46 protein-coding genes are annotated in these 51874 nt (G+C 36.8%); 25 read left to right on the top strand and 21 right to left on the bottom strand.

Going from position 1 to position 51874, the window contains the following annotated elements; genetic code table 11:
* Positions 1 to 161 precede the first annotated feature (161 nt).
* Positions 162 to 716, top strand: coding sequence for an NUDIX hydrolase (locus P9B04_RS00970; RefSeq protein ID WP_342053127.1), 555 nt, complete (start codon positions 162 to 164; stop codon positions 714 to 716).
* 53 nt (positions 717 to 769) lie between these two features.
* The gene (locus tag P9B04_RS00965; protein WP_342053126.1) at positions 770 to 1258 is read left to right on the top strand and encodes a crossover junction endodeoxyribonuclease RuvC; all 489 of its coding nucleotides are present in this window, start codon (positions 770 to 772) and stop codon (positions 1256 to 1258) included.
* Positions 1259 to 1526: 268 nt separating this feature from the next.
* On the opposite strand, the gene P9B04_RS00960 is transcribed toward P9B04_RS00965, so the two are convergent.
* From P9B04_RS00960 to P9B04_RS00950, 3 genes are all read right to left on the bottom strand, one after another.
* The gene (locus P9B04_RS00960; protein ID WP_342053125.1) at positions 1527 to 2015 is read right to left on the bottom strand and encodes an MEKHLA domain-containing protein; all 489 of its coding nucleotides are present in this window, start codon (positions 2013 to 2015) and stop codon (positions 1527 to 1529) included.
* A gap of 3 nt (positions 2016 to 2018) precedes the next feature.
* Positions 2019 to 3899 (bottom strand): phosphodiester glycosidase family protein, encoded by a 1881-nt coding sequence (locus P9B04_RS00955; RefSeq protein WP_342053124.1) that lies wholly within the window; start codon positions 3897 to 3899, stop codon positions 2019 to 2021.
* A 168-nt stretch (positions 3900 to 4067) separates the two neighbouring features.
* Positions 4068 to 4997, bottom strand: coding sequence for a LysR family transcriptional regulator (locus P9B04_RS00950; RefSeq protein ID WP_342053123.1), 930 nt, complete (start codon positions 4995 to 4997; stop codon positions 4068 to 4070).
* A gap of 233 nt (positions 4998 to 5230) precedes the next feature.
* Here P9B04_RS00950 and P9B04_RS00945 point away from each other — a divergent pair, with 233 nt between their 5' ends.
* Complete coding sequence (locus tag P9B04_RS00945) at positions 5231 to 5440, top strand: hypothetical protein (protein ID WP_342053122.1); 210 nt, start codon at positions 5231 to 5233, stop codon at positions 5438 to 5440.
* A 13-nt stretch (positions 5441 to 5453) separates the two neighbouring features.
* Here P9B04_RS00945 and P9B04_RS00940 read toward each other — a convergent pair whose 3' ends face one another.
* The 4 genes from P9B04_RS00940 to sufR all read right to left on the bottom strand — a co-directional run bounded on the left by P9B04_RS00940 (position 5454) and on the right by sufR (position 10776).
* Entirely contained in the window at positions 5454 to 7871 is a 2418-nt protein-coding gene (locus P9B04_RS00940; RefSeq protein ID WP_342053121.1) for an endonuclease MutS2, read from the bottom strand.
* 125 nt (positions 7872 to 7996) lie between these two features.
* The gene (locus P9B04_RS00935) at positions 7997 to 9445 is read right to left on the bottom strand and encodes a DUF4335 domain-containing protein (protein WP_342053120.1); all 1449 of its coding nucleotides are present in this window, start codon (positions 9443 to 9445) and stop codon (positions 7997 to 7999) included.
* 28 nt (positions 9446 to 9473) lie between these two features.
* Positions 9474 to 10031, bottom strand: a complete 558-nt coding sequence (locus tag P9B04_RS00930; protein ID WP_342053119.1) for a DUF3038 domain-containing protein — start codon at positions 10029 to 10031, stop codon at positions 9474 to 9476.
* Between the two features lie 85 nt (positions 10032 to 10116).
* Positions 10117 to 10776 (bottom strand): iron-sulfur cluster biosynthesis transcriptional regulator SufR, encoded by a 660-nt coding sequence (sufR, locus tag P9B04_RS00925; RefSeq protein ID WP_342053118.1) that lies wholly within the window; start codon positions 10774 to 10776, stop codon positions 10117 to 10119.
* A gap of 280 nt (positions 10777 to 11056) precedes the next feature.
* On the opposite strand from sufR, the gene sufB reads away from it, so the two are divergent.
* Complete coding sequence (sufB, locus tag P9B04_RS00920; protein ID WP_342053117.1) at positions 11057 to 12499, top strand: Fe-S cluster assembly protein SufB; 1443 nt, start codon at positions 11057 to 11059, stop codon at positions 12497 to 12499.
* A gap of 83 nt (positions 12500 to 12582) precedes the next feature.
* Complete coding sequence (sufC, locus tag P9B04_RS00915; RefSeq protein ID WP_342053116.1) at positions 12583 to 13353, top strand: Fe-S cluster assembly ATPase SufC; 771 nt, start codon at positions 12583 to 12585, stop codon at positions 13351 to 13353.
* A gap of 61 nt (positions 13354 to 13414) precedes the next feature.
* Here the strand turns inward: sufC and P9B04_RS00910 are convergent, their stop codons facing one another.
* Positions 13415 to 13990, bottom strand: coding sequence for a hypothetical protein (locus P9B04_RS00910; protein WP_342053115.1), 576 nt, complete (start codon positions 13988 to 13990; stop codon positions 13415 to 13417).
* Positions 13991 to 14119: 129 nt separating this feature from the next.
* On the opposite strand from P9B04_RS00910, the gene ndk reads away from it, so the two are divergent.
* Positions 14120 to 14569, top strand: coding sequence for a nucleoside-diphosphate kinase (gene ndk / locus P9B04_RS00905; protein ID WP_342053114.1), 450 nt, complete (start codon positions 14120 to 14122; stop codon positions 14567 to 14569).
* 143 nt (positions 14570 to 14712) lie between these two features.
* Here the strand turns inward: ndk and P9B04_RS00900 are convergent, their stop codons facing one another.
* Complete coding sequence (locus P9B04_RS00900) at positions 14713 to 15114, bottom strand: fasciclin domain-containing protein (protein WP_342053113.1); 402 nt, start codon at positions 15112 to 15114, stop codon at positions 14713 to 14715.
* Between the two features lie 157 nt (positions 15115 to 15271).
* On the opposite strand from P9B04_RS00900, the gene P9B04_RS00895 reads away from it, so the two are divergent.
* The 4 genes from P9B04_RS00895 to P9B04_RS00880 all read left to right on the top strand — a co-directional run bounded on the left by P9B04_RS00895 (position 15272) and on the right by P9B04_RS00880 (position 18309).
* Positions 15272 to 15586, top strand: a complete 315-nt coding sequence (locus tag P9B04_RS00895; RefSeq protein WP_342053112.1) for a DUF3593 domain-containing protein — start codon at positions 15272 to 15274, stop codon at positions 15584 to 15586.
* Between the two features lie 135 nt (positions 15587 to 15721).
* Complete coding sequence (locus tag P9B04_RS00890) at positions 15722 to 16747, top strand: isochorismatase (protein WP_342053111.1); 1026 nt, start codon at positions 15722 to 15724, stop codon at positions 16745 to 16747.
* 89 nt (positions 16748 to 16836) lie between these two features.
* Positions 16837 to 17397 (top strand): DUF2808 domain-containing protein, encoded by a 561-nt coding sequence (locus tag P9B04_RS00885; RefSeq protein ID WP_342053110.1) that lies wholly within the window; start codon positions 16837 to 16839, stop codon positions 17395 to 17397.
* 411 nt (positions 17398 to 17808) lie between these two features.
* Positions 17809 to 18309 carry a TolB family protein gene (locus P9B04_RS00880; RefSeq protein ID WP_342053109.1) on the top strand — a complete coding sequence of 167 codons (501 nt, stop codon included), beginning with the start codon at positions 17809 to 17811 and terminating at the stop codon, positions 18307 to 18309.
* On the opposite strand, the gene P9B04_RS00875 is transcribed toward P9B04_RS00880, so the two are convergent.
* Positions 18306 to 18629, bottom strand: coding sequence for a muconolactone Delta-isomerase (locus P9B04_RS00875; RefSeq protein ID WP_342053108.1), 324 nt, complete (start codon positions 18627 to 18629; stop codon positions 18306 to 18308). The genes P9B04_RS00880 and P9B04_RS00875 overlap by 4 nt on opposite strands.
* Before the next feature lie 163 nt (positions 18630 to 18792).
* On the opposite strand from P9B04_RS00875, the gene P9B04_RS00870 reads away from it, so the two are divergent.
* Together P9B04_RS00870 and topA are read left to right on the top strand one after the other, a co-directional pair.
* Complete coding sequence (locus tag P9B04_RS00870) at positions 18793 to 20445, top strand: hypothetical protein (RefSeq protein ID WP_342053107.1); 1653 nt, start codon at positions 18793 to 18795, stop codon at positions 20443 to 20445.
* Between the two features lie 646 nt (positions 20446 to 21091).
* Entirely contained in the window at positions 21092 to 23725 is a 2634-nt protein-coding gene (gene topA / locus P9B04_RS00865) for a type I DNA topoisomerase (RefSeq protein WP_342053106.1), read from the top strand.
* 90 nt (positions 23726 to 23815) lie between these two features.
* On the opposite strand, the gene P9B04_RS00860 is transcribed toward topA, so the two are convergent.
* A complete protein-coding gene (locus P9B04_RS00860) occupies positions 23816 to 23992 on the bottom strand; it encodes a hypothetical protein (RefSeq protein WP_342053105.1) in 177 nt (58 codons plus the stop codon).
* A gap of 179 nt (positions 23993 to 24171) precedes the next feature.
* Here P9B04_RS00860 and P9B04_RS00855 point away from each other — a divergent pair, with 179 nt between their 5' ends.
* Positions 24172 to 24732: a DUF2854 domain-containing protein gene (locus tag P9B04_RS00855; RefSeq protein WP_342053104.1), complete on the top strand. Its 561-nt coding sequence runs from the start codon at positions 24172 to 24174 to the stop codon at positions 24730 to 24732.
* Between the two features lie 184 nt (positions 24733 to 24916).
* On the opposite strand, the gene P9B04_RS00850 is transcribed toward P9B04_RS00855, so the two are convergent.
* Positions 24917 to 25387: a DUF4079 domain-containing protein gene (locus P9B04_RS00850; RefSeq protein ID WP_342053103.1), complete on the bottom strand. Its 471-nt coding sequence runs from the start codon at positions 25385 to 25387 to the stop codon at positions 24917 to 24919.
* Between the two features lie 120 nt (positions 25388 to 25507).
* On the opposite strand from P9B04_RS00850, the gene P9B04_RS00845 reads away from it, so the two are divergent.
* Together P9B04_RS00845 and P9B04_RS00840 are read left to right on the top strand one after the other, a co-directional pair.
* Positions 25508 to 26011, top strand: a complete 504-nt coding sequence (locus P9B04_RS00845) for a hypothetical protein (protein ID WP_342053102.1) — start codon at positions 25508 to 25510, stop codon at positions 26009 to 26011.
* 467 nt (positions 26012 to 26478) lie between these two features.
* Positions 26479 to 27279, top strand: a complete 801-nt coding sequence (locus P9B04_RS00840; RefSeq protein ID WP_342053101.1) for a WecB/TagA/CpsF family glycosyltransferase — start codon at positions 26479 to 26481, stop codon at positions 27277 to 27279.
* A gap of 335 nt (positions 27280 to 27614) precedes the next feature.
* Here P9B04_RS00840 and P9B04_RS00835 read toward each other — a convergent pair whose 3' ends face one another.
* Positions 27615 to 27863 (bottom strand): hypothetical protein, encoded by a 249-nt coding sequence (locus P9B04_RS00835; protein ID WP_342053100.1) that lies wholly within the window; start codon positions 27861 to 27863, stop codon positions 27615 to 27617.
* Positions 27864 to 27926: 63 nt separating this feature from the next.
* Between P9B04_RS00835 and P9B04_RS00830 the strand changes: the two genes are divergently transcribed.
* The 6 genes from P9B04_RS00830 to P9B04_RS00805 all read left to right on the top strand — a co-directional run bounded on the left by P9B04_RS00830 (position 27927) and on the right by P9B04_RS00805 (position 33489).
* Positions 27927 to 28223: a hypothetical protein gene (locus P9B04_RS00830; protein WP_342053099.1), complete on the top strand. Its 297-nt coding sequence runs from the start codon at positions 27927 to 27929 to the stop codon at positions 28221 to 28223.
* A 38-nt stretch (positions 28224 to 28261) separates the two neighbouring features.
* Complete coding sequence (locus P9B04_RS00825; RefSeq protein ID WP_342053098.1) at positions 28262 to 28873, top strand: hypothetical protein; 612 nt, start codon at positions 28262 to 28264, stop codon at positions 28871 to 28873.
* A 218-nt stretch (positions 28874 to 29091) separates the two neighbouring features.
* The gene (gene thrS, locus P9B04_RS00820) at positions 29092 to 30918 is read left to right on the top strand and encodes a threonine--tRNA ligase (RefSeq protein WP_342053097.1); all 1827 of its coding nucleotides are present in this window, start codon (positions 29092 to 29094) and stop codon (positions 30916 to 30918) included.
* Positions 30919 to 30984: 66 nt separating this feature from the next.
* Positions 30985 to 32160, top strand: a complete 1176-nt coding sequence (locus P9B04_RS00815) for an AAA family ATPase (protein ID WP_342053096.1) — start codon at positions 30985 to 30987, stop codon at positions 32158 to 32160.
* Positions 32153 to 32851 (top strand): DUF3226 domain-containing protein, encoded by a 699-nt coding sequence (locus tag P9B04_RS00810; RefSeq protein ID WP_342053095.1) that lies wholly within the window; start codon positions 32153 to 32155, stop codon positions 32849 to 32851. The genes P9B04_RS00815 and P9B04_RS00810 overlap by 8 nt, the downstream gene beginning before the upstream one ends.
* Before the next feature lie 68 nt (positions 32852 to 32919).
* Positions 32920 to 33489 (top strand): Uma2 family endonuclease, encoded by a 570-nt coding sequence (locus P9B04_RS00805; protein WP_342053094.1) that lies wholly within the window; start codon positions 32920 to 32922, stop codon positions 33487 to 33489.
* 79 nt (positions 33490 to 33568) lie between these two features.
* Here the strand turns inward: P9B04_RS00805 and P9B04_RS00800 are convergent, their stop codons facing one another.
* Positions 33569 to 34012 carry a hypothetical protein gene (locus tag P9B04_RS00800; RefSeq protein WP_342053093.1) on the bottom strand — a complete coding sequence of 148 codons (444 nt, stop codon included), beginning with the start codon at positions 34010 to 34012 and terminating at the stop codon, positions 33569 to 33571.
* A 68-nt stretch (positions 34013 to 34080) separates the two neighbouring features.
* On the bottom strand, positions 34081 to 34797 hold the full coding sequence (locus P9B04_RS00795; RefSeq protein ID WP_342053129.1) for an NnrU family protein: 717 nt from the start codon (positions 34795 to 34797) through the stop codon (positions 34081 to 34083).
* Between the two features lie 247 nt (positions 34798 to 35044).
* Between P9B04_RS00795 and sufD the strand changes: the two genes are divergently transcribed.
* The 3 genes from sufD (at position 35045) to P9B04_RS00780 (ending at position 40158) form a co-directional block, all read left to right on the top strand.
* Positions 35045 to 36394, top strand: coding sequence for a Fe-S cluster assembly protein SufD (gene sufD, locus P9B04_RS00790; protein WP_342053092.1), 1350 nt, complete (start codon positions 35045 to 35047; stop codon positions 36392 to 36394).
* Between the two features lie 39 nt (positions 36395 to 36433).
* Complete coding sequence (locus P9B04_RS00785; RefSeq protein ID WP_342053091.1) at positions 36434 to 37696, top strand: SufS family cysteine desulfurase; 1263 nt, start codon at positions 36434 to 36436, stop codon at positions 37694 to 37696.
* 296 nt (positions 37697 to 37992) lie between these two features.
* The gene (locus tag P9B04_RS00780; RefSeq protein WP_342053090.1) at positions 37993 to 40158 is read left to right on the top strand and encodes a glycosyltransferase; all 2166 of its coding nucleotides are present in this window, start codon (positions 37993 to 37995) and stop codon (positions 40156 to 40158) included.
* Here P9B04_RS00780 and P9B04_RS00775 read toward each other — a convergent pair.
* The 3 genes from P9B04_RS00775 to recJ all read right to left on the bottom strand — a co-directional run bounded on the left by P9B04_RS00775 (position 40150) and on the right by recJ (position 45144).
* Positions 40150 to 41676 carry a glycosyltransferase family 39 protein gene (locus P9B04_RS00775; protein WP_342053089.1) on the bottom strand — a complete coding sequence of 509 codons (1527 nt, stop codon included), beginning with the start codon at positions 41674 to 41676 and terminating at the stop codon, positions 40150 to 40152. The two genes, P9B04_RS00780 and P9B04_RS00775, sit on opposite strands and share 9 nt — an antisense overlap.
* A gap of 79 nt (positions 41677 to 41755) precedes the next feature.
* Entirely contained in the window at positions 41756 to 43093 is a 1338-nt protein-coding gene (gene dnaB / locus P9B04_RS00770; RefSeq protein ID WP_342053088.1) for a replicative DNA helicase, read from the bottom strand.
* 86 nt (positions 43094 to 43179) lie between these two features.
* Positions 43180 to 45144 (bottom strand): single-stranded-DNA-specific exonuclease RecJ, encoded by a 1965-nt coding sequence (gene recJ, locus P9B04_RS00765; RefSeq protein WP_342053087.1) that lies wholly within the window; start codon positions 45142 to 45144, stop codon positions 43180 to 43182.
* A gap of 47 nt (positions 45145 to 45191) precedes the next feature.
* Between recJ and ylqF the strand changes: the two genes are divergently transcribed.
* Entirely contained in the window at positions 45192 to 46034 is an 843-nt protein-coding gene (gene ylqF, locus P9B04_RS00760) for a ribosome biogenesis GTPase YlqF (protein ID WP_342053086.1), read from the top strand.
* Positions 46035 to 46110: 76 nt separating this feature from the next.
* Here ylqF and P9B04_RS00755 read toward each other — a convergent pair whose 3' ends face one another.
* The 3 genes from P9B04_RS00755 to priA form a co-directional block, all read right to left on the bottom strand.
* Complete coding sequence (locus P9B04_RS00755) at positions 46111 to 46755, bottom strand: histidine phosphatase family protein (protein WP_342053085.1); 645 nt, start codon at positions 46753 to 46755, stop codon at positions 46111 to 46113.
* 114 nt (positions 46756 to 46869) lie between these two features.
* Positions 46870 to 48930, bottom strand: a complete 2061-nt coding sequence (locus P9B04_RS00750; protein ID WP_342053128.1) for a DNA polymerase III subunit gamma/tau — start codon at positions 48928 to 48930, stop codon at positions 46870 to 46872.
* A gap of 82 nt (positions 48931 to 49012) precedes the next feature.
* Positions 49013 to 51505, bottom strand: a complete 2493-nt coding sequence (priA, locus tag P9B04_RS00745; RefSeq protein WP_342053084.1) for a primosomal protein N' — start codon at positions 51503 to 51505, stop codon at positions 49013 to 49015.
* Between the last annotated feature and the right edge of the window lie 369 nt (positions 51506 to 51874).

The raw sequence follows: 51874 nt of genomic DNA, 5'->3' as shown, positions 1-51874 counted from the left end.
CAGGGAGGGGTGGGAAGTGTGGGGACTATTTTTCTCTGAATTTGTAATCTATGCAAATGAAAATCGCTATCAAGAAATATTTTCTAAAGCCAACTAATAACACTGTTGCCTGTTCCTCTTACTAACTGTGTAATTTATTTTGTGTAGTAACTTATAACAATATGACTCTTGAAAAATGGAAAATTCTTAACTCTAACTTTATCGTCGATAATCAATGGTGTCGGGTACGACAAGATAGAGTAAAGTTGTCTGACGGTACTATTATTGATGATTATTTTGTCAATGTTCGTCCAGAAATTGCTTTAGTTTTACCCATTACACCTAACAACGAAATTGTCTTTGTTCGTCAGTATCGTCATGGGGTTCAAGAAATTTTACTAGAGTTACCAGCAGGAACTTTTGACCCAGAAAGAGAGGATAGTTTGACCGCAGCTCGACGAGAACTAGAAGAGGAAACCGGCTACATTCCTCAAGAATTAGTCTTTATGAAGACCATTTATGATAATCCTGTGAAAGATGATAATAAAATTCACATCTTTTTAGGCTTAAATGTAGAAAAAAAAGGCACAGTAGAGTTAGATATTACAGAAGAAATTGAAGTTGTTTTAGTTCCTATTGAAGATGTTGTTAGTAAAATAATGTCAGGAGAAATTTGCGTCGCTGGTACTATTGCAACTATTTTTATGGGTTTAAAATATATCTCTCTTCGAGAATAAACACAGTTTAACAAGGAGTAAGCAGTTATAAATTATAAAAATTAATTACTAAAATGTCTCAAGAAATTTGGTTAGGAATTGATCCAGGACTAGCAATAGTTGGATGGGCAATTTTACAAGAACATAAGCAACAACTTCCTATCATCATCGATTACGGAACTATAGAAACCAATAAACGCTTATCTACTTCCCAAAGACTGATAGAAATAGAAGCAGATTTGAGAGAATTACTAACAGAATTTACTCCCCAAGGTATTGCCATCGAAATGCCCTTTTTTAATCGCACTATTAAAGCGGCAGGAGGGGTTATGCAAGCTCTGGGGGTGATTAATTTAGTTTGTTATCGAGAGGCTAAAATCGAGCCTATTTTTCTACACCAAGCTAGTTGGAAATGCCATTTAGGAGATGGAAAAGCCAATAAAAAAGAGGTTGCTCAGATGATTACAACTTTGTTTAATTTAGACCGATCGCCTATCGATGATAGCGTAGATGCGATCGCTATTGCCTACGCAGCATTATGTGGACTCAGAAACAATATTTAACTTGAGTTTGGTGTTATGAAGTGATTATTTTTATTAAAAACAATGTATTATATTTGTATTTTTAATAGCTAAAATTTCTCGTCAGCTTTTGAAAAATAGTAGCCTTTGATACAAAATGCCCAATAAAATGTTCCCATGCCCTGCAAAATTATTGCTAGTAATTCTCAATAAGCAACGAGACAATGGGACTTGTAGCCCATACTACTTTTTTGTGTTATTATGAATAATTGAGAGGTATGCTACTCTAACTGTATCTACAAAGCAGAGGTTACTGGTATAAAAAGTGGAAGTCTGAATAAACAGCAGCTTGACCTTGATAATTATGATAATAATCGATCACATTCCAAACAATGCCGTTGTTAATTTTAAACCGTTTGCCGGTCTTAGTAATGCGAATAGTAGAAAAATAAGAAAAACCTTTTTCTGTGGTTTCCCTTAACAAGCGGTTGCGCTCTTCTTGTTCTATAGCTTCTGCGGTTTTCCTAGAAGGAGTCTTGATAAACTCATCCCAAGTCAATTCCCAAACATCTAAAGCTTTGCGATTACCGTAGTTAAAAATAGGGTCTTGCTGAGTACCATGAGACACAACAATAAAGTCTGCTTCAAACAGTTGTTGTGATGCTTCTGCTGGGTTAATATTCCCACAATTTGCGCCAAAATGTTCAAATAAAGAGCAACCTAGCCAATGCTCAAAGCTATTGAGAATCAACTGACTTCTTTGGATAATCCCTTCTTGTTGCCAAGGAGAATAACTCATAATTTAAGGATTAACAAACACACCAATACCATTGTGAACCCTCGCTGCTGTTACAGGGGAGCGATCAATTAACTGTCCCCCTAAAACTAGACCGGTAGAACTTCCCCCGTCTAAGTTGAGTGCATCTGTTGCTCCCAGGCGTTGCATAATTTGAGCCATTTCGTCCAGACTGGCACCACTGCCTCCAACCCGAGTATGAACGGCCACTAACATGATAGTACCACGCTTTGTAACACCGATCGCACTACGAGACGCTTTTTGTTTTTGAAACCCTTTACTAAATTTTTCACTAACAGCGTTTAGAACAATTCTGCGGTTACTAATTAATAATGGTCCCGCGCCTAAAATATGGGACAACTGATTAAATTCTGTGGGGATAGTATTGCTTTGTAGGGTTATGGATGTTCCTGGAGATATCAAGCTAGGAGAAACAGCATTTTTACGAATGGTTAATAAATAGCCATTTCTAGGAATTGGATAAGATTGACTTTTAGCTCTTCCTGCTTGCTGTTGATAAGTAACTCGGTTGTTTTCAACAAAAATAATTGTTTCGTTGTCGCTTAGAGGGGTATAACTTTGACCCCACTGGGAAGTGTAACGAGATACTCCTGCTTGGATATAACCACTATTTAAGAAAGCGATGGGAATAGTGTTTCCTGATGTGGTGGTAATAGTTTCTCTTAAAGCCAAACGATTTACATAAACTTGACCTTTATCATTCCAACCGATAGCACCACGACCCAAAATAGGACTAGATAACCAATTATTATTTTGACGAATAGCACCGAGAGGAAGTTGATTGTTACGGTTAAAAAAGCCTCCATTAATAGCTGCGGCAGCCTGCCATTTTTGAGCAGTTGTTACTAAGGGTGCTGTTCCTGTCTGTCCATTAAAATTAGTTGTAATAGGTTTAAGGGAAATACGAGGCGATCGCTGATCAATTTCTAACCAATTGACAGGAAAAGTTTCTTGCTTTCTCCCACTATTAACCGTGACCAATTGTTGTCGCCAAATAATACCTGGAGTCCAAACAATTTCTTTAGGAACCATCCCATCAGCACGAACATCGATAACAATACGATTGGGGTTGGATAAACTAAAAACATTTAGTCCGTGTGCAGTAGGTAAGTTAACATGAACTTTGGTTAAATTTCCTGTATCTTCTAAAGAAAATAGAGAAGAATCTAGAGGATCAGAAACAGGACTACCTAAATCATCTTCATCTGTATTTATAGAAGATTTGGGAGAAAAAGAACCGCCATAATCAGATAATTTTGTTCGAGATGCTTTTCCCGAAATTATCACAACACCATGACCTTTTGCTTGACTAATTTGCCAAACCGTAGGACGGTCAACCTCAAGTACAATGCGTTTTCCCCAAGCTTGGTTCCCTTGACGAATATTGTTAATTTGCGCCAGAGGAAAATCTAATTTTAAAGTGTTACCATTAACTAGTAATTCACCTCCAGCTAACTGAATCAGTTCTGTGATGTCTAGATAGCGATAAGGAGCAATAAAGCGAGCTAAAATAGGTAAAGGTTGATTAGAATTAGTACCGAACCAGCGAACAGGTTGTAAACTAGGATCTTTGCTACTAAGTAACTCCAACCCCAATAAATTCATTGCCCCAATATCATTAATTCCGATACGAGTTTTATCCCCTTGTTGCCATTGAGTCCAAGGTATTTTATAGGTTTTGCCATTGAGAGTAATTTCCTGTCCTTGCTGGATGGAATCAGACGCTTCAACGGACGGAATAGTTGGGGAAATAGTGAGATTTGCTGCTTGTTTTGGCTTTGGATTACCGACAAAAAGATACACTAATAAGGTAGTTGCCAAAGAAACAGAAAAAAGACTCAAGGGATACCAGGGAAGCTTTGTCACTCGTCACACCTCGTTAATAAATTGGCAATATTGTACCATAAGCTTTGCTGATGATAAACGAGTAATATAGCAGTTCCTAATACTTGTGTCCTTTGGTTTTAGCAGTGTACAACCGGAGTTCGGTTTTAGGAGTTTGGATTGGAATCTTTTTTGACGAGAGAATAAGGGTTAAACTTTAGCTAATTTATGGATACTGGGGACAGAAAATTTGGTGCTTTCTTCTAATAGATACTCAAGAAAAGCTTTAGTAATAACAGATAATTGCTTACCCCCTAAATAAGCTACATACCAACGACGTTGAATGGGAAAATGTTCCACATCCAATACAGTTAGTTCGCTATCGATACCTTCAGAAATTAAGGTATGTTGAGAAAGAACAGAAATTCCCAAACCTCCAGCAATAGCTTGTTTAATCGCTTCGTTGCTACCTAATTCTAATCTGACGTGAACAGAAACTTTGTGTTTTTCAAAAAGATTTTGTACAGCTCTTCTAGTTCCTGAACCGTGTTCTCTCATGATAAAAGGTTCTCCTTCCAAAGCATTAATAGAAATGTTGCTTTGACCGGCTAACGGATGATTTTTTAGAGCAACCACAACCAAAGGATTATCTAGAAAAGGTTGAGTACATAAATCTAAACCTTCCGGGGGATTACTAACAATGTAAAGATCGTCTTCGTTCTCCAACATTCTACGCTGAATTTGTTGGTGATTGGTTACTTTTAGGGACACTTCTATACCTGGATATTGTTGGCAAAAAGAGCCTAAAATACGAGGAATAAAATATTTAGCTGTGGTTATAACTCCTAAGCGTAATTGTCCTTGCTTAGTGCCTTTGAGATCGGCTACTTTCATCTCAAAATTATCTAATCTCTCAAAAATCTCTTGGCAAGTTTTCAATAATTCTTGTCCTGCTTCGGTGAGATAAAGACGTTTACCGATTTGCTCAAATAGCGGTAGACCGATGGTTTTAGTTAGTTGTTTAATTTGGCTGGAAACTGTGGGTTGAGTGATAAATAACTCTTCGGCTGCACGGGTAAAACTGCCATGACGTGCTGTGGCTTCAAAGACCTTTAATTGATGTAAGGTGGCTTGTATCAATGGGAATGCCCTCTGCTGAGCGATGTGAGTGGTAATAGAATGCCAAAAATTGTACGGTTAGGGGACGTTTTGTTTTCTGCTATCTCATCATAGACTAGATTCGATAGTAAATCAACTTTAGGTTGAAATAAATCTATTGTCAAAACTTAACAATGTTGTAACATAAACAACTGTTTTTTGATCTAAATCGTTGTAATCTCACTCAAGATGTGTACCCCTAGTAATAAATACTTATGGCTAACTTGAACCGAGAAACTTGTTCCGTATGTGGTGTGAAAATTGTTGGAGAGGATACAGTGATTTTTTCGTCGGGACCTGTGGGAACCCGCGGCCGTTTGTGGGCGAGAGTCTGTAGCTATGCCAAAAAAACTGGATGTATCAATCAGGATCATCAAGCCATTGGGGAAGTTCATGAAAACGACTACTATAATCCCTTAAAGTAGCAGATTTTTGGGTTTACTTAAAATAGGCCAATGTTACCCCGGAACCCCCTTCTTTTTGGGGGGCTAACTCAAACTTACCTATTTGGGGATGATGCTTCAAAAACTCGTGAACCCCTTGACGTAATTTTCCTGTTCCCTTGCCGTGAATAATCCATAGTACCCCGGAGTCGGTAGCTTGGGCAATGGCATTTTCTAAGTCGGCCTCAGCCTCAGCTACGCGATTACCCCGAATATCGATGGTGTTACGAGATGTGCGTATAGTCGGTACATCTTTGGGTTTACTGGGTTGTGGTGATGGAGTCGTAACGGGTTGTTTTTTCTCCTTAACTTTGGTTTCTACCTTTTGACCATCCAGCGATTCAATGTCACCGAAAGAAACGGTCATTTTCATCAAACCAAACCGTACCATAACCTCTTCATCCTCCGCAGAAACGTCCAACACCTCCGCGGTTTGTCCCAAGTTAGAGAGGCGAATTTTCTCCCCTACTTGGGGCTGATAAATAACTTCTGGTTTCTCTTTTCTCGGTGACTGACGCTGACTAATACTAGTAATAGCTACTGTTGCTCTTTGAGCATTTTGGCTGCTTTTTTTGCCTTGTTGTAGGTTACGAATTACTCTAGCGATCTCTTCTTTAGCATCGGCGATCGCTTTTTGTACTTCTAATTCTTGATACCGTTTTAAATCCTGTTCCCTTTGTTGTAAAGCAGTGGCTTTTTCAGTTACTTCTGTGTAAAACTTCTCCGTTTCTTGCAGTAATTTTTGTGCTTCTTGAGCCTTTTCTTCCTGTTGTCTGCGCTGCGCTTCTAAGCCGGCGATAACATCGTTAACATCTTGAGACAAACCCCCGATCCGATTTTTGGCCTCATCAATAATGTCTAAATCTAACCCCAGACGTTGAGCAATACTGAGGGCATTAGACCGCCCTGGAATGCCCCACAGCAGCCGATAAGTGGGAGAAAGGGTGCGATCGTCGAATTCCACCGAAGCGTTCTCAAAGCGAGGATCTTCGTATTTGAGGGCTTTTAGTTCTCCGTAGTGGGTTGTGGCAACGGTTAACCTGGCGTGATCCGCTAGATGGTGTAACAAGGCGATAGCCAATGCGCTACCTTCTGCGGGATCGGTTCCTGCACCCACTTCGTCGAGGAGAATAAGACTGGGGGAAGTGGGGGGGGTTTCAGATGTTGTTTCTGTTTCCTGTTCTAATGCTTCTAAAATACGAACAATACGACGAACATGACCAGAAAAAGTGGACAAATTCTGTTCGATGGACTGTTCATCCCCAATGTCTGCCAAAATCTTCTCGAACCAAGGTAGTTCTACTGGTTCTTTGGCCGGGACAAACAAGCCAACTTTAGCCATTAAAGTGGCTAAACCAAGGGTTTTCAGGGTGACGGTTTTACCTCCAGTGTTAGGACCAGTAATGGCAATAACGCGAATATCTGGGTTAATCTGCACGTTAATAGGAATAACCGGTGATCCCTGCTCGTGTTTTTGTTGCCAAATTAACAACGGATGGTGTAACTGTCTGAGGGTAATGGTTTCTTTGTCTTCGATAAACCGAGGGGGGTTTGCTCCTAACCAGAAACTATAACGGGCCCTAGCTGTGGCTAAATCTAAAACGGTGGCGATAGCTAGTAAATATTCTAGGTCTTCGGCTAGTTCGGCTACTTTTTCCGTTAACTGCCGTAGGATGGCTTCTTCTTCTCTTTCTTCCTGTCGCAAGTATTGACGGCGTTTGTTACCCATTTGCACAACAGAGTTAGGCTCGATATAGAACGTTCCCCCTGTGCCGGAAGTATCGTGAATAATGCCTTGAATCTGTTCTTTTTGTCCTGCTTTAACAGGAAGTACAAAGCGATCGCTCCTTTGGGTGATCACCGGTTCTTGAATGGCACCAGATTTTTGTTGGATAATATTCTGCAGTTTCTGATAGATGCGATCCCTAACTTCTTTAAGGTTGTGACGAATTCCTTCTAATTTAGAACTAGCGCGATCGGTCACTTTCCCCGCGTCGTCGATGCAGTGATGAATGGCTTTTTCTAAATCTGGGTAGGTACGAATATCAGTAACTAATTCTTTTAAAACGGGTAATTCTTCGCAATCATCAATAACACGTCTCAACCGTCGCATTCCTGCTAAAGTGGTGGCAATGTTAAGTAGTTCTTGTCCTGAAAGAATACCCTTCAGAGTAGCTCTTTTCAGGGAATCTCCCACATCGCTAACCCCTTCAAATGTCCATTTGATCTCTAGATTTTGTTCTAGTCCATAAATTTCCTTGGTTTGCCCTAGTAGTTCTTTACTTTCTTCTAAACTAGTAGGAATGGGTAAATTCCGAGCTGCCACTGCTCCCATTTTTGTCGCAGTAAATGTGGCTAGATGTTGACAAAGGCGATGCCATTCTAATAGGTTTAAAGTTTCGTTGTAAATCACTTTTTATTGTTTTAAAAGACTCATAGAATTTATGAGTTGTTTTTAATTCTAATGCTAATAGAATTCATAGAGATTCGTCAACAGATCCTATAAAAATCTAAAAATGTATTATCTTTTTATCCCGTCTATTCCAAAAGAGTTTTAACCCTTCCATTAGGAATTAAAACCAAGCGAATTGTTTGACTGCTAGATGCTTCTAAAGGGGAGACAAACTCAGATCCGGGGTTAGGAAAAGGTATTCGAGAAAAATAAATAGCTGCTGAACGGCCTAGGGGAATAGTTTGCTTTAAAGAACCATCTTCCTGAAGAATTAAACGATATTCTAAAGTTTGCTCTAAATCTTCGGGGGGTTGCCATCGTTGCTGAAAATACTGACGCACTTGAGCTACTTGAGGAATGGCATCGAGGAGGGTGGTTTCTGGGGGAGGTTTAGGGGTAACTTTCGCTTCTGGGGATAATAACTCATCGGGAATGGTGAGTTGATCTCGGTTTCTAGTTGATAGAGATGGTAAGGAAGGAGTAGTTCCGGTGTTGGAAGCTTTGGCCTGTAAAGTTGGCGGCGCAGGTAAAGTGGGGTTTTGAATCAGTTGCTCGACCCTTTCTGGGGGTAAACCAGGCATAACGATGGGGGTTTCTCCGTTAGGCAGAAGATGCTGGGGAACCTGCTCAACAGTCACCGACGTATTAGAAGGGTTGGTATTGGGTTTTGGCGGCGCAGGAGGGGCTGCTGGTGGTGGTGGCAGCACCCTTAAAGGAGCTGCTTGGATAGCAACAGTGGCATTTCGAGGGGGAGGGGTTCCTTGCCCAATTTGTCCGGGGGGAGGCAAGGGATCACGATTAGCCAATTGGGGGGCTAAAGAAGGAGCAGGAAGGGGTGTTTTTGGGGGGGGTGGTACAGGGGGTGATACATCCAGGAAAGACAGGGGATTGTCGGAAATTTCTGAGTCTTCCTCCGATGGAGTACCGGTTGAGGTAACTTGTCTCAACCATTCAACCCCTACGGTGGGGATTAAAATAGCCAAAACCGCTACTGTCCCTGCTACCATCCAAACTCCCACACTTTTCTTTAGGGGGGTGGTTTTGCTATCGGTTAGGGTAACAATCGTGTCGTCGTAACTGTCTAGAGCATTGACTAGATCTAAAAGTTGGGAAACACTCAAAATAACCGATCCACGGGACGCTTGAGAGGCTAAGGAACCGAAGGTTAAACGGTGGTTGAGTAAGCCTTGAGGGGATAGGGAAGGGGGGATTGTCCTATCTGTTTTCCTTACTGGTGATTGAGTCTGGGGTGTTGGTTGAGCTTCTCCAGTTTGCCAATAGGAGGCAGTTTGATGGAGGAAATTTTTAACATAGGTTTGAACAACGTTCCGTAATAATTCCAGTTGATTGCGATCGCCTTTAACCGTAACCTGATCTTCTTCTAGGAGACGAGGATCGTCAAATTCTAGCTCAAATTCGATACTATCTAAAGAGACTAATTCTCCCCAACGAGACAATGGAGGCCGTTTATCCCATAGTTTTAGGGTGCAAGTGGGGGGAGTATAGACTTGTAAAGGGGTGTTATTAAATAGCATCGTATTTTGACCAAATAATCATAATTTATCAAGATTTATAATCGAGCAAAGCTAACCACAAGCGATCGTAACCACGGTCCCCACTGTAAAATAATAAATCTATTAATAATTTTGATGCCAGTTTAACTTGTTGATCGGGGGAGAGTTTTGAGTTGTCTGGGTTGTTGCCGTAGAAATTTTGAAAATTGTTTAAATAGTTTCCTAATAAGGTGGTTTGTGCGGGATTTTTATTTTGCGCCGTTACTTGTTCTAAAAGAGTGACAGCACGGCGAATCAATTCTTGATGCCGTTGGTTGACATAACAGATAACAAGAATCAGCGATCGCAGTTGTTCCACGTTAAAGCTATGGATAGGGTTTTGATCGGTTGTTTTGTTTCGATTTGACCACAGTTGCGCTTTTTCCACCAAACTTGTACTGATGTCTAGGTCGAGGGTTGCTTGTAGCAGCATATCTGCATCGACACCAATCAAGGCCTCACTGGCTAACAGCACTAAATCTAGATGGGTTTGCATCTGATAAAGTTGCTCTGGGGTTGGTGGGTTAGTTAGGGGTATATCGCCCCAAGTAGGAACTGAGATGGACATCTTAACCACTGTAGACAGACGGGTGAGAGATTTTTGTACTTAATATAGCAATCTTTGTGGGGTGTTAGAAACAAATGTTCAACACTTAGTCCTTAACCTTAATCAAATAGCCACAATTGTGTTCCCCTTCATTAATCCAGTGGGTTCGTTCTATAGTGCAGTCTGGCAAAATTTCTGCAAACATTTCCAACTCATGACCGCATACTGTGGGGTAGGATTCAGCTACTTCAGAAATGGCACAATGATGCTCAGCCAAGAGATAGCCATCTTCTTGACTATCTGAGTCATTTTTTCCTTTTGCATTGTGTATTTCAGCCATGTAACCTTCTTCCTGTCGCAGTTTAACCAACTTATCCACCCTCTCTTTCAAAGACCCCTTACCGATGCGTCGGCGATATTCGTCTGCTTTGCGTTCCCATTGCTTGCGCAAAACCTCTTTTACCTGAGTTTCCCCCACTGTCTCCATTAGGGTTTCCAAAAAAGATATGGCGAACTCTCCATATTGGTTAGGAAAACGGTCCCGTCCCCTTCTACTGAGAGAATAAATGTATTGAGGTCGCCCCAAACCCCCCTGTAGAGGACGATGTTTGAGTAGACCTTCTGCTTCTAGGTCTTTTAGATGACGACGGGTAGCTTGGGGGGTGATGTCTAGGGTGTCTGCCAGTTCGTGGGCTGTGGCTTTACCCTGTTTCAGTAAATACTGCAAGATGTCGTCTTTTGTGGAAGGGGGCTGTATGGTAGTCATTTTTTAAATTTATAAGTCAAATATATTGCGAATGTAACGGTTGGGCTTAAGAAAAGGTTACACAAAATTTGAGAATAATGTGACTTTGACAACAATTCTGTTGTTAATCTATTGTAAGCTATAATAAAGAAACATAAATGTTGTTTTATTAACTCGATCCAGGAGACACAGGTTTGTGGGGTTTACGACTCATTCCCTGCCAAACTATCATCTTTAAATCACTTAAAATCCCTTAACACTGGGGACAAACCTTGAATTGAAAAGGAGAACACAAAATCTAATGAGCGCAACCACGGTCAAAAACCTAGTCAACCAACCTTACAAATACGGCTTTGTTACTGACATTGAAACCGATACCATTCCTCGGGGTTTAAATGAAGATTTAATTCGTCTTATTTCTGCTAAAAAGAACGAACCAGAGTTTATGCTGGAGTTTCGTCTCAAGGCCTACGAACAATGGTTAAAAATGACCGAACCTACCTGGCCTCACGTCCACTATCCAAAAATTGACTATCAAGATATTATCTACTATTCTGCACCAAAACAAAAGAAAGAAAAGTTAAAAAATTTAGACGAAGTTGACCCTGCTTTACTAGAAACTTTTGAAAAACTGGGCATTCCTCTCTCTGAACAAAAACGTCTCAGTAATGTGGCGGTAGACGCTATTTTTGATAGTGTATCCGTAGCCACCACTTTTAAGGAAAAATTAGCGGAAGAAGGGGTCATTTTCTGTTCCCTTTCTGAAGCATTAGAAGAACATCCCGAGTTAGTTAGAAAATATCTTGGCAGCGTAGTTCCTGTTGCTGATAACTTTTTTGCGGCTCTAAATTCTGCGGTGTTTAGCGATGGTTCTTTTGTGTTTATTCCCAAAGGAGTAAAATGTCCTATGGAACTATCAACTTATTTCCGCATTAATACAGGGGATACAGGACAATTTGAACGTACTTTAATTGTGGCAGAAGAAGGGGCATCCGTCAGCTATTTAGAAGGATGTACCGCCCCCATGTACGATAGTAATCAACTCCATGCTGCAGTAGTAGAATTAGTTGCTTTAGATAACGCCGATATTAAATATTCTACGGTGCAGAATTGGTACGCCGGAGATGAAAAGGGTAAAGGCGGAATTTATAACTTTGTGACCAAAAGAGGACTCTGTAAAGGGGTTAACTCCAAAATTTCTTGGACTCAGGTAGAAACCGGTTCTGCTATTACTTGGAAATATCCTAGTTGTGTATTGGTGGGAGATAATTCTGTTGGGGAATTTTACTCCATTGCTTTAACCAATAATATGCAACAAGCAGACACCGGTACGAAGATGATTCATATTGGGAAAAACACCCGCAGCATTATTATTTCTAAAGGAATTTCTGCCGGAAAATCTAAAAATAGTTACCGCGGTTTGGTGCAAATGGGACCCAAAGCTAAAGGGGCAAGAAATTACTCTCAATGTGACTCTATGTTGATTGGAGATAATGCAGAAGCTAATACATTCCCTTACATTCAGGTTAGCAATAACGCAGCCAAAGTCGAACACGAAGCATCCACTTCTAAGATAGGAGAAGACCAGCTTTTCTATTTTGCTCAGAGAGGTATTTCTGAGGAAGATGCTATCTCCATGTTGGTTAGTGGTTTCTGTAAAGATGTCTTGAGTGCGTTACCGATGGAATTTGCTTCTGAAGCCGATAAATTATTGAGTTTGAAGTTAGAAGGAACCATTGGATAAACTATCATCGGTTATCTATTATCAGTCATCGTATTCAAACAACGATGGCTGATATTTATTGACAATTAACAATCAAAAAAAACATGAGTGACGTAATCTTATCCGTTAAAAATTTGACCGCTAACGTAGAAGGAACCCCTATTTTAAAAGGAGTTAACCTAGAAATAAAAGCGGGTGAAATTCACGCTATCATGGGTAGAAATGGCTCAGGAAAAAGCACCTTATCCAAAATTTTAGCAGGACACCCGGACTACGAAATTACTGGGGGAGAAGTGCTTTATAAGGGGGAAGATATTTTAGAAAAAAGCCCCGATGAAAGAGCCTTAGAAGGAATCTTTTTAGCCTTTCAATACCCTTTAGAAATACCTGGGGTAAGTAACTTAGATTTCTTGAGAGTAGCTTATAATGCTCGTCGCAAACATCTTGGTTTAGAGGAAATCGATACTTTTGATTTTGAAGATTTGGTAGAGGGAAAATTAGAAGTTGTCAAAATGAATTCAGCATTCTTAGAAAGAAGCTTAAACGAAGGATTTTCTGGGGGTGAAAAGAAGCGTAATGAAATCCTACAAATGGCTTTACTAGAACCAACATTAGGCATTTTAGACGAGATCGATTCGGGGTTAGATATTGACGCTTTAAGAATCGTCTCCAACGGTGTTAATCAGTTAGCAACCCCTGATAATGCTTTCTTATTAATTACCCACTATCAACGCTTGTTAAACTACATCGAACCCCATCACATTCATGTTATGTACGATGGACAAATTGTTATTAGTGGAGGTAAAGAATTAGCCCTAGAATTAGAAGAATCAGGGTACGATTTCATCGAAGAAAAATTAATTGCGAAAGCGTAAATTATGAGGTATTTCTAGGGGCAAGTTAAAATTTTCCCCTAGATGACTAAATTCAAAAACTTTAGAAAACTAGCTGGAATTCAACAAAAAGTAGAGTAGCTTTTCCAGTCCAAGGAATGGCTAAATTTTGTACAGAGGGAGGGAGACTAGCTAAGGTTTTTATTTCTGGATAAGATAAAAATAGTTGTAATCGATATTTTCCACTTTTAAGATTTCGAAAATAAAAAAACCCTCCTGCTTCATTATAGAATTTGAATTGCAGTTGACAAAAACTCATAACTCTTGGAGTCTGGAAAAAACCTCTAGAAAGAAAGCTTTCATAAGAGAAAAACTCCCTTTCTCCAAGGGAAACTAAATAATAAGGCTTTCCTTTTACTCGCGGTCGCAACATATCACTATCCCCTTCAATTATTCTGTTATTAGAATCAATACAATTGGGAAACATCAGAGAATCAACTCGAGGAAAATAAAGACAAGTTGAAGTCTTATTTGTTACCCCAATACCAAGAATTACAGGAATTGATCTTCCTGGTAAGATCGGAATTTTAATAATTGATTGAATTTCAGTTTCAAAGCGAACCCCATTAATTTCAACGGGATTACTCCGATTGAGAGAAATTTCAAAATTGTCATTCATCAACTGGTAACTGATAACTGGTAACTGCTAACTGCTAACTCCTAACTGATAACTGATAGATAAAAGTTGTTCAGCTAAACCACATTCGGCGTAAACTATATAATTGAAACAATCGGAAGGAGTTGGCCCGTGGAACGCACATTTATCATGATCAAACCCGATGGGGTACAACGGGGACTGGTGGGTGAGGTTATTGGTCGTTTTGAAGCCAAAGGGTTTACCTTAGTAGGACTAAAATTCCTCTCAGTGTCTAGAGAATTAGCGGAAGAACACTACGATGTACACAAAGAACGTCCTTTCTTCGGGAGTTTAGTGGATTTTATCTGTTCCTCTCCCGTGGTTGCTATGGTGTGGGAAGGAGAAGGAGTGGTGACTTCTGCACGGAAATTAATTGGCCCAACTAACCCCCTATCTGCCGAACCTGGAACCATTCGAGGAGATTTTGGTGTTGATGTGGGACGAAACCTAATTCATGGTTCTGACGCTATCGAAACTGCCCAAAAAGAGATTAATCTTTGGTTCACCGAAAAAGAGTTAGTTGGTTGGGAACCCACCGCTAAAACTTGGTTATACGAATAATCCCTAATCTAACAAGTTTGTTTAGGTGCGTCAAAAACGCACCTTTTTTTAGTCTCGTTCCCATACCATTTAACTCACATCTTGCTTCTATCACCTAGATAACCCTGGAATAAATTGTTAAAACAAGGGAATCATTTTGTGATTTATCCCATCAAAATAACATTATCAATGACATGAATCACTCCATTATCTGCTTCAATATCAGCAGCAATTACGGTAGCATTTTTCACTTCAAAACCATCGGAACAATCGATAGAAATGGGAGAACCTTCCAAAGAAATAACAGAATTTACTTTAGCTAAATCTGCTTTCATCAATTTACCTGCAACCACATGATAGGTTAAAATACGGGCTAGTTGAGGCACATTCTGGACTAAGGTTTGAATGGTTCCTGGTGGTAGTTTAGCAAAAGCAGCATCGTTGGGGGCAAAAACAGTAAATGGTCCATTTCCTTTTAAAGCATCTACTAAACTAGCTGTTTTAACGGCAGTTACTAAGGTTTCAAAACCTTCTGTATTTACAGCAATATCAACAATATCAGGCATATTTTTTAGGTTATTTTGATGTTCCTTTTCATTGATTATAAACCAAAAATGACCCTATCCTATTAGGTTTAAACTCTAAATTCAGCAGCACTGTAAAAATAATTCAAGAGAACACAGCTATGATAAACTAAAATCGTACTCTTTTAGTTTTTTGTGGATGTTTTCTAAAGAAAATCTTTTTGCTATTTCTTTATTCCCCTATTTAGGTTTTTTATGGTTTCTCACCCGTTCTAAAGAAACCCCTCGTTTAGCTTTGATTGGTTTTTATGTTTTACTAGTTTTTGTTGCGGTGACTATTCCTGCTGGAATTTATGCTAAAGTCCACTATGGGGAGGAGTTAGCTAATGTTGACTGGTTACATGGTAGCGCAGAATCTTTTTTAAGCATATCTAATATTTTGGTTGTTTTGGGGTTTCGCCAAGGAGTTATAGAATACGAGAAAAAACGACAAATAAAACAAACAGATGACTAACAAAATTTGATATTTATTCTACTAAAAATAACTGAAATAGTCAAAGTTACTACAATATTGTTTTGTTTCTACTACTAAACACATCATTATTTATAAATTTATTTTTATCGATACTAAATCAAAACAGTAAAAACTATGCAATGTTTTCCTATTCCATCTTTTTTTGAATCAGAAAAAGTAGATCAATTTTGGAGAGTGCCTTATCAAAAGCGAGCAGAAGAAGCTAAAGAATGGGGTCAAAAATATAAAATATTGCCTTCAAGAGAAGATAAAACTAAAACAATTTTACTCTTAATAGATGTACAAAATACCTTCTGTTTACCCGATTTTGAATTATTTGTTGCTGGAAAATCAGGAAATGGTGCAGTAGAAGATAATATACGTTTGTGTCGATTTATCTATAGAAATTTAGGCAACATTACTACCATCGCAGCCACAATGGATACCCACAAAGCGATGCAAATTTTTCACCCTATTTTTTGGATGGATAAACAAGGAAATCATCCCCAAGCTGGTATTACAATGATTTCTTATGAGGATGTGAAACAAGGAAGATGGAAAGTAAATCCAAATATTGCTAATAACTTCAATATTTCTGTAGAAAAATTGGAAAATCATGCCTTACATTACGTTAAAAAGTTAACAGAAGATAGTAAATATCCCCTCACCATTTGGCCTTATCATTCTATGTTAGGTGGTATTGGCCATGGGTTAGTTTCCTCCGTGGAAGAAGCGTTATTTTTTCATAGTATAGTTCGCAGTAATCAAACACAATTCGAGTTGAAAGGAGATAACCCTTTAACAGAAAATTATTCTGTTTTAAGTCCCGAAGTCTTAAAAAACAGTCAAGGGGAAAAAATAGCGCAAAAAAATACTCAATTTTTGAATAAATTACTTTCTTTTGATAAAATCATAGTCGCAGGTCAAGCAAAAAGCCATTGTGTTGCCTGGACTGTTGAAGATTTACTAACAGAAATTCAACGAAAAGACCCTAGCTTAGCCAAAAAAGTTTATCTGCTTGAAGATTGTACTTCTCCTGTGGTGATTCCCGGTATCATCGACTTCACAGAACAAGCAGAGGTAACCTTTCAACGCTTTTCTGAAGCAGGAATGCACATTATTAACTCCACCAATGATACTATATTTAATCACCTCCCGTAATATGGGTCAATCATTTGCTATGCTTGGTATCAGGAGTGAACGATGATTGCTCTATCTTAAAATCGAGTAATTCTAAAAAAGAGTTAATTATGAACAAAGTCAAAACCTTAGCCGCAAAACTATCTAAACGCTTTATGGCAACTTTAGCTTTATCTGGGTGTTTAATAACTGGTGTGCAAACCCTGTCTGTAGCGAATGGTAATCCAGGATTAGTTATTTTTAGTGGAGTTGAGAATCGCAGCGATATACTAGACTATAAACTAGATTTCAATGGACGACCCAGATTTTATGGGGAACGCATGAGACTGCGAATCTCAAAGAAGAAATTAACCCAAGGGGTGAGTAAGTTTTTTGTTTCATATCTCCAAGATCCCGAGTTCGATGGTAAATTTAATACCAGTTCTGTAGAAGTCCGAGTGGATGGTGAGTCTCTTCCTTTAAGAGAAGTTTACTGGGATAAAGAAAGTCGTGTCATAGAAATTGATTTAGAAGAACCCCTCGAAGCAGGAAATGGTGCTGAAATTGTCTTTTCTAACGTCAAAAATCCCAGTTCTGGTACTTATTACTTCATTGGAGATGTTTTAACCTCGGGACAAATTCCTTTACGGGTTTATGTTGGTACATGGATTGTTTCTTTTTCTCGTACTTAGAACTTATTTTATGGAACTCCCCCAAGTTAAAACACTTGGGGTATTTTTCTCTAACTCACATCTTGCACCTTCGATAAAACTGGCTAGTTTGTTAGCTATCATCTACTGTTAGTAAGATTAAACAAATGCTGAACGCTGTGCGATAGCGCCGGAACGGAGTGAGGAACTGCTGACTAACTTAAGTTTTTCTATATTAAATGCTATTATAATTTCACTGTTCATATCCATGTCAAAAAAAATTCCTCTTTGGTTATGGTGCTTGCTATTAGTATTGACAACAACAGCAACTGTCCAATACTTTCAATATGCAATGATGGCATTAAGTGTTTTTGTCTTGGCATATTCAACAAAGGGAATGCGGAAAAAGCAGAATAAGTCTCACTGAGTACAAAGTATTAAGATTTCTGAAAAATGCGGTTTCCTCTGTTCAGTTTTTCCACCCTGTTAACGGGGACACTATTGATTAGCTGTGGTAACTCTCTTTTAATCACACCGGAAATACCCACAGGAGGACTCAATAGTAAGACTCCCGAAGAATACCCAAGTTATAGCGGAGACGGTCGTTATTTGGCTTTTGCGTCGGAACGCAAAGGACACCGAGACATATATCTCTACGATTTAGAAGAAAAACGTCTTGTCTCTCTACCCAATCTTAACCGTAAAAATTCTAGTCAAGATCAACCTGCATTAAATGCAGATGGACGCTACTTAGTCTATGTTTCCACAGAACGGGGTAGAGCAGATGTTATGATTTACGATCGCAATAAGCAACGGTCTACTTTACTCACTGCTAATGTTCGGGGTTCTGTCAGACAACCGACTATTACGGGAGATGGTTCACAAGTGGCCTTTCAAACTAGTCAACTAGGAGAATGGAATATTGCCATCGTGGATTATCAAACAAGTCCCTAACTATTACTTTCTTTTAACCATTGATTAACATCACCGGCAAAGTCTTCGTAACGACGAAGGGAAGTCACTTTAACATTAACATATTGTCCCATCGCTTTCATAATGGGTAAGGTAAAAATAATCTGGTCAACGGTATCAGGAGAATCTACATTAACAATAGCAATAACCCGTCTTTCTCCAACACATTTCCACAAGTCCACTATGATACCAGCTTTTTTAGCATTCAAGGCTGCTTCTGCTTCCTTTGACCAAATAGAAAACAAATCAGTTTGCGTCATTGTTGGGCCATATTCTACCAAGAAGTCAAGAAGATAAAGCATTTTTTTCCTCGTTATCCATAACTTTCAAGAATAAATTTTGACAATTTTGTTCCTGACTCATAAAAGCAATAAATATGGCAAGATAATACAGTGAACAACAGAGTAGTGGTGACCAATGAATAGTATCCCCGATACAACAAGATTAACTGCTTTAGAAGAATTATTGACCAAACAATTAAATACATCTGGTTTATATTCTATTCCTTTATGGGTTAATTGTTTTCTAGGGGAGGTTTTACTGATTTTAGTGGAACCTTCCCATAATTGTTTTCTTAATTTACAAAAAACTCAATCTTTTTTGTATAAAGTTCTTAAACAAGAGCATTTACATCAAGCTTATTATGTCGAAATATATTACTTAGTTAATGATCAGTATTGTTTCTTAGAATTAGATAATCAACCACATTTGTTAGATATTTTAGCCAGGAAAATCTTTAATCGAGATAATAATATTTTTATTGCTCAACATACAGATTCAGCTTGTAACTGGTATCAACGGGTTATTCACTCTTTAAGTAACAATTTCAAATCAAATCAATCATTATGGTTAGGTGTAGGCGGAAGTTTGACGACCATAACAACAATTGCTGTTTTATATGGGTTGACAAGACCTTGTCTTTTTGATCAGTGTTCAGAAATTAATCAAGCACAAAATATTTATAAACAAACAGAAGTTTTATTAGAATATCCTCTTGCTAATGGAGAAATTGATTTGGCAAAGAATAATTTAGAACGTGCCATAAATTTATTAAATAAAATTCCTTTTTGGTCTGATTACTATGCAGAATCTTCTCGACTCAAAAATAAATACCAAAACCAGCTAGATAATCTATCATTATTCAACAATACTAGAATACAAAAAGCAAAAATAATCTCTCTATCCCAAGAAGAGTCTTTGTCTCTTCAACAATTAGAAATAGTTAAACAAGAATTACAAGGGATAATGTCAACGATAAAATCTATTCAAAATAATGATTTTTTAGAAGAAATAGAAAATAATGAATACGAAAAGTATTCAAATCATCTTCAATCAACTAGCAATAAAATAGCTCAAAAAGAAAAAGAAATCAATAGTTTTAATCAAGCAAAAATGGCAGAAGAATTAGCAGATGATAAAATAAAAAATGCTGATAGTTTAAAAGAATTAGAACTAGTCTATAATACTTGGTTGACAGCGATAGAAAGTTTGCATAATATACAAGAAGGAACATCTTACTATCAAGAATCTCGTATTCTTTTAAAAACATATATTGCCAATAAAAATAGGATTAAAAAGCAAAAAATACAAGAAAAAATAGCTATTAAGATGCATAAAAAAGCTAATGAGTATGAGAATTTAGCCCAAAAAACTGAGCAAAATAATCAATGGTCACAAGCAGTAAATTACTGGAACATGGCTATTACTCATCTTGATAAAGTTCCCAAAAACACCTTTAAATGGAAAGAAGTGCAATCCACAAAATCAGCCTATAGTTTATCATTAGCTAAATCTAAAAAAAGATTAGCTCAAATCACAGAATTGAATAAAATATCATTAGAATTAGACACATTATGTGATATGAAAGGAAAAATATGTAACTATAATATCAAAGAAAAATTAATAAAATTAAAATTAAAATCCCACTACTTAGAACAGTTATGGATGATTGCCTTACAAGCAAAAGCAGAAGGCAATTTACAAATTCAAGTAGAACTTTTAAACCATCTTTCTACCTTTGAACACCGCTTACAAACAATTAGTAATCAAACAGGTAAGGCTATCGAAGTCTATAACCCTGAAGGAAATTTAATAACTGTGTATCATAGGCAACAGTAGAAAGGAACCCAAAATGACAGAATTCTAGGGTGATGCTTTGCACAGGATCGCACTGAATCGGTTATACTGTGCATTGCGTAACAAACAATATAAGCAAATATACTTTATTTACCATCAATGACAACTCCAACCCTTTCTAGTGTGTCTTCGGAATTCTCAGTAACTACTAAAAGCATCCATAAAAAGCCACTTCGGGTCAAAAACAGGAACAATCAGAAGATGAAAGCCAAAGAAACCTATCCAGCAATACAACAAGTCAAGTATTTACATTTACAAGCCGATATTGATGCCCTTCTTAGCCAACTACAAACCATGAAAGGAAACTAGGTAAAAACAGGGTACGTATCTTAGCATTTGCCTTATTTTAACAACAATCTCCTGAGACGATCTTTGATTGGACAGGAGATTTCTACTTTTTGGGTGTTCAGAAAATTCTCATTAAATTAAGCATGACTTAGCTAAGCCTCGTGGTAAGTTACCTAAAAGGGGTAAACAAAATTAGCCAAAATCTCTGCGATCGCATACAGAGATTATTCTCTATAATAGATGTTCCTATAACCTTTTTCCGTAATTGATAAGCTAGGAATAAGCCCATTACCCAGGCTTGATGAGATCCACTAAAATTGCTTGATTATTAACAACGATTATGTCAACCCTTGTTATTGTTGAATCACCCACCAAAGCCCGTACTATCAGAAATTACTTGCCCACAGGATACCAAGTGGAGGCATCTATGGGTCATGTTCGGGATCTTCCAGCTTCAGCCGACGAAATACCAGCCTCTTACAAAGATAAAGATTGGGCTAACTTAGGGGTAAATGTCGAAGATAGCTTTGAACCCATTTATGTCATCCCCAAAGGCAAAAAAAAGGTGGTTCAGGGGTTAAAATCAGCCTTAAAAACCGCAGATGAATTAATCTTGGCCACTGACGAAGATAGAGAAGGGGAAAGCATCAGTTGGCATTTATTACAACTTCTCAAGCCCAAAGTTCCCATCAAACGCATGGTGTTCCACGAAATCACCCGCGAAGCCATCCAAAAATCCCTAAAAAATTGTCGAGATATTGACGAAAACCTAGTTCACGCCCAAGAAACTCGCCGCATTTTAGACCGCTTATACGGTTATACCCTCTCCCCCTTACTTTGGAAAAAAATCGCCTGGGGACTTTCCGCAGGAAGAGTTCAATCTGTGGCGGTACGGTTACTGGTAACACGGGAACGGGACCGCCTCGCCTTCCAATCAGGGGGTTACTGGGATCTCAAAGCCTTGCTGGAAAAAGAAAAAAGTCCCTTTGAAGCCAAGTTAATCACCCTTGGGGGCAAGAAAATCGCTACCGGGTCAGATTTTGACCCCAACACAGGTAAAATCGCTCAGGGACGGAAAGTAGTGTTGCTCAACGAACAAGAAGCCAACACCCTGAAAGAAAAATTAGAGGGAAAAACCTGGACTGTTAATAAGAAGGAAGAAAAAGCCACCACCCGTAAGCCCTATCCTCCTTTCACCACCTCCACTCTGCAACAAGAATCTAACCGTAAACTGGGCATATCGGCGCGAGATACTATGCGGATCGCCCAGAAACTCTACGAAGAAGGTTACATAACCTATATGCGGACTGACTCCGTTCATCTCTCCGACGAAGCCATTAAAGCCGCTAGGAGTTGCGTTACAGAAAAATACGGGAAGGAATATTTAAGCCCTAAACCCCGTCAATATACCACCAAAAGCAAAGGTGCCCAAGAAGCACACGAAGCCATTCGTCCTGCAGGTAACCGCTTCCGTACCCCCCGAGAAACTGGGCTATCGGCACAGGAATTTGGCCTCTATGACCTGATCTGGAAGCGTACCGTCGCTTCTCAGATGGCCAACGCTCAATTAACCCAAATTAGCGTTTATCTGGACGTAGAAGATGCAGGGTTTAGGTCTTCCGGCAAACGAATCGATTTTCCTGGATTTTTCAGGGCTTATGTGGAAGGTTCCGACGATCCAGAAGCGGCGATCGAAGACCAAGAGGTGATTCTACCCCCCCTCCAAGAAGGAGATCATCCCGACTGTAAACAGTTAGATGTATTAGGTCACGAAACCCAACCCCCTGCAAGATATACAGAAGCTTCCTTAGTGAAAATGCTGGAAGGGGAAGGGGTAGGCCGTCCCAGTACCTACGCCAGTATTATCGGTACTATCCGCGATCGGGGTTACGCCCAAATGCGCAGTAAAGCACTGGTTCCCACCTTTACCGCTTTTGCCGTGGTTAATTTACTAGAAAGCCATTTCCCCGAGTTGGTGGATACTAAATTTACCTCAAAAATGGAACAAACCCTCGATGAAATTGCTACAGGGGAGGCGCAGTGGGTTCCCTATCTGAAAACATTTTACTCTGGGGAAGAAGGGTTAGACACTCAGGTTAAGGTACGAGTAGATCAAATCGATCCTGGGGTAGCCAAAGCGATTAATTTGGACAATTTAGACGCAACGGTAAAAATTGGCAAGTTTGGTCCCTATGTCGAAGTGTTGCAAGAGGAAGAAAAAATCACTGCTTCTATTCCTGCTGACTTAACCCCTGCAGATCTCGATCCCGAACAAGTTACCAAACTACTGAAGCAGAAAACCGAAGGTCCAGAGAAGTTGGGGTTACACCCAGAAACCGGAGAAGCTATTTATATTTTGATTGGTAGTTATGGTCCTTATGTGCAGTTGGGAGAGGCCAGTGAGGAGAATAAAAAGCCAAAACGGGCTTCTTTGCCGAAAGGAACCAATGTAGAAAATGTCACCCTAGATATGGCGGTGGGTTTATTGGCCTTACCTCGTTTATTGGGAACCCATCCTGAAACTGGGGCGAAAATTAAAGCCAGTTTGGGACGGTTTGGTCCCTACGTGGTTCATGATCAAGGAAAAGAGGGCAAAGACTATCGATCGCTGAAAAAAGAAGACGATGTCTTAACTATAACCATAGAAAGGGCCCTGGAATTACTGGCACAACCAAAAAGAGGACGGGGTGGTGGTCGTACTAAGAAACCCCTCAAAGAGTTAGGGGTTCATCCCGAAGATCAAGAAGCAGTTAATGTTTATGAGGGTCCCTATGGGATTTATGTTAAACACGGTAAAGTCAACGCTGGTTTACCGGAAGGAGAAACCGTTGAAACTATTACCTTAGAAAAAGCCTTAGAGTTATTAGCAGCCAAGGCTACAACTAAGAAAAAAACCACTCGTAAAACAACAACAAAGAAGACAACCACTAAACGTAAAACCACTAGTAGCAAAAAGTCAAAGTCTGAGACTTAGTGATATAAGTAGAGTGTTTGGGGAGGCAAGAATATAGTAATTAGCGGCCTCCCTCATAGGGAAGATGACAAAAATTATCTTTTTTTGTAACTAAGAGTTATCAGGAAAAGTCAACTCAAAGTCCTCAAGAAGTTCATCAAGTTCTTCAAGAGCTTGTTTAACATCGACTCTTAAAATTCCTAAATCTGGTTTTTCTAAAAGTTCCACCAAAAACCCTCGTTTACCCTCAATCAATTTGACTTGTTCTTGAATCGTTTCCTTATCCATTGCCTTGCTCCCAAAATCAATATCCACTTATAGGATAAACAATCTATAGTCTGATAGTCTACTAAGTATAAAAAATTCTCGTTTAAAAAATAATTTACTGTTTAAGAGTTAACCTCTTTTCATAAAGACCGATCAAAAGGATAATAGAGCTTAAACTAACAGCACAATAAAGGAATTATATGTTACGCAAACTTTCGTTAGCCAGAGTTGGACTAACAGTCGGGGGTATTTTAACTATCATCGGATTTGTGGCCTATGCGGTGGACAATCCTACCCTCAATTTAGCAGGATTTTTCTATGGTGTTCCTATTCTACTGGGGGGACTCGCCCTTAAGGCCGCCGAACTTAAGCCGATCCCTTTCAGTCAAAGTACATCTCCAGAAATTATGGCTTTAAGAGAAGAAAAAGCCACCGCAACTCAAAATCAGATTCGCAAAGATGTCACCCGTTATCGTTATGGACAAGAAGCTCATCTAGATGATTCCCTAGAAAGGTTAGGTTTAAGTCCTACGGATGAAGATAGACCAGTTTTGGTTGCTATTCGCGAAGAAAATGTTGCAGGAAACTATGGATTAATCTTAGAATTTGAATCCCCTTTTATCACCTTAGAAACATGGCAAGACAAAAAAGAAAAAATAGCTAAATTTTTTGGACCAGGTATTACAGTGATAATTGATCCAAAAGAAGATAATAAAATAGATATTTTTTTAGTTAGCTCAGAAAGTAATCAAGAAAATTAAAACAAAGGTAACAGGATTTCGCTAAGATTCCTGCTACCTAAATCAATCTATTTACTTTCTATAATTTGCCTAGTTATCTGAGTTATACATAAGAAAGTCGGCAGACAACTGGTCAAAATCAATAGTATATAACGCTGATTATCTCGTTAAAAAAATTTAACTCCTAACTCCAAACTCAGGTTAGTTACATTCTATCGATAATTTTCTGAACAATTTCCATCCCACTAATAGCTTGCCAACCGAATAAACCGACAATAGCTATATTGACAGTAATATGAGTGTAACGAGCTAATTCATTCCCTTTCTGCATTAAAGGAGAAAGAGAAGCAGAAACTGCGATCAGAGCGGTGATGGCTAAACCAACTAATAAGTGAGGGCCGACAAATAATCTACCATTGTTTATGTAAGTAACAGCCATACCACCGATGTTACCCAATACCATCAGACTCAAAACTAGTGAACCTATCTGATAGTGTCGATTACGAAAATCCTTCTTTACTAATTCTTTCTTGGTATCTTTATCAGCAAAACGAATACGTCGCCATTGAAGACCCAAGTATAACGCATAAATTGTCAGGGCAAATAAAGCCCACATGAGAACAGGATGGCCAAACTGTGACCACACTTTTATAGGTTCTGGAATATCTATAGACATAAAGTGTTCCCTACTAAGGTGTAAGAGTAAGTTACAAAACTTAACTTAACATAGATTGTAGGCCATTGAGTGGTTTGACACAATCAAAAATGAACTAAATTTTTCGGGAGTCAACAAAAAATGCTACTCAAAATGCGCCGAGTTATTGTTGTTTATTCTGTTCTTCTCCTTTTATTAACATCTTGTGCTACCCAAACCCCGTCGCGGTTTGAACAAGCACAACAAGAAAGCAGTCAAAGAGGGAGTAGTGCAGTTGTTAAAGAATCAGAATCTGGAGGGAGTTTTAACAAGTTTTTCCCCCCTTCTGGTGATGGATATGAGCGTGTTTACACCCAAGAGAAAAAAGGATTTGCAGAAGCAAAGCTGAAAAAAGATGGCAAAGATGTGGCGTTATTAGCCATTTCTGATACCCTTAATAATCCTGATGCTACGAAAAAATTTGAGAAAAGTGACCAAACTATCAAAGGCTATCCTGCGGTTTCTCAAGGTAAAACTGGGACTTCTGTGTTAGTAGGTAACCGCTTTCAGGTTAAGGTTTTGTCCCGTAATCCTGCTTTTTCTGAGAGCGATCGCCAAACTTGGTTAGAAAAGTTTGACCTCGGTGGGTTATCAAAGTTGAAGTAAACAACGTTTCATAATTGCTAGAGCAAATTTAAGGTTAGCTTGTGTCCATACTAAAGGAGTAGGAAATCCTGGGACATAAGCTTCTTTTTCCAGCTAATAGAGTCCACGACATTTGAAGTCACAAAAATGGTTATTTGATGGGGTAATTTCCCTCAAAGAACAGTTAAATCAATAAATTATTTTAAAAATTTTTATCCTCTTTAGGTTGTTGAGATTTTTTATCAACAACACCATAGATAATGGGATAAAAAATATATGATTGTACTTTGGTAATTCTTTATTGTTATTTCTAAGCCATTGTTCCCTTAATAAATTAATTATTGTTACTTTATTCTCATCATTGCATTTAACACTTCTAGTAACCTGGCGAAATTATACACGAAGTTATACATTAACGCTAACATCGCAACCGTTTACAAGGCGCATAATGAGGCAAGGGACGAACAACGATAAGTTAAACGCATAGCATGAAAACCATCAACATTCTGGATGTCAAGATTGACAACCTTTCAACGCAAGAATTACTAAAATCCCTTACCCGTAAAGGTGGAGTTGTGGTTACACCCAATGTAGATCATCTGATGAAACTCCGTAAGGATGCTGAGTTACGGGAAGTGTATCAAGAGTCTGATTATCGGGTTTGTGATAGTAAAATTGTTCAGTTTGCTTCGCACTTTTTGGGGACACCCATTCGAGAAAAGATTTCAGGCTCAGACTTGTTTCCTGCTTTTTATGAATATCATAAAGACAACGAGGATATTACCATCTTTCTTTTGGGAGCTCAAGAAGGAGTTGCAAAAATAGCTCAAGAAAAAATTAATCAAAAAGTAGGTAGAAATATTATCGTAGATTGTTATTCTCCTACATTTGGATTCGAGAAAAATGAGGAAGAATGCCAAGAAATTATAAAAAAAATTAAAGCATCTAAGGCGACAGTGGTTGCTGTAGGTTTGGGTGCGCCAAAACAAGAAAAATGGATTAATTACTATAAGCAGCAATTACCAGAAGTGAGAATATTTTTAGCGATCGGTGCTACTATTGACTTTGAAGCAGGTTACAAAAATCGTTCTCCCCAATGGATGAGTGAAGCAGGTTTAGAGTGGTTATACCGTTTACTATCTGAACCGCAACGACTCTGGAAACGCTATTTAGTTGAAAGTATGCCTTTCTTTGCTTTAATTTTGCGTCAAAGAATTACCTCAACAATTAAAAGGAGATCTCTATTTTCAAGAAAGTTTAATTTTTCTAAGAAAGAAGAGATTAAGTAGGGAGAAACTATGTTTGTTAGGGTTGGAAGTCTAATCCTAACTGAAACCTCTGATAGTTAATTGAATGATTTGAGTAATTGTTTGAGTAATTGGTCGTAGCATTTCGAGTATGGGACAAAAAGATATGGTGTTTAGATAAACTGATTCTATTTTAGCTTTAATGCGAAATGTAATCACTTTAATAGTTATACAATGAGGGCAATTATTAAAGGTTCAGGAATGACAGTTAAAGTGCTTAAGAGGCTTTTATAAATAATCAAGTAGGGTGAGTTAAGCTAATTAGGACTTTTTGGAATCAGCTATAATTTTTATTATGCCGTAACGCACCAGATTTTCTAGGGGTTACCTATCCACCCAAACATCTTGGCTAAACCTCCTAATAAAGCAACAATTAAACCAATTATAACACCGCGATTAATAAACTCTTGATAATCTAATCTTTTTCCTAAACCATCTACTTTTTCCTCTAATCTTGCTTGTCCTACTTTTAGATCCGTGAGGTCTTTTTGCATGGTGTCTAACTTGTTCTCAATGCGCTTCAGAATGTCTGTTAGGTCATAAGTAACGGTCGTTGGTTCGTTCATAAGTTAAACTCCTGATACTGATAGTATACACCATAATTAATTGAGAGGTATAAAGATATTACTATGAATCCAAGACAACTAGAAATCTGGGCATTAAATGTTATTGATATGGTTAAATCAGGTAAGTATCAAGAAGATGATTTAGTTGAATTAAAAACAGAATTACCCGAACCCAATGCAAAAATTGCCCGTCGTATTGCTGGACACGCAAATACAGCTAGAGGAGAAAATATATTATGGTTAATTGGTATTGATGAAAAATCAGAAACGAATAAAATACCAGGATTTAATAACAATATTGATTTAGCTAATTGGTATCCTTCTCTACAAAAATATTTTATCGAACTTGCTCCTAAATAACACTACCTGTTAATGTTTATATAGATGACAAGATTGTTTTGGCGTTAGGATTTGAAACAGATCGCAGTCCTTTTGTTGTTAAAAATCAAAAAGATCATAATTTTAATGAGGTTCCCTGGAGAGAAGGTACTAGAGTTAGATCAGCACGTCGTTCTGATTTAATTTTGTTGCTTTCTCCTATTGAAAAGTTACCTGATGTTGAAATCGTTTACAAAGAAATTAGACGAAATAAACAAGAACTTAAACTAGAAATTTATATAAATCCTAAAAGTGAAACTAGACTTGCCATTCCATTTCATCGTTGTAAAGGAACTATTTATATTACTGAACATGATCTAGAAAAATTTGTCAATCGGGAAGATGATTATACTTTAACTAGAGAGTATTCTATTAGTATTTTTTCCGAGGATATTGATCCAGAAAACACAAATATGATGATACAAACTTCAACTGATGATATTATTGTTAGAGGTCCAGGAATGGTTAATTTATTAGTTGATTTATCGAATTATAATTTAAAAATCAGCGACAGAGATAGATATAACTATGATTATTGTATGGATATAGAAATTGAACTATTTACAACAATATCAGATCGTCCTGTGATCTTAAAAACAAATATATATTTGAGCGAGATTTTTAATTTTTAATAAATATGGCGATCTCTAAGGGAAGTAATGGTTTCTAGCTGTTGCGCGAAGGTAAGAGTTCTCAAAATAGATGCGATCGTTAACAAAAAAATTACGTTTAACTCCCCGTCTCCCCAAACTCCTCACACTCCCCAACCCTCCCAGTCTCCCCAAACTCCCCACACTCCCCATTCCCTGAGACACAATAAACTAGATAAAGAGTTATTGTATGAATGTGAATGGTTAAACAAGCAGCATCACCCGAAGTATCGGAACAACAACCCATCAAACTACCGCGCACCAGCGAATCTGATAAACTTAAACGTATCCGTCACACTGCATCCCATGTCATGGCCATGGCCGTGCAGAAATTATTTCCCAAAGCGCAAGTTACCATCGGCCCTTGGACAGAAACCGGTTTTTACTACGACTTCGATGTTCCTGAACCTTTCACGGATAAAGACTTAAAAGCGATTAAAAAAGAGATGATCAAAATCATCAAAAAGAAGTATCCTGTCATCCGTGAAGAAGTTTCCCCCGAAGAAGCCAAAAAACGTATTACTGAGCTTCAGGAACCCTATAAACTGGAAATCCTGGAAGGTTTGGAACCACCCATCACCCTCTATCATTTAGGGGATAAATGGTGGGATCTTTGCGCTGGTCCCCATCTAGAAACCACGGGAGAATTACACCCCAAAGCGTTTGACATTGAGTCCGTGGCCGGTGCATATTGGCGAGGAGATGAAACTAAAGCGCAACTCCAACGCATCTATGGAACTGCGTGGGAAACCCCGGAACAGTTAGCTGAGTATAAACGACGCAAGGAAGAAGCGTTAAAGCGTGATCATCGTAGGTTAGGGAAAGAGTTGGGGTTATTTATTTTTTCTGACCCCGTGGGACCTGGTTTACCCCTGTGGACTCCCAAAGGAACCATTATTCGGTCAACCTTAGAAGACTTTTTGAAGCAAGAACAACTGAAACGGGGTTATCTTCCCGTGGTGACTCCTCATATTGGACGGGTGGACTTGTTTAAAATTTCTGGTCACTGGCAAAATTATAAGGAAGATATGTTTCCTATGATGGCAGAAAATGAGGAAGCAAAAACTTCAGAAATGGGGTTTGTTCTTAAACCAATGAACTGTCCTTTTCATATCCAAATTTATAAAAGTGAGTTACGATCTTATCGTGATTTACCGATGAGACTAGCAGAATTTGGCACGGTTTATCGTTATGAACAATCAGGAGAGTTAGGGGGTTTAACCCGTGTTCGTGGGTTTACTGTTGATGATTCTCATTTGTTTGTTACTCCCAATCAATTAGATGATGAATTTCTCAATGTGGTAGATTTAATTTTGAAAGTATTTAGAAGTTTACAACTGAAAAATTTTAAAGCAAGATTAAGTTTTCGTGACCCCAACTCTGATAAATATATTGGCTCAAATGAAGCGTGGGAAAAGGCACAAAATGCTATCCGTCGAGCGGTTCAAACTTTGGAAATGGACTATTTTGAAGCGGAAGGAGAAGCGGCATTTTATGGTCCAAAACTAGACTTTATTTTTCGAGATGCTTTAGAAAGAGAATGGCAACTGGGAACGGTTCAAGTTGACTATAATCTCCCTGAAAGATTCGAGTTAGAATATGTGGGAGAGGAAGGAAACCGTGAACGTCCAGTGATGATTCACCGCGCACCTTTTGGTTCGTTAGAGCGTTTAATTGGCATTTTAATCGAAGAGTATGCGGGAGATTTTCCTTTGTGGTTAGCACCTATTCAAGTGCGTCTTTTACCTGTTAGTGATGTACAACTTGATTATGTAAAAAATGTGGCACAAAAAATGCAAAGTTTAGGCATTCGTGCAGAAGCAGATACATCAGGAGAAAGACTCGGTAAAATGATTCGTAATGGGGAGAAACAAAAGATTCCTGTTATGGCAGTTGTGGGAGCAAAAGAAATCGAAGAAAATGCCTTGAGTATTCGCACTCGTGCATCAGGAGAGTTAGGAACAATGATCGTTGATGATGTGATAGAAAAGTTAAGTGATGCTATCGCTAATCATAGCAATTTTTAACCGTTTGGGTGGGCATTGCTCACCCTATTTGATTAACTTTGATGAAACTTTCAGGAGGAAAAAACAATGATAAATGATATTGAAATAGAAAATTTTAGATGTTTTGAACATACAAAAATTGAAGGGTTTGAACGAGTTAATTTAATTGGTGGTAAAAATAATTCAGGTAAAACTGCTTTATTAGAAGCGATCGCTATTAATCAGTCTCCTCAACCTGATATGATCTTGTTTTTGACAAAGCTTAGAGATGATTCTTTACATTATTCTACATCTTACCCCGAGAAAACCTGGGATGCTTTATTTTTTAATAATCAAACTGAGAAGTATGCAAAAGTTACAATCAAGTCATTTGGACACCAACAAGTGCTATTATTGTCAGCAAATTTACAATTAAATTCAAATTTTAAGGTTTCAGAAAAAGACCAAAAATCATTAAAATCTAATACAGTTTTGGAAGCTCTTAATTATAGTCAATATCTAACCATTGAATTACAAGCTGATCATCTAGGAATTGATAAATATTTGTTACGGATGGCAAATTCGATTGGTGAAGGAATTAAATTAGATATAGAGGTATTGTTAAAGCCAATGTCTATTCTAAATAAATTTTCTATTACACAAACAATAAAAAGCAAATACGATTTTAAAGAATTTATTTCTGCTTCCAAAATAGATCTAATGATACAGTACATATCAGCTTCATTTAGACTAAATAAAATAGAAATAATCAAAGAGTATAGCAATGTAGAATTAAAAAATAGAGGGCATCATCTAATAAATATTTTACAAAGAATAGATCCTAAAATACAAGAAATTAAAATATTTAGCATTCGAGAGCCGATTTTATACTTGAAACGAGAAAATGAACAATTTTTGCCAATATCAATGTTCGGAGACGCTATCAACAGAGCTATTGAAATTATGGTAAAAATACTTAATAATGAGAGTAGTATAATTTTAATTGATGAAATAGAAAATGGGATTCATTATACAAGTCATAGAGACTTTTGGAAAGCATTATTTGAGATTTCCAAAGAACTTGATGTGCAAATATTTGCTACGACTCATAGTTTAGAAATGATTCAAGCATTTAGGGATATTGGACTTAACCATTACGCTGACAGTGGTTCATATTTTACCATGACAAAACATTATAAAACGAGTAAAATTATTGGGATTAAAAGAGAATTAGAAACCTTAGATTATGCAATTGAACATGGAAAGGAGGTTAGAGGTGAGTAATATTTTAATTGTAGAAAGCAAAAATGATAAAATATTTCTTGAAGCCTTAATTAAGCATATAAATTCTGATATTCAAGTTGATCCACCTATTTTTGTTGATGACTATGAAGAATTGAAAGGTTTAGATCAAGCTAAACTCACTATAGTATTGGAAGACTTAAAAGCAAGTCTTATCGAGAGAGGAATCGAGAAAATTGGCATTGTTATTGATATTGATGACCAAGGAACTGATAGAAGATTAGAAATGGTTAATAATTGTATCAAAAATGTTTTCGATAATCCTGAAGCTTTAAACAATACTAGCGAATTAATTAAACTAACCATAGACGATGTAACTGAAATAGAAATTGCTTGTTATTTTACTAATGTAGATAACCAAGGAGAATTAGAAACTGTTTTAAAAGCAATTAAAACTAAAGATAATCCTCATGCTGAGTGTTTAAATGACTGGAGAAAATGTTTAACAAATAAAGGTCATAAAATTACAAATAAAGATTTTGATAAATTTTGGGTCAGTATCTACCTACGATACGACACTTGTTCAAAAAATGAACAAAAACAAGCAGGAAGGAAATGCGGTATGAGTAATTTTGGGTATATTATGGAACATAAATCTAACATCTGGGACTTTGAACATCCTATTCTAAAAGACTTAAAAAATTTTTTAGCACTATTTAAGACAGAAATATAAACATAAATATAATATTTTCTCTTCATGAAATTTGCTATAATATATAAAGTATTAGTGATATAAAAGTTATGCAAGCAACTATCTCTAAACAATTATCAATTGAAGATTACTTAAAACAAGAAGAGAAAGCTCTTTGTAAAAATGAATATATTAACGGGAAAATTATTCCAATGGCAGGTGGAACAGTAAATCACAATCAAATTGCAGTGAATATCACTACAGAACTTAATTATGCTTTCAAAAAGCAAGATTATCGGGTTTATATGGGAGATGTTCGTCTCTGGATACCCGAAAAAAATAGTTTTACTTATCCAGATATAATGGTCATTAAAGGAGATCCTATTTATTATGAAAACCGTAAGGATACTATTTTAAATCCTAGTTTAATTATTGAAGTATTATCCCCTTCCACAGAAAATTATGATAAAGAAGGTAAATTTTCTGCTTACCGAACCATTGCCACTTTCTCTGAATATATGTTAGTCAGTCAGACCAAAATTTATGGAGAAAAGTTTACTAAAACTGAGGAAAAAAAATGGTTATTTCAAGAATTTCACGAAGAAGATAAAGCGATAGAACTACAATTAGGCAATCTACCTTTAGAATTCGATGACATTTATCACAAAGTTGCTTTATAATTACCTAAAATTTAGGTGAGCATAGCCCACCTAAAAAATGTTAGTTATTACGTTGCAAACCTAACGAAAAACACTACACTTAACTACTCTTATCTTTAGAAGGTGCAGTTAAAATTTCCCAGGCAGCTTTTGCCGCTTCATTCAAGCGATCGCCGAAACTACTAACTTCTTTAACGACACTGTTCCATTCTTTAACAATACCGTCCCAATCTTTTTCCACCTCTTTTTGAATGTACTTAACTGCCTCATCAATGCGTTGGGGATCGAATAATTTACGATCCTCAATATCTTGACGAATGCGACGAACTGTGTCTAAATAGTTCTCACGGGCTAATTCTCCAGCTTCTTTGGCTTCGTTTAAGGCTTTACTCCTGATGGCATCAATCAGCGCAGTGGTTTCCTTCTGAATCTCGCTAGGGTTTGGAGATGGTTCGTCAGAAACAACCTCGGGAGTAATAGGTGTTTCGTCGGTTTCCGTAGGGGTGATAGCATTCTCTTGAGGGACTTGAGGTTCTGTCGTCATGTTGAATTTTTCTCCTCGGTAATTTCACATATAACTTAATTCTATATAGAAATTTTTTTAATTCCATTTTACCAAGGCACCCTAGCTGTAACCTGCATTAACCAGGGATGACCCCACCAAAATAGAGCCACAAACCCTAAAACACCCACATAGGCAGGTTTTAAAAATTCTTGCCATTCCAGGGTTTGACGACCCTCTAAGATAGCTAAAAAAGGGATAATAGAGGTTCGCTCCTTCACCTTAAGAAAAGCGTCTCCGTAGCGTTTTTTGAGGCGATAATCTCCGTGCCACACCGCAAATATGTGGTGGGCGATTAAACCCAAGGAAGTAACTAAAGTAAAAGTTGTTCCTAACCACAACGTATGGGCAATACACCAGATAACCTGTCCCACCATTTGGGGATGACGACAAATGCGTAAAATGCCGGTTTCGTAGAGATGGACTTGAGGTTTAGCGATCGCAGCAATTTCTAGAAGATTAAAAGTAGCGGGATAAAGGAACAAAAATGACACAAGAGATAATCCCCAAACAATTCCTTTAACCCCTGGAATAGCTTGGACGTGCCACAACATTAGTCCGTCGTAACGGTGATTAAAAAAATAGACAATTAAAATGGTTGCAAAAGGAATGCTCACCAAAGCAAACAAAACTCGATACAATCTTGCGCCAATTTTTTCTTCTCCCCAAGATCGTAGAGCGGCTAGTCCACTGTGAGCGATGGCAAATCCTAACAACAATATTAGTATAATTCCGTGACTAGGGGTTAACCAGGCTGGTAGTCCCATATTATTGATATTTCCTGATGATAAATAATTCACCCATAGTCCTGCTAAAACTATGGGTTTATTCCTATAGCAATCATAACGTCAGGTTGCATATAGATCAAAAAGCAACTTTAACAACAAAAATGTTGCTAAAGTATTGTAGTATAGATCATAGATCCAGGTTGCTTGACCCCATTTGTCAATGTCGAATTGTAGACACAACCCGTATCAAGAGAGACTGTAACTGCCGATTATTGACCTTACCTGCATGAATACCCGAACATTCGAGACGAACGGTTTAGAAAATTATCTCAATCATCTCTTAAAACAGTGTCAAGCCAATTCTCCTATCATTGATGCTGAATATCTCCATACCTTAAGAAAAAATGCTGTTGCTCAAGTGCAAGAGTTAACCCTCCCCACGAAAAAAGACGAGGAATGGCGGTTTACGGATCTCTCGAAGTTATATCAATTAGAATTTAAATCGGGGACACCTGACACGGTTGATGAAAGTGTCATTGAAGAATTTATTTTACCCGAAGCCAAACAAAGTTACCTTGTTTTTGTCAACGGAAAATACGCCTCCCATTTATCCAACGTATCTGCACTACCTGAAGATATTTATGTTGGTGACTTAAGCCAATTACCAGACCCAAAAAAAAGCGAAGTTGTCAAGTATTTGGCGAAACAAGAAGGGGAAAAAGACGCATTTACCGCCTTAAACACTGCAGGTTTAACCGATGTTGCAGTGATTTGGATCAAGAAAAATATTACTGTAGAAAATCCTATTATGGTGTTATTTCTGACAGTAGAAAATGAAACCCCGATGTTGCTCCAACCCCGTACTTTAGTAATAGCAGAAACGGGAGCTAATGCTTCTTTTGTGGAATATTACGCCACGATCAAGGAACAGGGTTTAAACACAGAAGAAAACCAGCCCTATTTTACCAATTCGGTGACGGAAATTTGGTTAGATAGTAATGCCCGAATTAACCATAATCGTATCCAAAAAGATGCTCAAAAGAGCTTCCATATCGGTAGAAGTGCTATTACTCAAAATCAAGACAGTCACTATACCTGTAACGAAGTAAATCTAGGGGCAAAAGTATCCCGTCATAGCCTACAAATTCATCAAAATGGAACCCAAACCGAAAGCAATCTCAACGGTTTAACCATGATTAGTAATGAACAGGTTTCTGATACCCACACGGCTGTTTGTTTGAATCATCCTTACGGAGTTACCCATCAATTACATAAATGTATTATGGATGATAAAGCTCATGGAGTATTTAACGGCAAAATCTTCGTCCCTAAACCAGCGCAAATAACCCAGGCAACTCAGCTAAACCGCAACCTATTACTATCACCTAAAGCCAAAATAAATACTAAGCCAGAACTACAAATTACCGCCGACAATGTTAAATGTTCTCATGGCGCAACCATTAGTCAATTAGAAGCCGACGAACTTTTTTACCTACAAAGTCGAGGCTTAAACGAAGCTGATGCGCGCCATCTTTTAATCGATGCTTTTGCCGCAGAAATTTTAGAGAGGATACCCTTTAAATCTCTGCAAAAAAGACTAACTCAGTTTGTGGTTTCTCGTACCACCGAAGCATAAATTTAACCATAAAATATAGCAATACTTCTGATTTTAATTATGACTGCCATTCAAGAAAAAACCCTCGCCTCAGAAATCCGTGCAGATTTCCCCATTTTGCACCAAGAAATTCACGGCAAACCCCTAATTTATTTAGACAGTGCAGCCACATCTCAAAAGCCCTTAGCGGTACTGGATGCTCTAAGTCATTATTACGAAAAGGATAATGCTAACGTTCATAGAGGCGCACACAGTTTAAGTATTAGGGCAACAGAAGGTTACGAAGGCTCAAGAGATAAGTTAGCAAAATTTGTTAATGCCGCATCTCGCCAGGAAATTATCTTTACTAGAAATGCCACAGAAGCTATTAACTTAGTAGCTTACAGTTGGGGTTTAAATCATCTTCAACCAGGGGATGAAATTATTACCTCGGTGATGGAACATCACAGTAATTTTGTGCCTTGGCAAATCATTGCTAAGCAAACCGGTGCGGTGATTAAATATGTGCCTTTGACAGAGAATGAAGACTTTGATCTAGAAGAGTTTAAAGCTTTATTATCCGAGAAAACAAAATTAGTTGCTCTAGTTCATGTTTCTAACACTTTAGGCTGTATAAATCCTGTTGAAGAAGTCATCCAACTAGCCCACGAAAAAGGAGTGAAAGTATTAGTTGATGCTTGTCAAAGCGTCCCTCACATGGCTATAGATGTACAAAAAATGGATTGCGATTGGTTAGTAGCTAGTGGGCACAAAATGTGCGGACCATCCGGAGTAGGCTTTTTGTATGGTAAACAGGCAATTCTCGAAGAAATGCCTCCCTTTTTAGGGGGAGGAGAAATGATCAACGAGGTATTTTTTGATGGTTTTACTTGTGGAGAATTACCCCATAAATTTGAAGCAGGAACCCCCGCTATTGGTGAAGCGATCGCATTGGGTGCGGCGGTTGATTATTTAACCAGTATTGGTATGGATAAAATCCATGATTATGAACAAGAGTTAACCGCACATTTATTTAAAAAACTAGCTGAGGTTCCTAATATAAGGGTTTATGGGCCCTTGCCTAGCAAGGAAGGAAAAGGAAGAGCTTCTCTAGCAGCGTTTAATGTAGAGGGAATACACGGAAGCGATCTTTCGACCCTTTTAGATCAAGAAGGCATTGCTATTCGTTCTGGACACCACTGTACTCAACCGTTACACCGTTTATTTGAAGCTTCAGGAAGTGCGAGAGTTAGTTTACATTTTTATAACACTTACGAAGAGATTGATCAATTTGTCAAGATATTAAAAGAAACTATTGATTTCTTTACAAATATCATGGGATAATATATCTATAGCCTGCGTTTTTGGGGGTGGGATTGTCCCACCTTTTCATACTCAAGATTTTGGTAAAAAAATATACAGTTTTTACATAAGATTCATAAATTATTGAATATTGAGACATTGATTTAAAATTTCTCATAAGGCCCCATTTCAGTACGAAAGTTTGGTTAAATTATTGGTTTATTTGCAATAGCAATTTAAGCACCCTATTTTAAAGTAGTTCTCATCCCTTTCTCAACGAAATTTAATTTTTATGTGGTTAGAATGAAAATAGCAGTCTGATTTATATCTAATCATTTATGTTTAAAGGCGTTAACCGACAGGAATCTGTATTACAAGGGATGAGGCGCAACGTATCTCCACAATCTACCTTTTCTATAATATCGGCAGTAGTAGGCTTTTTGATAGCTATTACCTCCTTTTACTACTTAGATATAATAGATCTTAGCCTAGACAAGATTGAGTTATATTTACCCACCGTTGTTTTAGCAATTATTACTCAGATTATTATTAAGTTATCTCCCCAACAAAAACCTTGGTCAAGAAGATTAATTGCGATTATGTTAATGGCATTAATTATTCGTTATTTGTGTTGGCGGACGGTATCCACTTTAAATTTATCTAACTTCACTAATGGGTTTTTTAGCATACTTTTTCTTGGAATAGAATTATTATTTACCTCTGGCACTATTTTACAACTTTATCTAATGCTAAATGTCAAGAATCGCAGCCATCAAGCTGATCAAGTTTCTCTAGATGTTATTAATCAAAAGTTTATTCCCTCTGTTGCTATTTTAATTACAACATATAACGAACCATTATTTATCATTAGACGAACAATTTTAGGGTGTCAAAATATAAATTACTCTCGAAAAAATATTTACTTGTTGGATGACGGAAGACGGCCAGAAATGAGACAATTAGCCCAAGAGTTGGGCTGTAACTACATCACGAGAGATAATAATAATCATGCTAAAGCTGGCAATTTAAATAATGCTCTAAAGCAAATAAATGAAGAATTAGTCGCTGTTTTTGATGCTGATTTTATTCCTGCGAGTAAGTTTTTAACTCGAACTGTTGGTTTTTTTCAGAACTCAAAAATTGCTTTGGTACAAACCAATCAAAACTTTTATAACAGTGATCCTATTGCACGAAATTTGGGGTTAGAAAATCAGTTAACCGATGAAGTAGAAATTTTCTCTCGTCACTATCAGTTAATTAGAGATTCCATTGAGACAGCGATTTGTTATGGAAGTTCTTTTATTGTTAGGAAAAGTTGTATCGATGAAATAGGAGGTTTTGTCACAGAATCAGTGAGTGAAGACTATTATACTGGGATAAAATTGAGTGCAAAAGGTTATAAATGTATTTATTTAGATGAAAAACTTAGTGCAGGATTAGCTCCTGAAAATATATCAGGACGTTTATCCCAAAGATTAAGATGGAGTAGGGGAACTCTTCAATCATTTTTTGTTAAACCTAATCCCTTTAAAATTCCTGGGTTAACTTTCATACAAAGATTAGCTCATTTTGAGGGAATCATACAATGGTTTGGGGAGATTCCTCGCATTTTGTTTTTATTATTTCCCCTACTAATTATCTGTTTTCAAATCATTCCGTTGAAATTAACATTATCTGGATGGTTAACCTACTGTCTACCCTATTACCTATTAACTTGGCAAACTTTTACTTGGATTAATCGTTATTCCCGCTCTGCAATGATATCTGATTTATATTCAGTGAGTCAATGTATCCCTTTAAGTATTAATGTGTTCAAAGTCCTTTTCTCTCCTTTTTCTGAGGGTTTTAAAGTAACACCAAAAGGTTTATCACAAAACCGATTTATCTTCAATGAAAAATTGGCTTTACCTATATTCGTCTTATTGGGTTTAAATTGTCTTGGTTTTGTCTATTGTGTAATTTTATGGTGGAAGGATTATTTCAGTCTAATGGACATACAAATTGTAGGAGGGATAACATTAATTGGATTATTTATTTTGTATAATATATTTATCCTAATCCTCTCATTATATACAATGGTGGATGCGCCGAAATTTGATGTTTATCATTGGTTAAGCATTAAAAAGAAAGTCAATCTATTCAATCCAAATACTCATTATTATACAACTGGAATGATTGAAAACTTTTCTGAAGTGGGTGCAACAATTAAAGTTGAAAATAACCAATTTTTTCCTAATCAAATTATCAAAGTAAAGTTTCCCAAGGAAAATATTATACTGGCTGCTGTTATTAAGGAAATTAACGGTAACAGGTTGGGAACAAAAATAAAGCTCAGATTCCACGATCTTAGTTTGCGGGAAGAAAGGCAATTAATTGCAATTTTATATGGAAATTCAGATCAATGGCAAATGAAGCAAACACCAGGGGAATTAAAATCCTTTTGGTTAATGTTTAAAGTTTTAGTTGCTCCAAAGTTTTTAAGAAAACAACAAGAACTACTCTGAAAAATTAACCTTATATAACCAAAGATGATCGTCTTGAAATAGTCGTTTTACTTTGATTGGTTTTGATGCTTGTAAGCTTTCTTTTAAGTTATTAGGAGGGTTTAAAAAGAATATATCTTTAAACTTTTTAGGAGGTTGATAGTTATCAGTATTTGATAGCAACTGTAATTTAACATCGTCATCGAGTAAATAACTTAATGCCATAATATTACCAGGATGATAGCTTCGATAATCACTAACTAATAAGGGGGAATCACTCTCATTAACAATTCTAGCTATTTGGGGTAGATTATAACTAATTACCTTAGTATAAGCAGTGTCTTTGTACAAATTCATTATGGAAGATAGAAGACTAACTGAAAAGATAATTAGTGTGATCACTGACCAAATTTTAGTATTGAATATTTGCGGTAGGATTAATTGATTACCTAACAAATAAGCGATCGTTATATGAACTGTAACATAAAAAGGGATTAAATAACGGGGGGAAAGAGAGCGAACTCCCCCTATTAACATATCAGGGATTAGCAAACATAATACGGGAACAAACATCACAATAATAACAAATAACCAGGATTCTTTAGAAGTGTTTTTTTTCAAGAAATATAAAGATATAAAAAGTAAAATTGAACAAATCAAGATTACTAGATTAGTTAATATGTGTTCTAATTTTAAACTGAAATCTACAAAGATACGAGTTAAGTTAAATCCCAATGTTTTGAGTAAAAAGAAAGGAGAAAAATGAAATTCTCTTGTCCACGCTGTACTATATTTATATTGTGTATAGCTATTAATAAACCTTATAATCCAAGGAGAAAATAAAATCATAGAAATGATTAAAGAAAATCCTTGAAAAATTATAAATTTAGTTAGTTTAAATTTAGCTAGTAATAAAGTATAGAAAATTTGAGCAATAACTACAAATAAAGTAAACAAAGAAGTGTAAAAACTAAGAATTGTTAAAATCGTATAGATTATCCAATTAAGATAATAGTTAAATCTATGTGTATCTTTAGATATTGTTAACTCAATACATCTCAATAAACTAGCATTTAGTAATATAATCAAAACAGTCCAGAAAGCATATTCTCTTGCTTCTTGGGCATATAAAATATGAAAGGGAGAAATAGCAATTAATGCCACAGATATCCAGCTTACAATGGGTTGTTTAAATAATTCCCAAGCCAACCAATAAATAGCAGGAAATATTAATAAACTACTCCAAGCAGAAAAACTTCTAATAACTGCAATAGAATCTCCAAAAATGTGTCGCCACTCTCTTACTAAAATATAATATAAAGGTGGATGATGAGGATCTTCAATACCTAAAACTTTTACAGTATCTGTAAAAGTTTTGTGAGAATGGCTTTGTAAATAATACTGTAATTGCTGAGGTTCAATAATTTCTCCTGTGAATAAATTATTTCTCCATTCACTACTAAAAAATCCACTAATATGTAAGCTGGTATATATTTCATCATGCCAGTAAATTTTTTGTTCAATATTGGTAAATCTCAAAAAAATACCAAACAATATAACGAGACAAAAAAAGTAGTAATAGTATCTAGGTAATTTAAAATATTTCATATTATAAAAATTACGAGTAATTAGAACTGGTTTGCATATTTAAGAATTTAGTCAATTCTGCTTGAAATAATAATCTAACGGTTCCCGTGGGTCCATTACGATGTTTTGTTAAGATAATTTCAGCTACTCCTCTATCTACTGTATCTGGGTTATAGTATTCATCTCGATATAACATCATGATTAAATCTGCATCTTGTTCAATAGCACCACTTTCCCGTAAATCTGACATCATAGGACGTTTGTTATTCCTCGATTCAACCGCGCGACTTAACTGAGATAAAGCAATAACTGGAGCTTTAATTTCCCTTGCTAAACCTTTCAAAGAACGGGTTATTTTTGATAATTCTTGGACTCTATTTTCGCTACCAGCACCCTCCATTAATTGCAAATAATCAATTAAAACTAAGCCAAACTCCCCTTTTTTTTCTGCTAACAAACGGCGAACCTGGGACCTGATTTGTGTAACAGTAATATTAGCAGCATCGTCGATATAAATTGGTAAATTAGATAATGTCCCAATGGCAATGCTAATCTTTTCCACATCGTTTTGCACAAATCTTCCTGATCGTAAACGATTACTTTCAATTCCTGCTTCTGCTGCCAACAAACGCATAGAAAGCTGTTCTTTTGACATTTCTAAACTGAACATTGCTACAGGTAAATTGAACTTTTTAGCAATATTTGCTGCCATACCAAGTCCGAACGCCGTCTTGCCCATGGACGGACGACCAGCTATTATAATTAAATCGGAACGTTGTAGTCCTCCTGTCATAGCGTCTAGATCATAAAAACCGCTTTCAATACCAGGCAAACTAGTTTCTTCTTGAAGCTTTTCTAATTCATTAAATGTTTTAATAATGGTATCAGAAATCGGTATTAACCCTTCTTGGGGACGCTTTTGAGTTAAGGCAAAAATTTTCTTTTCTGACTCATCTAAAACGATTTCTAATTCTTGACTGGTTTCAAACCCTAAATCAACGATTTCATGACCGGCTGCAATTAATTGACGACGTAAATATTTATCCATCACCAATGCGGCGTAGCGGTCAATATTTACTGCGGAAACTGTTCTATCTAACAACTGAGTTAACTTATTTAAACCCCCAACTTGTTCTAATAAACCATAATCTTCTAAAGAACTTTTCACTGTTAAAAAGTCAGTAGGTTGCCCTTGTCCATATAACCTTAAAGACGCTTGATAAATTTCTTTGTGAGACTGCACATAAAAAGCTTCTGGACTAATTAGATCTACCACCCGTCCCATCGCTTCTGAATCGAGTAAAATTCCACCTAAAATAGATTCTTCAGCTTCAATATTTTGAGGGGGAAGAGTTTGACTAATAACCATAACTAACTTAGTAATAGAACATTTTAATTTTACCGCAACTTTTCTGCTTTAGGTAATTGCGTACTAAATAAAATTTTGAATTACTATCACTTAGTTAAGTTCAAAGTCCTCATAGCTTCTTTGATTATATCAAAATATGGTTTTTTAGTTACATCAATTTCTTTAGCTTCTTGACGATTTATTCCTAACAATCCTGTTCTTTGTCCTTTGCGAACTGCTAAAACTTTTCCTTGATAATTTTTAATTTTTAATTCTTTTTCTTTTTCTGAATAATGACAAATATAATCTTTTCCCTGATATGTAAAACTATTTTCAGCTTTTATGGTAGGAGAAGTAGGTAAACGAACGCCTACTATTTCTAATTCTATATTAACATCACCATTCCAATGATTTTCAGTCAATTTATAGGCAATATCTAACCGTTTTGGTAAAGGAAAATAGGAACCAAACCGCCAAGCGATCGCCCTCATTTCTTCACCATTATCTTGGGCCAATACCAATTTTAAATGATTTTTCCCGACAGTTCTTTGTTCTAATATTTTTACATTTGGAGTCCAAAATACAGGGAAAGCGTTTTGAATACCCCAAGGTTGTAAACTATCGATATGTTCATACAAGTGAGCATTTAACTGTTCAAAATCTGCTTTCCCATCAATTTTAACAAGTGGTTTGAGATGATGAGGTTCTAATAATTGATGAGCAAATTCACTCAGTCTTTCCCTAAAAGCAATTAAATTTTCGCTTCTTAAACCGAACCCTCCAGCGGCTTTGTGTCCACCATATTTTCCCAATAAATCATCACAGTATAGCAAAGATTCAAAGATATTAAACTCTTCAATCCCCCTGGCTGAACCCCTGATTTTACTAAGATCATCTTCTTCGTAAGTACCAATAAAAACAGGAACTCCGTAACGTTCTACTAAACGAGAAGCAACAATACCAATAACTCCATGATGCCACTGATGATGAATTACGACTAAAACCCGATCTTTTTTATAATTAATGGGAGTTGTTTTAATTAAATCTATTGCTTCTTGTTCAATTTCTTCACATAAGCTTTTTCTTTTAGCATTAATTTGTTCGCATTGCATGGCTCTTTCTAAAGCGATTCCTGGATCATCGGTTGTTAATAGTTCGATCGCAGTTTGTGGATCACCAATTCGCCCTACTGCATTAATTCTTGGACCCAATTTAAAACCAATATCATCAGGTTTTAATTGCTTTTGTTCTTCGCTAACTCCTGCCACTTGCATTAAGGCTTGGATTCCTATTAATTGTGAGTTAGGTAACTGTTTCAATCCCTTTTTTAACCAACGACGATTAACCCCGACCAAAGGTGCTAGATCGGCAATAGTTCCTAAAGTAAATAATTCTAATAATGGGTCAACAATGTCCTCGCTTTTGTTCAATTCTTCAGCAAGAGTTACAGCTAAAATATAGGCAACTCCTACACCAGCTAAACCCCGATAAGGAGATTGAATGGATAATAATTTAGGGTTTAAAATGGCATCAGCAGGGGGTAACTTTTCAGGTAAATCGTGATGATCTGTGATAATAACAGTCAACCCTAACTCTACTGCTCGTTTGATAGGATGGTAAGCAGAAATACCATTATCAACAGTTAAAATGACCCCTACACCTTCATCAGCAAACTTTTCTACAATTCTTTCGTTAATACCGTAACCGTCTTTCATACGACTAGGAATTTCATAATAAGCGTCTCCCCCTAAATGATTAAAAGCTCTTAATAATAGAGAAGTGCTAGTCATTCCATCAGCGTCATAATCTCCACAAATAGCAATTTTTTCTCCTGTTTCGATGGCTTCTTTTAAGAGTTTAATACTAGGTAACAAATCGGGAAATTCTACCAACGGATCTGGCAAAGTTTCCACATCTGGAGTAATATAAACTTGGGCTAATTTTGGACTATCGATACCACGATTTAAAATCACCTGAGCTAGTAAAGTAGACAATCCTGTTTCTGCCACCAATGTTTTAACTTGCTCTGGGTTAGGAGAGGCAATATACCACCGTTGATCTGGTAATTTCATTCAAGCTTATCCTATGATTTTAGAAGACTATTGTAACAATTATTCCTATGCCTCTCATTCAATGGTATCCTGGTCATATCGCCAAGGCTGAACGGCAACTCAAAGAACAACTCAACCGTGTGGATGTGATCTTTGAAGTGTTAGATGCTCGTATTCCCCTCGCATCCCATCATCCAGACGTTCCCCAATGGATAGGGGAGAAACCAAAACTAGTGGTATTAAACCGAACTGATATGATACCAGAATCCCTGCGTCAAGGTTGGTTAGACTGGTTTAGCAGTCAAGGAGAGACGCTTTATTGTACCAACGCAAAACAGGGCAAGGGGATTAAATCTTTAAAAAAAGCAGCACAGGCTGCTGGCGTACAAATGAACCAAAGACGACGGGAAAGAGGAATGCGTCCCCGTGCGGTTCGAGCAGTGGTCATAGGCTTCCCTAATGTAGGAAAATCCGCCTTAATTAACCGTTTATTGGGTCGTAAGGTGGTTGCAAGTGCTAGACGCGCTGGTGTAACTCGTCAGTTAAAATGGATACGAATTTCTGATGCACTCGAACTTTTAGATGCACCCGGAATTATCCCTGTGAAGTTAGAAAATCAAGATAATGCGGTCAAGTTAGCTATTTGCGAAGATATTGGGGAGGCAGCCTACGATAATCAACAAATTGGAGCGGCTTTAATCGATTTATTAGTTGAGTTAAATTATGAAAATATTTTGTTATCTCGCTATCAACTCAATCCTCAAAATATAACAGGAGAGGAATATATCGAAACTTTAGGAAACAAACAATATAAAGGGGATAAAGAGCGAGCAACAATGCAGATTTTAAATGATTTTAGAAAAGGAATTATGGGACAAATTCCTTTAGAATTACCACAAATTATAGACTAATTAATTTGTGTTTTAATTTGAAACTTTTCCCAAGATGGAAATAAGGGGATATGATTCCTAGAAAAATGATAAACGCCTAAACAAAACGTATTTTTTCTTCGGTTTCACTTAGATGGGAGGTATCCCCTTCTAATTCTATATCCCATCGGTCATTAATTTTTACTAATTTAACTAAACAACACAAAGAAGCTTTAAAAGTGGTGGTTTGCTTTGTTAATCCTTCGGTCAATCCTATCACAGAAGCTCCGTGTCCAACTAATAAAATATCTTCAGGGTAATCATTAACTAATTTTTCAATAACTGCGGTCATTCTTTCCATCATTGTTGCTTCTGTTTCTGGGTATTTAGGAACCAGATAAGAAGAATAATTCCAATCAATATGAGGATAGTTTTTTTCTAGTAATTCTCTGGGTTGTTTTTCAGGATATTCGCTCATCCAATTAGGATTGTGCCATTCTCCTATACCTGCTTCTAATTTTATGGGAAGATCAACAATTTTGGCTACTTCGGAAGCTGTTTGAATAGTTCGCAAAAAAGGAGAGGCAAAAATATGACCAATGTTTCCTTTTTCTAGTCGCTTTGCTAACTGTTTGGCCTGAATAAAACCATCGTCTGATAAAGGAGGATCATATCTTCTTTCTGCGGTGTTAAACCAGTCAGGGTTAACAAAATCAAGGCGGTTTCCATGACGAGCAATCCAAACGGTTTGAGGAGAGGGCATAAAGGTTGTAAATTATAGTTTAGTGTCGATAATAATGTAGCTTATTTAGTTAATTTATTCAACAAGAATCTAAAAATAATCTTTTTTTTGCGTACAATCAATTTTTTTTAAGAGTTAAAATTCTAAGTCTTCTTCGTCGATGGTAATTTCTGGTCTTCCTCTTAGTTTTTTAGGTTTGATAGTTGTTTTTTGACTGTCATTTCCCAAAGCATTGTTACTTAGATTGTCCTCTATTACTTTTTCTGAAGTCGAATGGTTCAATGTATCATCAGACATTTTCATATTATTGTTTACATCAGATTTATGAGTAACTAAATCATTGTCATCCTCAATCGAGTAATCAGTGTTACTAATAATCTCTCCCTTAAAAAATTTAGCAAATTGTTCAGCTACTTGTTGAATTTTATCATCAGAAACTTTTACCTCATTAAGATTATCTTCAGTCTCAGTTATATTAGGAACTATGGTAGTTTCCTTTGTGTCTTTTTGATCATTACTATTAGTAGCTAAATCTGGATTTGTTAGAGGTTTATGATCAACAACATCTTCCTTACTATTGGCTAAATCTTGATTATTTTTGACTGGTTTAGTTTGGTTATATTGTGAAGGAATAGTAGGAGGCAAATCTTGGGACTTGGATTCTATTCTCGAGTTGCTTCCGACTTGTAAATTAACCCTAACTTGATGACCAACAACTTCTTGGAAAGCGGATTCTATTTGAGGTAGTTTATTTTGTGCCGCTTTTAAAAGTTCTTTGGTTTTAATTCCTACAGTTGCAACTGTATTTTTATAACTAATTAAATGACCGTGTTGCTTGATTAAAGCTGAAGATAACACAGGAAGTTTGCCAAGAACTAACTGCCACATTTGTTCTAGATCAATATCATCATTATTAATAGGTGATTCTGAAGTTTTTGGAATGGATGTAGATGCCTTAGGTAAGGTTTCTTGTTCTTTTTTTACTGAATTTTCAACAGCTATAGGTTTGGTTTGGTTCGCAGGTGACGTAGTTGCTTTAGATTGAATATTATTGTTAGTTTGAGGAGCAATATTCGATGAAGAAACCATCACTTCTGGGATACAAGAAGTGGGAAGCAAACCTAACAATGTAACTTCTAACCATAAACGGGGTTGAGTGGTATTTTTTAATTGAACTTCGCTTTCTTTAAGCTTTTGTTGACCTCTCAAAATGATTTCAGTTTGCCATTGCTGCGCTTCTGCACATAAATCATTCCAAGTAGTGGAAGTTACAGCAACTAAATCAGACCTTTGTGGAGCAGTTTTAGCGATTAATAAGTTAAGATAAAAACCTGCTAAATTTTGTAACACTACTAGGGGTTCTCTCCCTCTGTCCATCAATTTCCGACAAGATTCAATAACAGTTTCTGGATTATTAGAATTTATTGCTTGTAGTAGACATAATAAATCTTTCTCAGGAACTGCCCCTACTAAATCCCATACTTTTTCTGATGTGATACTTCCTGATAATAAACTTAATTGATCCAATAAACTCTCGGCATCCCTTAACCCACCATTAGCAATTTGGGCTACCAAAGTTAAAGCCTCTACTTCAATTTCGATGTTTTCATTTTGAGCAATTTTTGTTAAATGTATGACCATCGCTTCTAAAGGAATACGTCGATAATCAAACCTTTGACAGCGAGAGATAATAGTAGGTAAAACCCTTTGAGGATCGGTAGTTGCTAAGATAAAAATAACCCTTTCTGGTGGTTCTTCTAAGGTCTTTAATAAGGCATTAAAAGCCGCCACACTTAGCATATGACATTCATCGATGACATAAACTTTATAACGACATTGTACCGGAGCAAACTGCGATCGCTCGATAATTTCTCGAATATTGTCCACCCCTGTATTGCTGGCTGCATCTATTTCAATCACATCCAAGGCCGATCCTCTGGCGATCGCTTGACAAACCTCGCATTTACCGCAGGGTGAGGCAGAGGGAGCCTCTACCGCTATACAATTGAGGGATTTTGCTAAAATTCTAGCACTGGAGGTCTTCCCAGTTCCTCTGGGCCCCGTAAATAAGTAAGCTGGGGCAATGCGTTGGCTAACGATGGCGTTACTTAGGGTTGTGGCGATCGCTTCTTGTCCCACTAAATCGGCAAAGGTTTGGGGACGATATTTATGATGAAGTGGCTCATAGGATGACATAATTTCGGCAGTTAACACAGGGATCTTCTATTATGCCCGACAGTAATCTTTAGTAAATTAAAACATTTGTATTATAATACTATCAATTAATATGCAATGGGTCAATATCAATTTTCAAACTAACAGAGTTAGGACATAACTTATGCCAATTTTTCATATCAGGAATAATGACCCTAGCATCAGGTAAAAATTTTAATAAAATTTGCCAGCGATAACGTTTTGCAACCTTCATAATACTCGCCGGTGCTGGTCCCAATATTTCACAATCTAATCCTATAGTTTCGTGGAAATAATCTCCTAATTTTTCTGCTGTATTTTCTACTTCTGTAGCATCTAAACTGCTTAATTGTACTAAAATTAAACGTCCGTAAGGGGGAAAATTCAACTCTTCTCTTCGGGGTAATTCTTCATTAATAAAACGATGATAATCATGATTTTTAACAGCTTGAATAACAGAATTTTCGGGAGAATAAGTTTGTATAATAACCTGTCCCGGTTCATTCCCTCTTCCTGCTCTTCCTGCTACTTGTGTTAAGGTTTGAAAAGCTCTTTCTGCTGCTCTGTAATCGGATAAATATAATAACCCATCAGCAGAGACAATACCAACTAAGGTAACTTGCGCTAAATCTAACCCTTTGGTTAACATTTGTGTTCCCACTAAAATATCAGCCTCACCCCGTGAAAATTTATCTAATAAGCGACGATGAGATCCTTTATTTCTGGTAGTATCGCTATCAAATCTTATATAAGTTAATTCGGGAAATTCTTTTTCTAATGCTTGGGTAACTTTTTGGGTTCCACTACCAAAAAATTTGAAATAAGGTGAGTTACATTCGGGACATTTTGAAGGCTGAACTTTACTATAATTGCAATAATGACACCTTAATAATTCTGTAGCTCCTTCGTGGGTATAATGATAGGATAAAGAAACATCACAGTGAGGGCATTCCATTACATAACCGCAACTACGACAAGATACAAAAGTGCTGTGTCCCCGACGATTAACAAATAAAATTGCTTGTTTATTTGTCTCTTTTAAACTTCTCAGTGCTTCCTGCAAAGGACGGCTAAAAATAGAGCGATTTCCTTGTTTTAACTCTTCTCTCATATCAATAATACTGACAGGAGGAAGAGGCCGTAATTCTATTCTTTCAGGCAAAGATAAATAATAAGAATTATGAGAGTATAACTGAGGATTATTAACAGAAATCCATGTTTCTAAAGAAGGGGTTGCGGAACCAAAAATAACAGGACAATTTTCTAATTGACCTCGCCATTTGGCAACAGTTTTTGCGTGATAATTAGGTGATATTTGAGTCTGTTTGAAACTAGAATCGTGTTCCTCGTCCAAGATAATTAAACCCAAATTAGGTAAAGGGGCAAAAATAGCTGATCGGGTACCAATAATAATTTGAGGTTCTCCAGGTAACATTTGTCGCCAAGTATCATATCTTTCCCCTTTTGATAAATTACTATGATAAACATAAACTTGATCACCAAATCTAGCCCGAAATCGATCCGTTAATTGAGGAGTTAAACCAATTTCAGGAACTAAAATTAGAGCAGATTTACCCTGTTTTAATAGAGGATAAATAGCTTGTAAATAGACTTCTGTTTTTCCCGATCCTGTTACTCCATGTAATAAAACTTCTCCATAACCTTGTAAATTGTTGATAACTTCTAATGCTTCTTTTTGGTGTTGATTAAGTTGTTTTGATTCATCTCTAATATCAGTAAATCCTCGCTCTAGTCTCAACACTTCTTGAGCTTCGATAATTATGCAATCACTTTCCTCTAATTTTTTGATTGTTTTTATCGTCGTTTTAGCTTCTTTAACTAACTCACTTACCAGAATTTGTCCTCCTTTATTCTTTATCAGCTGTATGATTTGCTGATGTCTTTTGGAAATATCCTTAGTAGCATAACTGTTAGATAAAATAGCTATTTTTTTAAATTGAGCTTTCGGAGGAGTGGGAGTTTGAAAATAACTTTCTATCCAATTTCTTTTCCGTAATTCTTTAATACCTATTTTTGCTCCTTTTACTTTATTTTTTAAAAAATTATAGCTATAATCTCCTTCTGTTTGTTCTTGTAACATTTTTAAAATTTTAGCAGCAGCAGGAGGGCAAAATGTTTCTGCACCAGGAGGTATATTCTCTATATTTAATCTTATTCTTTGTTGAGATTTGCTCAATAGATTAGGAGGTAGAGCCGCTTGTATTACAACCATTAAATTTGTACAATAATAGTCAGCAATTTTATCTAATAATTGAAAATAACTATTCTTAAAAAATCCCGATGAAATTACATCATCAATAGCTTTAACTTGATCCTTATTGAGATATTCAGGAAGGCAATTAGTATATCTAATAGCAATTCCACCAATTATTTGTTTTCCAAAAGGTACGTTAAGTATGTCTCCAGGTTGCACAATAAATCCAGGAGGAATACTATAAATACATAACTCTTGTCTCCAAGGAGAATTAACTAAAACTTCGATCCATTTAGGTGAAGATTTTACCTTATAAAAGGATCTTGTTTCGGTTACTAGCAAACTTCCAGAAGACATAGACATAGACTTTGCAACGTAATATTAAACGAACTACCTTAAAACTTAACACGGAATTATGATAGCAGTGATGAGCTTTAATGTTAGATTAGTGTAGATTTGAACATGATTAGCAATAATAAGATAATTATAGTTATTCTATGAATAATAAATCATATATAGCAGTTCCCATACTTGTGAGGTACAGAAGTTATCTCTTTGAGGCAGAAGGCAGGGGGCAGGAGGCAGAAGTTAGGTGTACCTCATGAGTCCGAGAAACGCTATAGCCCATCTATTTAACAATTCTGACAATTATAGAATACTATGTTATGATTTACGCCATCTATAGCAATCAGGAATGAGGTGTGAGAAAATGAAAGAATAGTAAATCTAGAC

Origin of the sequence: Crocosphaera sp. Alani8, assembly GCF_038442745.1 — a bacterium.
GTDB lineage: Bacteria > Cyanobacteriota > Cyanobacteriia > Cyanobacteriales > Microcystaceae > Crocosphaera.
Note: the sequence above shows the minus strand (reverse complement) of the source record. Positions and strands in the feature narration are given on the sequence as shown.

Bases quoted from the DNA above. Each gene is read 5' to 3' on its own strand.
- P9B04_RS00890 (WP_342053111.1), top strand. From the start codon at position 15,722: ATGCAATGTTTTCCTATTCCATCTTTTTTTGAATCAGAAAAAGTAGAT.
- P9B04_RS00900 (WP_342053113.1), bottom strand. From the start codon at position 15,114: ATGCCTGATATTGTTGATATTGCTGTAAATACAGAAGGTTTTGAAACC.
- P9B04_RS00970 (WP_342053127.1), top strand. From the start codon at position 162: ATGACTCTTGAAAAATGGAAAATTCTTAACTCTAACTTTATCGTCGAT.
- P9B04_RS00835 (WP_342053100.1), bottom strand. From the start codon at position 27,863: ATGAACGAACCAACGACCGTTACTTATGACCTAACAGACATTCTGAAG.
- P9B04_RS00930 (WP_342053119.1), bottom strand. From the start codon at position 10,031: ATGTCCATCTCAGTTCCTACTTGGGGCGATATACCCCTAACTAACCCA.
- topA (WP_342053106.1), top strand. From the start codon at position 21,092: ATGTCAACCCTTGTTATTGTTGAATCACCCACCAAAGCCCGTACTATC.
- sufB (WP_342053117.1), top strand. From the start codon at position 11,057: ATGAGCGCAACCACGGTCAAAAACCTAGTCAACCAACCTTACAAATAC.
- dnaB (WP_342053088.1), bottom strand. From the start codon at position 43,093: ATGGTTATTAGTCAAACTCTTCCCCCTCAAAATATTGAAGCTGAAGAA.
- ylqF (WP_342053086.1), top strand. From the start codon at position 45,192: ATGCCTCTCATTCAATGGTATCCTGGTCATATCGCCAAGGCTGAACGG.
- sufC (WP_342053116.1), top strand. From the start codon at position 12,583: ATGAGTGACGTAATCTTATCCGTTAAAAATTTGACCGCTAACGTAGAA.
- P9B04_RS00785 (WP_342053091.1), top strand. From the start codon at position 36,434: ATGACTGCCATTCAAGAAAAAACCCTCGCCTCAGAAATCCGTGCAGAT.
- P9B04_RS00780 (WP_342053090.1), top strand. From the start codon at position 37,993: ATGTTTAAAGGCGTTAACCGACAGGAATCTGTATTACAAGGGATGAGG.
- P9B04_RS00855 (WP_342053104.1), top strand. From the start codon at position 24,172: ATGTTACGCAAACTTTCGTTAGCCAGAGTTGGACTAACAGTCGGGGGT.
- P9B04_RS00885 (WP_342053110.1), top strand. From the start codon at position 16,837: ATGAACAAAGTCAAAACCTTAGCCGCAAAACTATCTAAACGCTTTATG.
- P9B04_RS00795 (WP_342053129.1), bottom strand. From the start codon at position 34,797: ATGGGACTACCAGCCTGGTTAACCCCTAGTCACGGAATTATACTAATA.
- sufD (WP_342053092.1), top strand. From the start codon at position 35,045: ATGAATACCCGAACATTCGAGACGAACGGTTTAGAAAATTATCTCAAT.
- P9B04_RS00840 (WP_342053101.1), top strand. From the start codon at position 26,479: ATGAAAACCATCAACATTCTGGATGTCAAGATTGACAACCTTTCAACG.
- P9B04_RS00880 (WP_342053109.1), top strand. From the start codon at position 17,809: ATGCGGTTTCCTCTGTTCAGTTTTTCCACCCTGTTAACGGGGACACTA.
- P9B04_RS00830 (WP_342053099.1), top strand. From the start codon at position 27,927: ATGAATCCAAGACAACTAGAAATCTGGGCATTAAATGTTATTGATATG.
- P9B04_RS00895 (WP_342053112.1), top strand. From the start codon at position 15,272: ATGTTTTCTAAAGAAAATCTTTTTGCTATTTCTTTATTCCCCTATTTA.
- P9B04_RS00960 (WP_342053125.1), bottom strand. From the start codon at position 2,015: ATGAGTTATTCTCCTTGGCAACAAGAAGGGATTATCCAAAGAAGTCAG.
- P9B04_RS00935 (WP_342053120.1), bottom strand. From the start codon at position 9,445: ATGCTATTTAATAACACCCCTTTACAAGTCTATACTCCCCCCACTTGC.
- P9B04_RS00845 (WP_342053102.1), top strand. From the start codon at position 25,508: ATGCTACTCAAAATGCGCCGAGTTATTGTTGTTTATTCTGTTCTTCTC.
- sufR (WP_342053118.1), bottom strand. From the start codon at position 10,776: ATGACTACCATACAGCCCCCTTCCACAAAAGACGACATCTTGCAGTAT.
- P9B04_RS00965 (WP_342053126.1), top strand. From the start codon at position 770: ATGTCTCAAGAAATTTGGTTAGGAATTGATCCAGGACTAGCAATAGTT.
- P9B04_RS00805 (WP_342053094.1), top strand. From the start codon at position 32,920: ATGCAAGCAACTATCTCTAAACAATTATCAATTGAAGATTACTTAAAA.
- P9B04_RS00860 (WP_342053105.1), bottom strand. From the start codon at position 23,992: ATGGATAAGGAAACGATTCAAGAACAAGTCAAATTGATTGAGGGTAAA.
- P9B04_RS00945 (WP_342053122.1), top strand. From the start codon at position 5,231: ATGGCTAACTTGAACCGAGAAACTTGTTCCGTATGTGGTGTGAAAATT.
- thrS (WP_342053097.1), top strand. From the start codon at position 29,092: ATGGTTAAACAAGCAGCATCACCCGAAGTATCGGAACAACAACCCATC.
- P9B04_RS00875 (WP_342053108.1), bottom strand. From the start codon at position 18,629: ATGCTTTATCTTCTTGACTTCTTGGTAGAATATGGCCCAACAATGACG.
- P9B04_RS00755 (WP_342053085.1), bottom strand. From the start codon at position 46,755: ATGCCCTCTCCTCAAACCGTTTGGATTGCTCGTCATGGAAACCGCCTT.
- priA (WP_342053084.1), bottom strand. From the start codon at position 51,505: ATGTCTATGTCTTCTGGAAGTTTGCTAGTAACCGAAACAAGATCCTTT.
- P9B04_RS00800 (WP_342053093.1), bottom strand. From the start codon at position 34,012: ATGACGACAGAACCTCAAGTCCCTCAAGAGAATGCTATCACCCCTACG.
- P9B04_RS00815 (WP_342053096.1), top strand. From the start codon at position 30,985: ATGATAAATGATATTGAAATAGAAAATTTTAGATGTTTTGAACATACA.
- P9B04_RS00910 (WP_342053115.1), bottom strand. From the start codon at position 13,990: ATGAATGACAATTTTGAAATTTCTCTCAATCGGAGTAATCCCGTTGAA.
- P9B04_RS00750 (WP_342053128.1), bottom strand. From the start codon at position 48,930: ATGTCATCCTATGAGCCACTTCATCATAAATATCGTCCCCAAACCTTT.
- P9B04_RS00850 (WP_342053103.1), bottom strand. From the start codon at position 25,387: ATGTCTATAGATATTCCAGAACCTATAAAAGTGTGGTCACAGTTTGGC.
- recJ (WP_342053087.1), bottom strand. From the start codon at position 45,144: ATGAAATTACCAGATCAACGGTGGTATATTGCCTCTCCTAACCCAGAG.